Raw genomic sequence first — 40,545 nt, forward strand, 5'->3', positions numbered from 1 at the left:
AGAATCCGAAGTTTCGTGTTATTTATCAGCCGGTTTACTCGCCCTGGGTAAATCATGTTGAACGGCTGTGGCAGGCGCTGCACGAAACGATAACCGGAAACCACCAGTGCCGCTCAATGTGGCAGTTACTGAAAAAAGTGCGTCACTTTATGAATACTGTCAGCCCATTCCCCGGTGGGAATCATGGGTTGGTAAAAATGTAGCGATATTAGGATCAGTTATTTAGTATTAAGAGGTGATTTGAAATCATATATTCGCCCTGTGTTATCAAAATTTAAATATCCATTTACTTCACTCATAATATATCCTCTTAACACACATTCCTTAATCAAGGACGGTAAATTAACCCGCTAATAAAGAACATCTTCTTTATATCAATATTATAAAAATAGTATCCATTAGTGCGTCACAGAACCAGCGTCAAGCTTTAGCGAAAGCTTTCGGCCATCTGAAATCTTCATTTCAATAAGATCGCTTTGCGTTACTTGCATCAGTGAAAAACATAGCCTCATTATCAATGCAATATTTCTTCCGGGGGTAGCTGACTGCTGAGTATGCTGGCTTTAAGCTGATTATTGAGTTGAGTGATAAGATCGTCTTTATTTTCCATTTACAACCTCCGTGTGTGGACTTCACTGAAATTAATATAGAACAAAGCGGAATAATCAACAATAGCGTTTAAAGCAAGAGATAAGTCCAGACGTCAAACATTAAGATTGACGCCTGAATTAAATTGTCTACAACGCTATCTGCTCCATCGCCTGTAATATTCGCTTGTCCGAAATAGGAAACGGCGTTCCTAATTGCTGGGCAAAATAGCTAACCCGGAGTTCCTCAATCATCCAGCGGATGGCTTTTACGTCATCATCCTCGCGCCGTTCGGCGGGCAGTTTATTCCACCACTGTTGCCACGCGTGTTGCACCTGTTCAACTTTCAGCATCTGCGCCCGATCGCGGTGGACATCCTGGGCCAGCTTTTCCAGCCGGCGCTCGATTGCCTGTAGATAACGCAGCACATCCGGCAGACGACGCCAGCCATTGGCGGTAACGAAGCCACGAAACACCAGACCGTTGATCTGATTTTTGATGTCGCTCAGCGCCAGCGCCAGCGTCATATCAATGCGCCCTTTCAGGCGTTTGTTGATGGCGAATACCGTCGTCAGAATCTGCTCCACCTGCCGGGCGATATCCACCACCGTCTCGTTAAGTTCCGCCCGCACTTTTTCATGCAGTTGCCGGAACGCCTCTTCCTGCCATACCGGGCCGCCAAACTCGGTAATCAGCTTATCGACGGCGCAGGCAATACAGTCGTCGATCAGATCGAGCACTTTACCGTAAGGATTGAAATACAACCCCAGCTTTGCCTTGTTGGGTAACTTCTCGTGCAAGTATTTGATTGGCGAAGGAATATTCAGCAACAGCAAGCGCCGCAAGCCTTTACGCATCATCTGTTGTTGTTGATACGGCGTATCAAATAAACGGATCGCCACACTGTCCTTTTCATCCACCAATGCAGGGTAAGCTTTTACCGAATAACCGCCCCGTTTTTGCTCGTAGCAATCAGGCAGCGAACCAAAACTCCAGACATGCAGGTTGCCTTGTTCCAGTCCGTCATCGACCACAGCGGAGAGCGTCTGCTGGACTTTATCTTTCAATTGATCCTTCAGCGCGTTCAGATCTTTCCCTTCCCGCAGGGCGCGATTTTTCTCGTCCACCACGCGGAACGTCACTTTAAGATGATCGGGCACCTGTTCCCATTGCCATTCCTCGCGCGGTACGCTCACGCCCGTCATCAGCCGTAATTCACGCTCCAACGCCTCCAGCAGACTTTTTTCCAGCGGTGTGGCGCGCGCCAGAAACGCGTCGGCGTAATTGGGCGCTGGTACAAAATTGCGGCGTATCGGTTTCGGCAGCGATTTGATCAGCGCGATAACCAGTTCGCGGCGCACGCCGGGAATTTGCCATTCAAACCCTTCGTCACGCACCTGATTGAGAATAGGCAACGGAATATGCGCCGTCACGCCATCGGCGTCCGTACCCGGCTCAAACTGATAAGACAAGCGCAGCTTCAGGTTGCCCTGATGCCAGAAATTCGGATAGTCCAGCGCGCTTATGTTGTCCGCGCCTTCTTTGATCAGCATGTTTTTTTCAAAGTTCAGCAGATCCGCATTCTCATAGCTGGCCGTTTTCCACCACTGGTCAAAATGACGGGCGGAAATGATATCGTGCGGCAACCGCTGGTCGTAAAAGGCAAACAGCGTTTCATCGTCCACCAGAATGTCGCGGCGACGCGATTTATTCTCCAGTTCCTCGACTTCAGCCAGTAATTTCAGGTTAGCGCGGAAAAACGCATGGCGCGTCTGCCAGTCCCCTTCCACCAGCGCGTGACGAATAAACAACTCACGCGCCAGAACGGGATCGATCTGGCTGTAATTCACTTTACGCGCCGCCACAATCGGTGAGCCGAACAACGTGACTTTTTCCTGCGCCATCACGGTGCCTTGCGCTTTTTCCCAGTGCGGATCGCTGTAGCTGCGCTTGATCAGGTGCTGGGCCAGCGGCTCAATCCATTCCAGTTCAATGCGGGCGGCGATCCGTCCCCATAAACGACTGGTTTCCACCAGTTCGGCCACCATCGTCCATTTCGGCGATTTTTTGAACAGGCCTGAGCCGGGGAAAATAGCGAAACGTGTGTTGCGCGCGCCGCTGAACTCCTGCTTGTCGATATCTTTTTGACCAATATGCGACAGCAGCCCCGTCAACAACGCGCAGTGAACGCTGCGGTAATCGGCAGGTTCGCTGTTTATCGGTAATCCCAGTTCTTTCACCACCTGACGCAATTGCGTGTAGATATCCTGCCACTCACGCACTCGCAGATAGTTGAGATAATCGCTGCGGCACAGCCGACGAAACTGGCTGGAAGATAACGCTTTTTGCTGTTCCCGCAGATAGTTCCACAGATTGACGAACGCCAGAAAATCGGAGTCTTTATCGACGAAACGGCGATGTTTTTCATCCGATGCCTGCTTTTTATCCAGCGGACGTTCGCGCGGGTCCTGAATGGACAGCGCGGCGGTAATGATCATCACTTCACGCACGCAGCCCGTGACGCGGGCTTCCAGCACCATGCGCGCCAAACGGGGATCGATGGGCAGTTGCGCCAATTGGCGTCCCTGCGGCGTCAGATGATAGTGGCCGTTTTCCGCCAGTTGGATCGCGCCCAGTTCTTCCAATAATCGCACGCCATCCTGAATGTTACGTTTATCCGGCGCTTCAACAAACGGGAACGCCGCGATATCCCCCAGCCCAAGCGCCGTCATTTGTAAAATAACCGAGGCCAGATTGGTGCGCAGAATTTCCGGATCGGTAAAGGCCGGACGGGACAAAAAATCCTGTTCGGCATAGAGGCGGATACAGATGCCGGCGGCGACACGTCCACACCGTCCTTTACGCTGGTTGGCCGACGCCTGGGAAATGGCCTCAATCGGCAAACGCTGGACTTTGGTGCGGAAGCTGTAACGGCTGATACGCGCCGTGCCGGGATCAATCACATAGCGGATACCCGGCACCGTCAGCGAGGTTTCCGCCACATTGGTCGCCAGCACAATACGTCTGCCGTGATGCGACTGGAAAACCCGGTTCTGCTCCTGATTGGACAACCGGGCATACAGCGGCAGGATTTCGGTATGCGGCAAATTCAGCCGCGTCAGCGCATCGGCGGTATCGCGGATTTCCCGTTCTCCGCTCATAAAGATCAGGATGTCGCCCGGCCCTTCCCGACTCAACTCATTTACCGCATCAAAGATAGCCTGTAATTGATCGCGATCGCTGTCTTCGGCCTCTTCCACCACCGGGCGATACCGAACCTCCACCGGATAGGTGCGGCCAGATACCTCGATGATCGGCGCACGGTCAAAATGGCGGGAAAAGCGCTGCGGATCGATGGTCGCGGAGGTAATGATGATTTTTAAATCCGGGCATTTGGGCAGAAGTTGACGCAAGTAACCCAGAATAAAATCAATATTCAGGCTGCGCTCGTGCGCTTCATCGATGATCAGCGTGTCATACTGCATTAACAGCCGATCCTGTTGAATTTCAGCCAGCAGTATCCCGTCCGTCATCAGCTTGACCAGGGTATTATCGCCCACCTGATCGTTAAAACGGACTTTATAGCCCACGCAACCGCCAAGCGGCGTTTCCAGTTCAGACGCGATGCGATCGGCCACGGTTCTAGCCGCTAAACGTCGGGGCTGGGTATGGCCGATCAAGCCACGCACGCCGCGTCCCAGTTCAAGGCAGATCTTCGGAAGCTGGGTGGTTTTCCCCGAACCGGTTTCCCCCGCCACAATGATGACCTGATGTTCACGCAGTGCGTTCAGGATCACATCTTTCTTCTGGCTGACCGGCAGTTGTTCGGGATAATGAATAGCCGGACGGCCCGCCTGCCGATGGTTCACCTTGTGCCGCGCGGCAACAATCTCCCCCTCAATTTCCTGAACAATCGCCGTCTGCGCCTGTGGGTTGCCGACCTTTGCCGCACTCTGTATACGACGGCGCAGACGTTGCTGATCGCGGAGCATTAACTCACTTAACTGCGTAGATAATGCGCTGAGCGGTGATTTCACGTTGCTGATTCCTTAATACTTTTCTTGCCTGTTACGGGCCAAATTTATGCCCTGATCCCAGTCACTTAAACCGGAACAATTTTCGGCGTGCATGGTAGCACATCACAGTCGGCGGCTCTAACCACGCTAATGCCTGCTTGTTCAATAAAATCGAATAATGCGCTCGAATATTTGCACTTTCAACCACGATGGCGCCCGCCTAAGATGAAGCGCAGCAAAGGACGCCGTACGGCGTCCGACCTCAAACAACGTAAGGAATTGGCAATGAGCAACGTATTGATTCTTAAATCAAGTATCCTGGCGGATTTTTCTCAGTCCAACCAACTGGCCGATTATTTCAGCGCCCAATCGCAAACCGCGCATCCCGCTGACAGCATTACCGTGCGTGATTTGGCCGCCCAACCGGTTCCGGTGCTGGATGGCGAACTGGTCGGCGCCCTGCGTCCTTCCGATGCGCCGCTGACGCCGCGTCAACAGGAAGCCTTAACGTTGTCTGACGCGTTGATTGCCGAATTGCAGGCCCATGACGTTATCGTGATTGCCGCGCCGATGTACAACTTCAACATCCCGACGCAATTGAAAAACTATTTTGACCTGATCGCCCGCGCTGGCGTGACGTTCCGCTATACTGAGCAAGGCCCTGAAGGTCTGGTGAAAGGTAAACGCGCCATCGTGCTGACCAGCCGCGGCGGTATCCATAAAGGCACGCCGAACGATTTGCTGGAACCCTATCTGCGCGTGTTCCTGAGCTTCATCGGCATGACCGATGTTGAGTTTGTTTTCGCTGAAGGTATCGCTTACGGCCCGGATGTCGCCCAAAAAGCGACGGAAGAGGCGAAAGCGCAACTGTCTCAGTTTGCCGCGGCGTAACCCTGTTTCATTATTAACGACTCTGCCACTAAATTACCTGTCATTAGTGTTGTGTTCTGGATGTCTTATTGCGCGCCTTCAGGCGCGCTTTTTTTTACCTTTTCACTCACGGCGTTATCCGATTTTTCCAATAACTGCGTGGCCTCTTTATCCGCGCTGATGTGGATTTCATGCGCAATCTTCACATTCATGTTAATCGTGATCGGCTCTTTCGGTGCGGCCAGTTCGATACGCGGCACACAGCCTGTCAGTAGACATACCGCGCAGACAGCGGCCTGAATGCTACCGTTATACTTCATGGCGCTATCCCGAATTTATTCATTTGCCTGTTGCTCCAACGTATCCTGCAAATTATCGCCAAAACGTAAACTCCGCCATAACTGGAAAATATTTTCCTGATGACGATAGTTGAGAATGACTTGCCGATCCGCACTTAACAGCGGGTTTTTCCCCTGAATTTGCGAAACCAGCAACAGTTCGCCCTGATTGCTCAAATCCACTGTGGCAGTGGATTGGTCGATTTCCAGATAACGCACCCAGTTAATCACCGCGCCGGTGACCCTATTTTTGCGCTCCAACTCATCGGCCAACGTTTTATCCAGCCGCAGCGTCAGGAAACGATCATTAGTAAACCGCCCGCCCTGAATCAGCTTATCGGGATGGTTAAAATTCAGCGGCAACACGCCGCTGACCCGCCCCGACATCGCAAACTGTTTCAGTTTCAACGCGCTAATCAATTCGCTAAGCTCCACGCTTTTCACCGCAAACAACGCGTCTTCACGCTGCGGCCAACGCAAGGCCGACAAACTGATGTGTCCGCCTAACGCATCCATGCTGGTCTGCGATATCATCAACGGTTGTTGCTCGCTGTAAGGATAGAAACCTTGCAGATCAAGGCGGATATCCGTCATGCGAAACAGGTTATCCAGCATGGCGATGCGTAACGTCGCTGGTTGTTTGATGCCGAATGCCCAACGCTGATTTTCCAGACGGTAAGGTAGCACAAAGTTGACGCCGCCCACTTCGCCGTCCTGCAACCAGAGTCCGCCGTTCTGCACCACCCAATGTCCACCGGCGCGGAATCCTTGCCCTTGCGCGGCGGAAAATGCCGCCTGCGCATAGAACTGTCCGGCGCGAATATTCATTTTCAGTTTTTCTGAAAGCAAGGGCTGAAACACCGTCAGCGGCTGACGCGGCCACCAGGCATTGCCGCGCAACCGCTCGCCGTCCCAGCGTCCGCGCAGGGTTATCGGGCCAATGTTCCGCGCCTGTAACGCTCCTTTCATCAGAAAGTCGCTGGGATCATTACCCTGCAAACTCAAACTTATCAATGCAGGTGGAAGATAGCCGCCATTGCGGAAATTCACTTGTTGTGACGCCAGTTGCAACGCGCCCTGAAAATGCGCGCCCGGTCTGGCTCGTTGCCAACGCACGGGCTCGACGATAGTCAGCCGCGGCTGGTGAACCGTCACCAGTCCGTAGCCAAGCTGATCCAATCCACTCGACAACTGACTCACTTCAATCAGCGTATTCTGCCAGCGACCATGCCCCGCCACGTCCCAATTTGCTTTTAGCGGCGGCAATTGTCCGCTGCCCCAATAGCGCCACTGCCAGCGTCCTTTGTCAGGCCAGAAATCCTGCGCTTTTCCGTCCAGATGCAGGTTGAACCGCCCCCAATAGGTATGATGGGCCTTAACGATGGCCTGCAACCGTCCATTCACCCCACTGGCGCTGATCCGCACGCCGGCCAACGGCCAGCGCGCTTCCTCAAGCCGTGCCTGTGGCCCCAGCGCACCCCAGGCGCGCAGTAGCCCGCCGGGTAAAATCGACAGTTCCAGGTTTAATAAAGAGCCTTGCAGTATGCCCGGCAGCGATGCGGTCAATGATAAGTCTGACAGATTGGCCTGACCGGTTAACTGAAAACGCAACTCACTGTCAATCAGCCCCAGATGGCCCGGCCCCAGCACCAGAACCGCGTTGGCTTTGCCGTTATGCCCTTGCGTCAGCATATTCATTCGCGCGTCGATGCGCGTTTTTTCCAACCCCTGCCGCCAGTTTTGCAACGTGAGCGAAATTCGTCCCGACAGCGGTTGTGCGGCATAAGGCCAGCGCCAGACGCCGTTGCTCACCTGGATCTGCTCGGCGGATAAGCGCCACGGCAGCGAGACCAGCGGCTCGTTATCGCCCCTCGCCCGTAGCGACAATTCCCCCTGCTGGCGCTGCCAGCTTAGCCGCATGGAAACCGGCTCCGGCGTTTGATCGCCGTCAAGCTGACCGCTAAGCTCACCTTGTACCGGCGCTTGCGTCAGCGTATCAGCCAGATCGAGCTCACCGCTCAATTGCAAGCGGATGTAGCCCGCCGGCGTCGCCAGCATGCCGTCGCGTAAGCTCAGATGTTGTTGGCTCAGCGCGGCCTGAAACGCCAGTTGATCACCTTGATAATGCAACGTCTGCTGTTGATCGCCATCGGTACTGAACCGCACGCGTCCAGAGTAATCCTGCCAGGGTTGCAACGTAAATGTTCCAATCGTGATATCGCCAGCCGGTAAACGCCGTTGCCACAGGGAAAGACGTGCGGGCGTCGTCTCGCTATCAGATGCCAGTTGCGGCAGGCAATCGCTATTCAGCGTAACGGCATCGATATCGGCCTTCCATCGCCCGGATTGCCGTCGCAACGCCATATTCCCCACATCAAGCAGCGTACATTCGCCCACGGTGAGTCTGACGCCATCACTTTGCAACCCCCCATGAGACCAAACCGGCGTTGAACGCAACGTCAACGACATTTCCGCAGGTAACCAGATCCCGGCGATGCGAGGTAACCATTGCGGCATAGCCTGCCACGATACGAACAACAGCAGAAGTAACAGTGCCATGCCGGGTAACGCGTATTTTTTAATCATTCGTAGAGATTAAGCATCCGGTAGAATCCGTCAAAACTTGCGCCATAATCAGATGTTTGTTTTTTATACAATCGGCGCGCATTATCTTGACCAAGAAACGCCCCATGGCTCACACCTGGCATCATATAATCCGCCACCCGGATATGCCACCATCAGGGCAAGTATTATAGGCTGTCCGCATCGATAGGCCGACCACGCCCCCAAATAAACCCACGCCGCATTCCAGATAATGACCGACAAAATATTACGGGCGGTTAATCAGTCGGGTATGAATTTCCGTACCTTTGTGGATGATGTGAATAACAAACTGGTCGAACTGAACTGCGCCTGTCGCGAGATTGCGGCTGGCAACCATACGCTCAGCCAACGCTGTGATGATACCGCTCAAAGTCTGCAAAATACCGCCTCATCAATGGAACAATTGACCGCGACCATCAAAAGCAACGCCTCCGCCTCTCAGTTGGCGACACGCTGTGCGGAAGACGCCAACGTCGAGGTAGAGGTCGGCGATAGCGCCGTCAATCAGGTTACCGATACGATGGTGACCATGACTCGCTCCAGCAAAGAAATTACCGATATTATCAATGTGTTGAATAACCTGGCCTTCCAGACCAACATTCTCGCGCTGAACGCCGCCGTTGAAGCCGCCCATGCCGGTGAACAAGGCAAGTGCTTTGCCGTAGTTGCGGGTGAGGTGCGTATTCTGGCGCAACGCAGCGCGCAGGCGGCAAAAGATATCGCCGCCATTATCGAAACCACCATAGACAACATCAATACCAGCGACAAACTGGTAAATCATACCAGCGAGTCGATGAATAATATTCTGACGCAGGTTCAGCAGGTAACGCAGTTGGTGAACCAAATCAGTCTGGCGACCCATGAGCAATCGCAAGGGCTGGGACAAATTAACGATGCGGTTAACAACATCGACGAACTGCCCCGCCAGAACACGATACTGGCCAGCCATTCCAGCGCCGCCATCAGCAGCCTGGAACAACAAATCGCCACCATTCCGGAAGCGGTCTCCGTCTTCAGCATCCCCCGCTAATTGCAGTGTTCTCCTGTCACGGACCGTTATGCTTTTGTGAGGTAACGGTATGTCCCCTGACTCTTTTCTGATAGCTTAAACAGAGAATTTTTGGCAGAAAGATGCGATGAAACTGGCAATCTATAGCACCAAGCAATACGACCGTAAATATTTAGAGCAAGTGAATCAACAATTTGGCTATCAGTTGGAATTTTTTGATTTCATGCTGACATCGCGCACGGCCAAAACCGCGGCGGGCTGTCAGGCGGTATGTATTTTCGTCAATGACGATGGCAGCCGCGAAGTATTGGCGGAACTGGCGCAACTGGGCGTTAAAACCCTGGCGCTGCGCTGTGCCGGTTTCAATAATGTCGATCTGGAAGCGGCCAGAGAATTGGGCATCAAGGTGGTGCGTGTTCCGGCGTATTCACCGGAAGCGGTGGCTGAGCACGCCGTTGACTTGATGCTGTGCCTTAACCGCCGCATCCATCGCGCTTACCAGTGCACCCGAGACGCTAACTTCTCCCTGGAAGGGTTGATTAGTTTCAACATGCACAACCGTACCGCCGGCATTATCGGTACAGGGAAAATCGGCATTGCCACCATGCGCATTCTGAAAGGTTTCGGTATGCGCCTGCTGGCGTTTGATCCCTACCCGAATCCTCAGGCGCTGGAACTGGGGGCGGAATATGTCGATCTGAAAGCGCTTTATGCCCGCGCCGATGTGATTTCACTGCACTGCCCGCTCACGCCGGAAAACCACCATCTGCTCGATCGCAACGCCTTTTCACAAATGAAAGACGGCGTGATGATTGTCAACACCAGCCGGGGCGGATTAATTGACTCGCAGGCGGCGATTGATGCGCTGAAACAGCAGAAAATCGGGGCACTGGGCATGGATGTTTATGAGAATGAACGGGATTTGTTCTTTACCGATAAATCAAACGACGTCATTCAGGACGATGTTTTCCGCCGCTTATCCGCTTGTCACAATGTGCTGTTTACCGGCCATCAAGCCTTTCTGACCGAGGAAGCTTTGACCAGCATCTCCCAGACAACGCTACATAAACTGAAACAAATCAGTCAGGATGAACCCTGCGAGAATCTGCTGAACCCCTGAACGCCAACCTGCGGCAGTCTCAGGCTGCCGCAATGTCAGCCTGCGGGACACGTCCCGTTCATCACCGCGCGTTCGTCGCAACGTTTGCCATTCGCCAATTGGCAGGTGCCTACGCTGGCGCCATCCAATTGACGGGAGAGGGCCATCGTTCCGCCAATCAATGTGCAGTTGACGTCCAACGGGGTGCTGCTTTTCAGCAGTACAACCGAATTTTCATCTAATGCGGGATCCCGTTTATCGACAGCCGCGGCTTTTTCGCCGCCGCTGCACCCCGCCAATACCAGTGCGGCCACAGTAACCAGCCATTGATACCCTTTCATTGTCTTGGCTCCAAATCGTGTGGATGACATCACCCGACGCAAGGCATTGCATCGGGTGATATCGGATAAATCTTAGGATGAAGAATATATTTACCACACCTTATTCGCCGTCACATCAATAAATGCCCCGCGACGATGAAAAACCGGGCGTGGTGCGCGGGAAAAGCAATCTGCCTCAAAAGACTATACGCCGTCCGGCAGCTTGGAACGCATCATCTCCTTTCGATCAATCTTTCCGCCATCCGTGATGAACGTGCCGTCACCAACAGCATGAAGCATGCGCTTCTCAGGGCGCGTGTCATCGAAATAGGCAGCAAGGCCCTCCAGCACCAGAATGCCGTGTCGTTCGATAATATCGACAACCCGACACTCAATATTGGCCAGACACTCCTTGATGAGCGGCGCCCGAACATGCTTACCCCGCTGCGGGGTGAGGTCAAACTGGTGAAACTTATCGGTGTCCTGCCCGGAACATATGCCAACGCCAATCACCGTATCGATCATATCGACGGTGGGAATGGCAATGACGCACTCCCTGGATGTTTGAAGTGCGGTATAAGAATAGTTCCACGGCCCCGTCGTTATGGCGAAAGTGGCTGAAAAATCCAGAACCATTGTCCATGTGATGGTCATCACGTTATCCTGCTGACCATTGTTCGTCGTCACCAGAACAACCGGCCCCGGCTCAATCAATGTGAACGCTTTCTCAAGCGGAAGACTTTGCATGATTTCATCCTCCTTTTAGCCCTCGGTCATCGTTTTTAGCCTGTGGTCAAGTATAGGCGTCAGCGCAGGCAAAAATGAGAACCCGATATCAGTAACGCGCATGCGCCATCAGGCGATTATCCAATAGCGCTATAAAACGAACTGGTATTCGTCGTCGTAATCCGTACCATACACGTCATACTTATGCAAATATCATCCAATGCATGCCGTAAATTATTTTGCCGCAGTGATACCCCTTGCCAAAGAGCATATGTAAAATGTCAGAAAAACAAGAGCTTAATCCAAAACAACAATACAATCTCAACAAACTTCAGAAGCGTCTGCGTCGTAACGTCGGGGAAGCCATCGCGGATTTCAATATGATTGAAGAAGGCGACCGTATCATGGTTTGTCTGTCCGGCGGCAAAGACAGCTTCACCATGTTGGAAATTCTGCGCAATCTGCAACAAAGCGCGCCGGTTAATTTTTCACTGGTCGCCGTCAATCTGGACCAGAAGCAACCCGGTTTTCCTGAGCATGTATTGCCGCAATACCTTGAGCGTATCGGCGTTGAATACAAGATCGTCGAAGAAAATACCTATGGCATTGTGAAAGAGAAAATTCCAGAAGGAAAAACCACTTGCTCACTGTGCTCGCGCCTGCGCCGCGGTATTCTGTATCGCACGGCCAGCGAATTGGGCGCGACCAAAATCGCGCTGGGTCACCACCGTGACGATATTCTGCAAACGCTGTTTCTGAATATGTTCTACGGCGGAAAATTGAAAGGCATGCCGCCGAAACTGATGAGTGACGATGGCAAGCATGTGGTGATCCGTCCACTTGCCTACTGTCGTGAGAAAGATATCGAACGCTTTGCCGACGCGCGCCAGTATCCGATCATCCCCTGTAATCTCTGTGGTTCACAGCCTAATCTGCAACGTCAGGTGATCAAAGATATGCTGCGGGACTGGGATAAACATTATCCTGGCCGTATCGAAACCATGTTCAGCGCGATGCAGAATGTGGTGCCTTCTCATCTCGCCGACCATACGCTGTTTGATTTTAAAAGCATTCAACACGGCGGCGAAGTGATTGACGGCGGCGATTTGGCGTTCGATCGCGAAACGTTGCCATCGCAGCCGGTTGGCTGGCAACCGGAAGATGATGAGGATACCCCGTCTCAGACCAGGCTCGATGTACTGGAAATCAAATAAAGAATTAAAAACGAAATGGGTACTGAGGTGGAAAGCCCAAAAAAATGCCGACGAAATCGTCGGCATGGTGTGAATCAATTGTGCTATGCAGTAATTCAAAAAAGGAAGTAAGACAATTTGGAGCGCAACGCCCATCGCTTGACGTTGCATTCACCTGCACGAAGGATAGTGCCGTACTGTTATGTGAAAAATGTTGATATTGCTCAAGTTAACCGTGAGTTTTCCGCTAACCGGTAAACTGTGTGATAAAACGCACAATAACTATTCGTTGACACTCATAACCATTTACTGCGTTTTAACCACCATGCAACGCCGCAAACCAATAGTACCAACATCAAACAGAACGTTGCGAAGCCAAATCGGGAGTCGCCCCCCGGAATCCCCCCCAAATTGACGCCAAATAGCCCGGTAAGAAACGTTGTCGGTAGGAAAACCATCGCCAGCAGCGACATAGTGTAGGTTCTGCGACTCAGCGCCTCCGTTATCTGTGTGGTAATTTCATCTGATAACACAGCGGTACGCGCAATACTTGCATCCAGATCTTCCAGCCCGCGCCCCAGTCTATCGGCGATTTCCTGCATTCGCCGCCGATCGTCATCCTGCATCCAGGGCAACTTCTCACCGGAAAGGCGCGAAAAAACATCGCGCTGCGGCGTCATATAGCGTCGTAATACAATTAACTGCTTGCGAATGAGCGCCAGTTCTCCGCGCGGCATGATTTTTTGCTCCAGCAAGTTCTCTTCCAGATCGATGATTTTTTCATGTAAATCATCAATAAACTCACTGGTATGGTCGGTGATCGACTCCGCAATCGATACCAGCCAGCTTCCGCTGTCGGTCGGTCCGATCCCTTCTTTGAGTTCGGTCAACACTTCATCAATAGCCAGCACTTTACGCCGCCGCGTCGAAATAATGAGCTTATCGGTAATAAAAACCCGGATCGCGACCAGTTGGTCAGGGCGGGCATCCGCATTCAGGTTGATGCTGCGCAGCGTAATCATTGTGCCATCACCCAGCCGGGTGACTCTGGGACGAACGCTCTCGCCGGATAGCGCGTCACGCACGCTGTCCGGCACCAGATGGGTATCGCTCAACCAACGGGCGCTGATTGGCAGCGTCGAATCGAGATGCAACCAGCAAGGCCGGACGCTGTTAATCACCTCTTTATCGCCGATAGGCGCCACGCCGCCTTGCCCATCTAATTGATAGGCATAAACCGCACCGGTATGTTGCAACACGTCTCCTTCAAATGATTCCATGCTTGCCTCAATGTTTCACGATATTGAGCATATGGCTGTAAGCGACATCCTCAGGATTGGTGATGGGATAGCCCTTGACCCACGGCTTGATCAAACGTCCGTTGGTGTATTGATAGATCGGTGCGATGGGCGCTTGTTCCATCAGGATTTTCTCCGCCCGGTCGTAATCGGCATTCAACAGTTTGGCATCGGTTTGATTGCCCGCCTCCTCCAGCAAACGGTCATAATCAGCGTAGTTAAACCGGGCGATATTTCCGCTGTGCCGCGACGTTAATAACGACAGGAACGTGGATGCTTCATTATAATCCCCCACCCAGGATGCTCTGACCACATCGAAATTACCGCTGTTGCGACTGTCGATATACGTTTGCCATTCCTGATTGGATAAACGCACGTTCACGCCCAGCTTGGTCTTCCACATGGAAGCAATGGCGATGGCAATCTTCTGATGGTTTTCCGATGTGTTATACAGCAGGGATAATGTCAGGGGTTTACCGGGGCCGTAGCCTGCCGCCGCCAGCAACGCTTTCGCCTGCGCATCCAACTCGGCCTGAGTATATTGCTGTAACTCGCTCTCGGTTGGCGTAAATCCGGCGGTGACATCCGGTGTAAAGTGATAGGCCGGTTTCTCGCCGGTTCCCAGCACTTTTTCCGCAATAATTTTCCGGTCGATGGCATAAGACAACGCTTTGCGCACCCGCGCATCATGGGTTGGCGCGCGCTGGGTATTAAAGGCGTAGTAATACGTTCCCAGTTGCTCAGGGGTATAGACCTGACCGGGCAGATCTTTCAACAGTTTATGATACTGGTTTTTGGGAAACGATTCGGTGATGTCGATATCCCCGGACAGATAGCGCTTTGTCGCATTCGATTCCTGATTGATCGGCACAAACGTAACTTTGGTTAACTGGGTATTGGCATGATCCCAGTAATACTCGTTTGGCGTCATCACCAGTTTTTCATTGACGACCCGCTGTTGTAGCCTGAAGGCGCCATTACCCACCAGATTACCCGGCTTGGTCCAATCATTGCCGTACTTCTCTACCGTTGCCTGATGAACCGGAAACAAGCTGAAGTTTGCCAACAGACTGACAAAATAAGGCACGGGTTTGTCAAGTTGCACGCTAAGCGTGTGATCATTAATCGCCGTGACGCCGAGTTTCTCCGCCGGCATTTTACCGTCGATAATCTGCCCGGCGTTCACTATCCCGGCAAGACGGGCAAACCAGGCAAAAGGCGATGAGTTTTCCGGTGAAACCAGACGCCGCCAGCTATAGACAAAATCTCCGGCGGTGACCGGATCGCCATTTGACCAACGGGCATCTTCACGCAGAATAAAGGTGAATGTACGGTTATCGTTGTTTTGCCAGCGCAGAGCGACAACAGGCACAATATTGCCGTTGGCGTCCTGATTGACCAGCCCTTCAAACAAATCGCGCGCCACCTGCGCTTCTGGCAAACCAACCGCTTTTATCGGATCCAACGAGGCGGGTTCATCTTTGATATGGCGTACAATTTCCTGTTTCGCGGCTAACACGGTTCCGGGCGGAACCTGCGCCGCACCAGCACTGCCTGTCAATATCGCCAAAAGCACCGCATAGCGAAAAGAATGCCCCTTTTTCATCATGATTTGACCCTTAGCGATTAAAACGCCGTTCCGTGCGATTGAATAATGTTCGGATAAGGCGGCCAGGCGCCGTCCCGAAAACCAATTAATGGTGAAATAACTGAAAAACATAATAGCTAATAAATCGCTCAGGCATCTACTTGTCATCTCCAGTCCTTGCCACGCGCGATATCAGCGCGCAAACCAAAGCGCCGGGTGAATGGATGACGAAACTTAATCCGGCCTGGGTTGTCTTTTTTCGTGAGCCACTGGTTTTTATAACGAGCCATTGCTAACGCGCTATTGCGAAACGCGCCAGCATTTTTTGTATCAATGTTGCTAATGTTGCCCTAAACTGGCCGCGTGTTAACAACCTGTAATTAAGGACGCATACATGTCACAGAACGTACATTTTCAAGGCAACCCGGTATCGCTGGCAGGATCGTTTCCCGTCAAGGGAAGCAAAGCCCCCGCTTTTACACTGGTTGGCAAAGACCTGTCAGATATCGCACTCAGTAACTATGCGGGCAAACGCAAAATCCTGAACATCTTCCCAAGCATCGATACTGGCGTTTGCGCTACGTCCGTGCGTAAATTCAACCAACTGGGTTCTGAACTGGATAACACTGTTGTTCTGTGTATCTCTTCCGACCTGCCGTTTGCGCAATCCCGCTTTTGCGGATCAGAAGGTCTGAACAACGTGGTTGTGCTGTCTACATTGCGTGGCGCCGAGTTCAAAGAAACCTATGGCGTCGCTATTGCTGACGGCCCATTGAAAGGTTTGAGCGCCCGTGCAGTGGTTGTTCTGGATGAGAACGACAATGTGCTGCATAGCGAGTTGGTGAACGAAATCACCACCGAACCCGATTACGACGCGGCGCTGGCCGTGCTGAAGTAATCACCAACAACGGCTGCGCCCGCAGCCGTTGTTTTTACTCCTCGGCCTCACCGGTCGTCTTGCGCTGACTCAGCCCATATTCCCGCAATTTATTGGCAATCGCCGTATGTGATACGCCAAGGCGTTTGGCCAGTTTACGCGTGCTGGGGTAGCTCTGGTACAGGCGGGTTAACACGGCGCGTTCAAAACGTTTGCTGATGTCATCCAGCGATCCCGCCAGCATTTCCTCGCTTTGGGGAACATCAAACGTGAAGGCCGGCAGATCGATATCCTGTATTCGCAGTTCATGGCCGTCCAACTGCGTCAAGGCCCGATAGAGGGTGTTTTTCAATTGACGGACATTGCCCGGCCATCCGTATTGCGGCAAAAACTGTCGCAAATCGGCAGCCAGTTTGGGGCGCGGAATGCCCTGCTCATCGGCAAAACGTGCGACGAACAGTTCGGTCAGCGGCATGATATCAGCCGGACGCTCACGCAGCGGCGGTAGTGTTAGCGTCAGCACATTGAGGCGGTAATAGAGATCTTCCCTGAATTCGCCGCGCTGCACCATTTCCAGCAGGTTTTTCTGCGTTGCGCAAATCACCCGGACATCCACGTGCATTTCATGATCTTCGCCCACCCGACGAAAGGTGCCGTCGTTCAGGAAGCGCAGCAATTTGGTTTGCATCTGTGCGGACATTTCGCCCACTTCATCCAGCAGCACCGATCCGCCGTTCGCCTGCTCGAAAAATCCTTTCTTGCCTTCCAGCGCATTGAGATAAGCGCCCGGCGCATGACCGTATAGTTCACTTTCCATCACTTCATCAGGTAAGGCGGCGCAGTTCAACGCCAGAAAGGGTTGTTTGCCGCGCGGCCCGCGTAAATGACAGGCGCGGGCCAGTATATCTTTGCCGGTTCCGGTATCACCGACAATCAACAGCGGCGCATCGAGCATCGCCAGCTTGCGCGCCTGCTCAACAACCTGCCGCATATTGGGGCTGACCGCTACGATGTGCGCAAACGCGTTGTCATCATTCACTGACAGATCTTGTAATTGCCGCCCCATGCGCACGGCGGATTTCAGCATCACCAGCGCGCCCGCCGTGGTCATGTTGCCTTCATCGTCGTCCAGATGAATGGGCGTCATCTCCAACAGGAAATCCTGTCCGCGGATCATCACGCGCTCCGTCACCGTCCTGCCGTGGCGTTCCAGCCCCGCCGTAACGTTATACCCCGGAATCAATGCGTCAATGGTCAGGTTGCGGATGTTCTCAGCGGACTGATCAAACAGCGTCAGCGCGGACGGATTAAACAGTTCTATCTTGCCGCGCCTGTCAAGCGAAAGCACGGGCTCAGGCATGGATTCCAGCAACGCGGACACGGCGCGGTGTTCTCGTTCCGACGGCATAAAGGCCACCGAACGAACATCGTTGACGCCTTCAATGCGGCGAATTTCCGCCATCAACACGCGAAAAGCATCAAAATCCAGCGAAGCAAAATTAAGATAAATACGACCAATGGGCGCAATCTCGATGCCGCGCAAATCAAGATTGCGCGACGCCAGAAGATCCAATAATTCGTGGGTCAGACCAATACGGTCTTCACAAAAAACTTCCAGACGCATCAACGACTACCTTCTTCAACAGGTGCGACAGGCTAATAGGCAATGATAATACCCTTTCGGCTGGCACGGATGAAGCGAAGTGGCAGCAAAAGTTGACAGTCATGGAATATTTTCCGTATTGCGCCGCCGGATCAGCGGGTTTTCTGCAAGGTTGCCTTCACCTGTCCGATCAATTCATGGCGGAAATCGCCCAGACGCGGCTTATCATCCAGCCAGGGCAACGGTCGGCACAGTTCCATCGCCTTGATGCCCAAACGCGCGGTAAGCAGGCCCGCGCCGATGCCCTGCGCTGCACGGGCGGAAAGACGCGCGGCCAAATCCTGCGACATCCAGTCCATGCCGATTTCCCGCACCAGTTCAGATGCGCCGGCGAACGCAATGTTCAGCAACACCAGACGAAACAGACGAATACGGCTGAAATAGCCTAATTCAATGCCATAGAGCGCCGCAATCCGATTGATCAGCCGCAGATTGCGCCAGGCGATAAACGCCATATCCACCAGCGCCAGCGGACTGACGGCAATCATCAGTGTGGATTCCGCCGCCGAACGGCTGATTTCCCGCCGTGCCTGACTATCCAGCACCGGTTGCACCAAGCGGGCATACAGTTCCAGCACCTCACGATCATTATGGGTTTCATGCAGAGAAGCCTGCCAACGTTGCATCACCGGATGCCCCTTATCCAGCCCGGCCTGGCGCGCCAGTTTTTCACAAAACTCACGCCCTTTTCCCACGCCGTGGCTATGCAGCAAATCACGCGCCACATCGCGTTCTTCCGACCGCTCACGCAAGCGATAAAGGCGTCGCCACTCGACGGCCAGCGATCCGACGCCCGCCGCCACAATCAGGCTGCCGGCCGCGATACCGCCCAGCGCGATCCAATCCTGCTGTATCCAGGCGTTATGCAGCGATTGCACCCCCTGCGCCACGGCGCTGACGCCAAACAGCGTCAGCCCCGCCATGACCATCCGCCGCCACAGACTGCGTTTAGGTCGCAGCGCGGCGCTGACCACTTCCTCGGCCACCCCCTCTTCCGGTACTTCCTGTTCCCGGCTGACAGGCGCAAAACGCGCGGCCTCCTGCTCGTCAAACGATACATTGGCGCGTAATTGCGGCTGAGGTTCCGCTGGCGAGGCTTTATCAAACGTCATTCGCGGTTTCAGTGGTTCGGTCATCGCAATTTATCTCCCAATAAAAACTCCATTACCGTATCCAGTCGAATGTGGGGCAACGAGGTGTCCACCGTCATTTCGCGTGGCCTAAACTCATCAAAATGAAATCCCTGTTGCTGCCAGAATGCGGCGCCCGGCAACCGGGGCGGCACTTCCCCCGGATAGACCGTCAGCGGCTGACCATCACTCAGACGGTTACCCTTCAACGCCGGAATTTTTTGTCCCTGATGGTCAACAATGCCGCTTTGGGTGGACTGAATCGACGCGATACCCGCACAATCCATGCTGATCCCTTCAAACGTGGCATTCTGCCAGGCTTCCTGCACCAGTTGCTGCAACAGGGAAACCAGATTGGCATGTTGATCGGCGGTAATGTGATCGGATTTACTGGCGGCGAACATCAGTTTATCGATACATGGCGAGAACAGGCGCCGGAATAATGTGCGCTTACCGTAGTGAAAGCTTTGCATCAGTTGGGTCAACGCCAGCCGCATATCGTTAAAAGCATGCAGTCCGCTGTTCAGCGGTTGCAGGCAATCCACCAGTACAATTTGGCGATCAAAACGGATAAAGTGATGTTTATAAAAGCCTTTCACCACCGACTGACAATAATAATCGAAGCGTTGGCGCAGCATCCCGATATTGGTTTTGGCATCGGCCTGCACCAGTTTGGCTTCGCCCCATTTATCAACTTGCGGCCACGGGAAAAACTGCAACACCGGCGCGCCGGCCAGATCGCCCGGCAGCACAAAGCGCCCCGGCTGAATGAAATGCAGCCCTTCCTGTTTACAACGTATCAGATAATCGGTGTAGGCCTGTGCAATGGCCGCAAATTGATTTTCATCGGCTGGCGCCAGCGGGTCGAGCGTCTCACACAACGACAGCCAGGGCCTGGCCCATTCGGTGCGATCGCCTTGCAGCAACCCGGCCATCTGGCGTGACCAACTGAGATAGGTTTGTTCCAGCAACGGCAAATCCAGTAGCCATTCCCCCGGATAATCCACAATTTCCAGATACAGCGTCGAGGTATCCTTGAAATGCCGCAACAACGAATCATTAGAACGATAACGCAGTGCCAGACGAATCTCACTGACGCCGCGCGTAGGCCGGGGCCAGTCTGGTGGCGAGCCATAAAGCGCCGCCATGCCCTCATCATACGCAAAACGAGGAACGCCAAGATCACGCTGCGGCACACGTTTGGCGCCCAGCAACCGGCCTTCGCGCACGGCGGAAAACAGGGGCAGATGCGCCCCGCTGTGGACATTCAGCAGTTGATTGACAAAGGCGGTAATAAAGGCGGTTTTACCACTGCGGCTCAACCCGGTAACGGCCAGCCGCAGATGACGATCAACACTGCGATTAACCAGTGAGTTTAATTCGTTTTGTAATCGCTTCATTGGATTAACCAAGGCTCCTTTTAGCGTAACGGCTTGCTGCACGGCGTCTTCCTGCCGATCATGGCTGAATTTACCGAACGTATAAATGTATTGCATGTAAATGCTTCACCGTGCAATGAACCGTCCGCCACTCAGACCGCTTAATTGATAATGAAGCATCTTATTACTCATCAGTGAAATAAATGATGTGGTTTTACAGGAAATAATGACGACGCACAAATTCGCTACTTGATGCAAATCTAGTACAGAATCATCCAGATAAAAGTAAAGCGGCGCGATTTTGTTATTGACGGCGTCTCTGTTACCGGACTCTCCGGCAACAAGATGACCGGATAACAGCAACGCCGTGGATATGATGATGTTTACAGTTGACGAAAACGGCTCTGTACGCCAAATGTCTCTGAGGTGACATAGCGCTCGATATTGCGCAGTCGCTGTTCACTGGCCATCAGGGTCGCGTCGGCGTCGTTCAGTAATTGCCCTGGCGCGCGAAACGAAACATCTTGTTCTCGGTAGCTCGCCGCCGGCGCGGGATCGAGTACGAAACTGAGCGCAAAATAAGCGACGATGGTGAAAAAGAACAGGCCGAAAATCGTCGATAACACCACAATGGCCCGCACCAGTTTCACCGGTACGTCAAAGTAGCGGGCCAGTCCAGCGCAGACGCCTTTGAACATGCCTTCTTCCGGAACGCGATATAATGTTTTACCTGACCATGTTTTCTTCATTATGATTTTCTCCATTCCGGGTGTTCTGCATCCAGAATTTCTTCCAGTGTCTGAATCCGCTCGCGCATGCGGCGGGCGTCTTCCGTTAATTGCGTCAGACGCTGCATATCGCTTTGTCCTAATTGAGCATTGTTTTGCTTACGCTGACTGTAATGTAGCCAAAGCCATATCGGTGCCACAAACAGCATGAAAATGGTCAGCGGTATGGCAAGAAACAAAGCACTCATCGTGTCTCCTTAATCATTATGTTCGCCGGTTTTGCTAAGGCTATCGCCAACCCTGACGATAGCCGGCCCGGTTATTCTGCTGATTTAACTTTAGCTTTAAGCGCGGCCAATTGCGCACTGATTTCGTCATCCGCTTTCAACTCGGAGAACTGCTGATCCAGCGATTTGTGTTTGCCCAGCCCGATACTTTCCGCTTCGGCTTCCATCGTATCAATCCGACGTTCGAACTGCTCAAAGCGCGCCATCGCTTCATCCAGCTTGCCGCTGTCCAGTTGACGACGCACATCACGCGAGGAAGAAGCAGCCTGATGGCGCAGCGTTAACGCCTGCTGACGCGCACGGGTTTCCGTCAGTTTGTTTTCCAACTCGGCGATTTCTCGTTTCATGCGCTCCAGCGTTTCATCAACACTTTCCGCTTCATGTTGCAATGTCACGATTAAATCGGTCAGTTTCTGTTTCTCAATCAGCGCGGCACGCGCCAGATCGTCTTTGTCTTTTCTCAGCGCCAACTCAGCCTTTTCTTGCCACTGCGCCTGCTGAGACAACGCCTGTTCAATACGGCGGGCAATCTGTTTCTTTTCTGCCAGCGCCCGTGCGGAGGTAGACCGAACCTCAACCAATGTATCTTCCATTTCCTGGATCATCAGCCGGACCAACTTCTGCGGATCTTCCGCTTTATCCAGCAATGAATTGATATTGGCGTTCACGATGTCGGCAAAACGAGAAAAAATACCCATAATCAAATCCTCTTCATGATTTCCAGCGCTGATTACGCCTGATTTATGATCGCGACCGGTCATCAGCCGATTGCAGGATTGATATATCAATAAGCATGCCAACTTTTAATTATCGATAACTTATTGAAAACTAAAGGACTAAGAATTTTGACTATTTTTCATTACCCGCTAAATTAGTCAAATACGCTAACTGTTAGTAAAAACCACAGGGTACAAAGCAATGGCGCATGAAAAAGAGAACTTACTGGGGGAAGCCAACAGCTTTCTTGAAGTGCTGGAACAGGTTTCACAACTGGCGCAACTCGCTAAACCCGTTCTGTTAATCGGCGAGCGCGGCACCGGTAAGGAATTGATCGCCTGCCGTTTGCACTATTTGTCTCCCCGTTGGCAAGGGCCTTTTATTTCGCTGAATTGCGCGGCCTTAAATGAAAACTTGCTGGATTCCGAACTGTTCGGTCACGAAGCAGGCGCGTTTACCGGGGCGCAAAAGCGTCATCTGGGTCGCTTCGAGCGCGCTGATGGCGGTACGCTGTTTCTGGATGAATTGGCGACCGCGCCAATGCTGGTGCAGGAAAAGTTACTGCGGGTGATCGAATATGGCGTGCTGGAACGCGTCGGCGGCGGACAGGCGTTACAGGTCGATGTGCGGCTGGTGTGCGCCACCAACGATGACCTGCCCGCGTTGGCCGCCAGCGGAAAATTCCGCGCCGACCTGTTGGATCGGCTGGCGTTTGATGTGGTTCAGTTGCCGCCGCTACGTGAGCGTCAACAAGATATCATGTTGCTGGCGGAACATTTTGCGATTCAGATGTGCCGCGAACTGCGGTTACCGCTCTTCCCCGGTTTCACGTCGCACGCCCGCGAAACGCTGCTGAACTATGGCTGGCCAGGTAATATCCGGGAACTGAAAAATGTCGTCGAACGCTCGGTTTATCGTCATGGCGGCAGCGATACCATGCTGGATACCATTATTCTCAACCCGTTTCAGAAATCCGAAGCAATTAACCCGATTCCGCCGGTTGGCCTTGCGGATGAATTACCTGATTTGCCGTCGGATATGAAGCAATGGCAACTATCTCAGGAACGCGCGCTTATCGAACGGGCGTTGGATCAGGCGCGTTTCAATCAGCGTAAGGCGGCGGAATTGCTGGGGCTAACCTATCACCAGCTACGCGGGCTGTTAAAAAAGCATGCTATCGCCGTTAATGAATAGTTTCACCCTCCCCGATGAACGAGGAGGGTTGAGGGGGGAAAACCAGCAGGCGCGCATCCGCCGCTGGCTTTTACCTGTAATTAAGGCTCAACTCCCCATACCAGTTGCCCTTTATCATAGGCCGTCATGCGATCCCAGTCGGTAAAGACAGCGTTTGTGCCATTGTAGGAATAGTCGTTGGTTTCATCGTAATTACTCCAGTCCATAGGATGAATCCGTACCTGCACGTCGCCGCTCTCGCCGCCAGCAGGGATAGAGCCCGCCTCATTTTTGAAAGAGAGGACGACATAGCGGTTCGCTTTGTCCGTGCCGGTCAGCGGCTCAGCGCGGGCAACGACATTACTGGCGCCAATCATCGCCCAGTCGATGAACACCTGGGTATCCGACCGGCCGTCATCGTTGAAGTAGTAGCGGACTTTCACATCACTGAGCTTAACCTCGCTATTGCCGGTGTTTTTAAGATTAAACACCAGTTGCATGGCATTATTGTCAGGGTTGGTGTCGATAGTGCGATGTTGCAGCACGATTGTTCCCGTTCCAGTGTCGGGATTTTCCGGCGTCGGGGTCGGCGCCGGAGTTGGTTCAGGCGTCGGGGTCGGCGCCGGAGTTGTTTCAGGCGTCGGCGTAGGCGTGGTTATCGGTGCGCCCACACGGATCTGCTCTCTGACAAACCGGCCTGATGTCGACAGCGCCTGCTCTGTCCAGCCGCCGCTGGTGCTGGCGCCAGGCGCCAGCGCAGCGGACGCCTCCGCTTTATCCGTCAAAGACCAGTTAACCCAACTGATGCCGCGATTATTCAAAAAATCGATCCAGGTCTCAGACTCCGGCAGGAACGGGCCGCCATTGCCGGACGCGTCACTGGTACCCCATTCGCTGACAAAAATCGCCGCCCCCCGGCTTTGCGCGTAATCGATCCGATCACGTAAGGACTGCCCATGCGTGCCAGCATAGAAATGTAGCGCGTACATGGTATTGGCGTCAGGCAACGGAAAATCCGCCGCATCGTGAATATCCTGACTCCAGGTGCCGGTTCCCACGATAATGATGTTGTCTGGATCTTTGTCGCGGATAGTTTGCGTGACTTCGAGCGCATAAGGCCGGATTTGCGCATTCCAGGTCACACCGCCGTTGGGTTCATTGGCAATTTCATAGATGATGTTAGGCGAGTTGCCATAAAGTTCGGCCATTTCGTTGAAGAAAGTTTTTGCCTGCGCTTTATGAGTATTCGGGTTGCCATCCGAAAGAATATGCCAGTCGACGATGATGTACACCCCAAGACTCTGCGCCGCCGCGACCGCCTCTTTGACCTTATTGATCAGCGAAGGATTGGAAATGTAGCCCCCCTCCTCGGTGTACATTGCCACCCGAAAGACTGAGATTCCCCAGTCATCGCGCAGCCACTGCATCGTCTCCTTATTGACATAGTTGCCGTACCACTGCAAACCATGCGAACTGATCCCTTTCAGTTGCACCGCCTTACCGCTACCATCCACCAGCTTGCCGTTGACTATTGATAACTGCCCGTGCCGCTCTACCGGGGTGGCTGCCGCCGCCGATGATGAGAAAATCAACGCGGCCCCCAATAATACGCCGACAGCGCCTGACGTTAACATTCTTAAGCTCCTTATCCACTTCGTATTCATCCACATATCCTTATCTCCATTGTGAACACCCATCTAATTGGGTTATTGTATAATACTGATGATTTCTGTAGCTGGGAAAAATTTAAGAATAATCTTAAAATACTTGATTTTATTAATTATTTTTTCTGTAAGAGAATGTGATTCTGATATTTTGTCAAAAAAAAGCCAGCACGCAGGCTGGCTAAAATAATACTGGAAGCAATGTGAGCAATGTCGTGCTCTCCTTCAGTGCCTGCAAAGAAGCAACTGGCGAAGCGCGAAAATGATGATAATAATTATCAGTATCATCTGTAAAGCACTTTGTTGAGAATATTTCTCATTCCCATATGAAGTATAAGGTTCTTAACGCATGGCTATTGCCCTGCCAACATGATTTTATGATTGTTTTTTAATCGCATTAGACATATTTTTGTAAGAAATTTTCCCAGTGATCAGCAAGTTGGCTGATATTCTGCAATTCCACCACCGAACTTCCATTATTTCTGACTATCATTTCAAACTGATCGAGCATATCGGCAAAACTCCGTGCGCTATCCGCAATGGATAGCGCCTGAACCATTTCTCTTTGAGAGCGATGCGTACCCGCGTTGCGATGCGTACCCGCGTTGAATGCCTCAATATCGGATTGCGCAACCTCGGCTCGTTTGCCGTCAGCCAAATCAATACTCAGCGCTAGCTCAGCCTCAGCCAGCCCTTGCAATAAATTATCCCGGCGTTCCACCAGCTTATCGATGTAGCTATTGATGACGCCTGATGCCTGGGACCGATATCCCCCGGCAATAAAATTATCGTTAATAAACGTGAGTTTCTCTTTTTTCGCCGCAATATCAAACGCCATCGTGGTGTCCGTCATAAGGCTATTAAGCGGGCTGGACAGCGCCTCATGCAACGCAGCGGTTAACCTGGCGGTTGATAATGTCGTCCCTTCTTGCGTTATCGCAAAAAATGAAGAAAAGTCGAATGCGTCAGCCGCCGTAACCGGATCGCTAAACAGTGGGGAAGCCAGGTTGGGAACGAGATTTAACTGAGCGGCAATTAATTGATCTCTAAGCTGTTTAACCGCCTCATCCTGTTCTTTAATTTGTTCTTCAGTCAGTGAGCTTAAGGGATTTTGATGATATTTTTCAGCATGCTCTTTGCTGCGGGCCAGCCCCGCTTCCGAAAGCTGGATCACTTCAAAATGGGCAAGCGAAACATCTGCGTTCAATACATTTAACCTTTGCACCGTGTCTTCCGTTGTATATGACGATGAAGAAGGGGAAGTATTATAAGAGGTAATACCGTCCATCAAGAGTCACTCCATTTTCAGGTACGAGTCTGGATTATTAACAGCATGGATATGATTGGTATTTAGGAAAAGATCACCATTGCGGTGAGAAATCGCCATTAACTTGATCTACGACAACAATCCGTCGCAGTAATATGACTTAAGCGCCCGTACCCATCATCGTTGACGTTGCGGACTGATTAGCGATTCGACTTACTCGCCCACAGGAAACGTAACTACACAGTAACCCAATCCGCTATTTTCGGCGATATTAATGTGAGCAAACAAAAACAGGCGTATTCAATACAAATATCGAATACGCCCTAAAAGAATTTATAACATCTTCTGCTTTATTAAAATGAGATAGCCCCGGACGAGGAAAGCGCCCTCGCCGTGAGCTACCATGAAAAACAAGCGTTTTTGGCGTGCAAATGATGGGAAAGTCGCCAGACGCGCATAACACAGTGGGGAGGATGGCGAGAGTGCGGTACACTCTGTGTATTACGCCTTGACTGAAAAAACCTTATGTCTGGAAAATTTTGTTTCGCACTGGCATTCGTCTGGGTTGCGTTGCCCGCACTGGCGGCGCCTTCGCCGGCAACGCCACAGGCGTCTATCCGCCAAAGCGGTTTCGTTTATTGTGTGAATGACGTGCTGAACACGTTTAATCCGCAGATGGCGCGCAGCGGTATCACCATCGATACGCTGGCGGCGCAACTCTATGATCGCCTGCTGGATGTCGATCCCTATACTTACCGTCTGATGCCGGAACTTGCCCAACGCTGGGAAGTGCTGGACAACGGCGCGGTCTACCGTTTCTATCTGCGCCGCGACGTCCCCTTTCAGACCACGGACTGGTTCCGTCCGACCCGTAATATGAATGTCGACGATGTGCTGTTCAGCTTTCAACGCATGGTGGATGAAAAGCATCCCTATCATGATGTCAACGGCGGCGATTATCCCTATTTCGACAGTCTCCAGTTTGCCGATGCGGTGCAAAGCATACGTAAGCTGGGCGAATACACCGTAGAGATCCGGCTCAATAGCCCGGACGCCTCTTTTCTGTGGCATCTGGCGACGCATTACGCGCCCATTCTCTCCGCCGAATACGCTCAGAAACTGACAACCGAGGAAAAACAAGCGTTGATTGATCGGGAACCGGTCGGCACCGGCCCCTATCGACTCAACGAATACCGTAACGGTCAATATATTCGCTTGACGCGTAATGAAGCCTACTGGCGCGGGTTGCCCCGAATGGCGCAGGTGGTCGTTGATTTAGGCTCCGGCGGGACGGGCCGTTTATCCAAATTGCTGACCGGCGAATGTGATGTGCTCGCCTATCCCGCCGCCAACCAACTAACCATTTTGCGCAACGATCCCCGCTTACGGCTATCGTTGCGTCCCGGTATGAATGTCGCTTATCTGGCGTTCAACGTGCGCAAGCCGCCGCTGGATAACCGTCAGGTTCGGGAAGCGATCGCACTGGCGATAAACAATGACCGGCTCATGCAATCCATTTATTACGGCACGGCGGAAACCGCCGCTTCGATCCTGCCGCGAGCATCCTGGGCCTATGACAATGACGCGCAAATAACCGCATACAATCCGGCTAAATCCCGTCAGTTGTTGCAGGAACTGGGCATGACGAACCTCAGCCTGCGTTTATGGGTGCCCAGCGCCTCGCAACCCTACAATCCAAGCCCGCTGAAAACCGCTGAACTGATTCAGGCGGATCTGGCGCAAGTGGGCATTAAGGTGACGATTGTACCGGTGGAAGGCCGTTATCAGGAAGCCAGGCTGATGGCGCAAAGTCATGATTTAACGCTGGCAGGCTGGGCCACCGACAGTAATGACCCGGACAGTTTTTTCCGTCCGCTGCTGAGTTGCGCGGCTATCCGTTCGCAAACCAACTATGCTCACTGGTGTGACCCAACGTTTGATGAGGTGTTGCAAAATGCCTTATCTTCACAGCAACTGTCTAACCGTATTGAATATTATCAACATGCGCAGAAGATCCTGGCGCAACAGCTTCCCGTGTTGCCGCTGGCATCCTCGTTGCGTTTGCTGGCTTATCGTTATGATATGAAAGGTCTGGTGCTTAGTCCGTTCGGTAACGCGTCTTTCGCGGGCGTGTTTCGCGAAGCGTCCCAGACCGTGACGCCTTCTTCACAGGAAACGCTTGAAGTTGAAGGAGATCTGCCGTGATTATCTTTACTCTGCGTCGGCTGGTGTTGCTGCTGGTGACGCTGTGCCTGCTGACGCTGGTGGGATTCAGTCTGAGCTACTACACGCCGCACGCGCCGCTCAATGGCGCGGAGCTGTTCGACGCTTACCATTTTTACCTTTCCAGCCTGCTTCAGGGCGATTTCGGTCGCTCCAGCATTAATGGCCAGGCGATCAGCGAACAGCTAAAAGAGGTTTTCCCCGCCACGGTCGAGCTTTGCCTACTGGCGTTTATGCTGTCGTTGCTGATCGGAATCCCGCTGGGCATCACCGCGGGCGTGATGCAGAATCGCGGGCCGGATATCGTGATCAGTACGCTGGCGCTCATCGGTTTTTCGATACCGGTATTCTGGCTGGCGTTGCTGCTGACCCTGTTTTTCTCGCTTCACCTCGGCTGGCTGCCGGTTTCCGGTCGTTTCGATTTGCTTTATCAGGTCAAACCCGTCACCGGATTCGCGCTGATTGACGCCTGGCTGTCTGATTCGCCCTATCGCGGTGAAATGATGGTCAGCGCGCTCCGTCATCTGATCCTGCCCATCATCGTGCTTGCTGTGGGGCCGACCACCGAAGTGATCCGCCTGATGCGTATCAGCACCACCGAGGTGATTGGCAAAAATTACATCAAAGCCGCCGCTACTCGCGGTTTATCCAAGCTGACCATTATCCGCCGTCATGTGCTGCACAACGCGCTGCCGCCGATTATGCCCAAGCTGGGGTTACAGTTCTCCACCATGTTGACGCTCACTATTATTACCGAAGTGGTGTTTAGCTGGCCGGGGCTGGGGCGCTGGCTGGTCAACGCCATTCGCCAACAGGATTACGCGGCTATCTCGGCGGGAGTAATGGTGGTTGGCGCTATGGTGATCACGGTTAACGTGCTGTCTGATATTTGGGGCGCGATGACAAACCCGCTGAAGCATAAGGAATGGTATGCCCTTCGATAACGTATACAGCGAAAAACGCTTACCCAGCCGACTGGGAGATACATGGCGGGTATTCCATCAGGATACGCTGGCGATGATCGGCTTTTACAGCTTTCTCATTTTGCTCGGTCTGTGCCTGTTTGGAAAATTGCTGACGCCGTATGCCGTGGATCAGCAATTTCTCGGTTATCAACTGTTGCCGCCATCCTGGTCGCACTATGGGGAAGTCTCTTTCTTCCTCGGCACTGACGATCTGGGGCGCGATCTCCTCAGCCGACTGCTCAGCGGCGCGGGGCCCACGGTGGGATCAGCGCTGATCGTCACCTATGCCGCCGCATTTTTCGGCATTGTGCTGGGGGTGATGGCTGGCGTGACGCATGGCCTGCGCTCGGCGATGCTCAATCATATTCTTGATACGCTGTTATCCATCCCGTCATTGCTGCTGGCGATTGTGGTGATTGCGTTCATCGGCCCCAAACTCGAACACGCGATGCTGGCGGTGTGGCTGGCGCTGTTGCCTCGTATGGTGCGAACCCTCTACAGCGCGGTGCATGATGAGATGAACAAAGAGTATGTCATCGCCGCCCGGCTTGATGGCGCTTCAACCCGTTATATCATCTGGTATGTGGTCTTGCCGAATATTGCCGCCCTGCTGGTTTCCGAGTTCACCCGCGCCTTGTCCATCGCCATTTTGGATATTGCCGCGTTAGGCTTTCTCGATCTGGGCGCGCAGCTTCCCACCACCGAATGGGGGGCCATGCTCGGCAATTCGCTGGAACTGGTATATGCCGCACCGTGGACCGTCATGTTGCCCGGGGCCGCCATTACCCTGAGCGTGCTGATCGTCAACCTGCTGGGCGATGGCATCCGCCGCGCCCTGATCGCTGAAACGGAATAATGGCGGAGACGAAATTATGCCACTCCTTGATATTCGTAATCTGACCATTGAATTTCTCACCCCGGATGGCGCGGTCAAAGCCGTCGATCGGGTCAGCATGACGCTGAACGAAGGGGAAATTCGCGGGCTGGTGGGGGAATCAGGCTCCGGTAAGAGTCTGATTGCCAAAGCCATTTGTGGGATCACCAAAGATAACTGGCGGGTAACCGCCGATCGCTTCCGTTTTGACGATATCGACTTGCTGCGGCTGTCGTCACGCGAGCGGCGCAAACTGGTGGGACACAATGTCTCCATGATTTTTCAGGAACCACAGTCCTGTCTCGATCCGTCCGAAAGCATTGGGCAACAGTTGTTGCAGGCCATCCCCGGCTGGACCTACAAAGGCCGCTGGTGGCAGCGCCTCAATTGGCGCAAACGCCGAGCTATCGAGTTGCTGCATCGCGTCGGCATCAAAGATCATAAAGACATCATGGGCAGCTATCCCTACGAACTGAGCGACGGAGAATGCCAGAAAGTGATGATCGCCATCGCCCTGGCGAACCAACCGCGTCTGCTGATTGCCGATGAACCTACCAACGCGATGGAATCGACCACTCAGGCGCAGATTTTCCGTCTGCTATCGCGTCTGAATCAGAATAACAACACGACCATTTTGCTGATTAGCCACGACCTGCAAACCATGAGCAAATGGGCCGACAGAATCAATGTGCTTTACTGTGGTCAGACGGTGGAAAGCGCGACCAGCGAAGATCTGATTAGCTCGCCGCATCACCCTTATACCCAGGCGTTGATCCGGGCGATGCCGGATTTCGGGCGTTCATTGCCGCATAAAAGTCGGCTGAATACGCTGCCGGGCGCGATCCCTTCACTGGAGCATTTGCCTGTGGGCTGCCGTCTGGGGCCTCGCTGCCCCTATTCGCAGAAACAATGCATGCAAACCCCGCTGCTGCTCTCGGTGAAAAACCATTGGTACGCCTGCCACTTTCCGCTCAACATGGAAGAATCCTGATGGTCGAAACCTTGCTGGAAGCCCGTAATCTGACCAAAACATTCCGCTATCGTACCGGGTTGTTTCGTCGGCAACATGTTGAGGCGGTGAAGTCCGTCAGCTTTACTTTACGTGAGCGGCAGACGCTGGCGATTATCGGAGAAAACGGTTCAGGGAAATCCACGCTGGCGAAAATGTTGTCCGGCATGATGGAACCGACCTCAGGCGAATTGCTGATCGACGATCATCCTTTGCATTTTGGTGATTATCGTTACCGCAGCCAGCGAATCCGCATGATCTTTCAGGATGCGGGCAATGCGCTCAATCCGCGCCAGCGCATCGGGCAGTTGCTGGATGTACCCCTGCGGCTTAATACCGATCTCACGCCTCAGGCGCGTGAAAAAGCCATTAACCAGACGCTGCAACAGGTCGGTCTGCGCCCCGATCACGCTTTCTACTATCCGCATGCGCTGGCTCCCGGCCAGAAACAGCGTGTCGGGCTGGCGCGCGCCCTGATCCTGCAACCTAAAGTCATTGTGGCGGATGAAGCGCTGGCTTCGCTGGATATGTCCATGCGCTCGCAAATCATCAACCTGATGCTGGAACTTCAGGAAAAACACGGCATCTCTTATATTTATGTGACTCAGCATCTGGGGATGATGAAACATATCAGCGATCAGATTCTGGTGATGCACGCCGGAGAAGTGGTCGAACGCGGCAGTACCGCCGAAGTGCTGGCCGCGCCGCTGCACGATCTGACCAAGCGCCTGATCGCCAGCCACTTTGGTGAAGCGCTGAGCGCCGATGCCTGGCGGCGTGACGGCGCTCAGCTTTAAGCGCGTTTTGATGCTGAAACAAACAAAAAAGGTCGATACTGCTCGGAGTACCCTTATCGGTATCAGGCATGGTAGAATCGCCCGGTTTATCCACTTCGATCATCATTCACTGATTATGTAATCGCTGATGATCGCTGCAACAATGATCACAAGGATTACTGCTATGGGTTTTCTTACCGGTAAGCGCATTCTGGTAACTGGTGTTGCCAGTAACCGCTCCATTGCATTCGGTATCGCGCAGGCGATGCACCGTGAAGGTGCTGAACTGGCGTTCACGTATCAGAACGATAAACTGAAATCTCGCGTTGAAGGCTTTGCCGGCGAACTGGGATCAAGCATTGTTCTGCCATGTGATGTCGCAGAAGATGCAAGCATTGAAGCGCTGTTTGCTGAACTGGCTAACGTATGGCCAAACTTTGATGGCTTCGTTCACTCCATTGCTTATGCGCCGGGCGACCAGCTTGACGGCGACTATATCGACGCCGTAACCCGCGAAGGTTTCAACGTTGCGCACGATATCAGTTCTTATAGCTTTGTCGCGATGGCCAAAGCCTGTCGTAACATGCTGAATCCGAACGCCGCGCTGGTCACGCTGTCTTATCTGGGCGCCGAACGCGCCATTCCTAACTACAACGTGATGGGTCTGGCAAAAGCTTCTCTGGAAGCGAACGTGCGTTATATGGCAAACGCCCTGGGTGCGCAGGGCGTGCGTGTCAACGCCATCTCTGCCGGCCCGATCCGTACTCTGGCTGCTTCTGGCATCAAAAACTTCAAGAAGATGCTGTCTCACTGTGAAGCGGTAACGCCTATCCGCCGAGTGGTGACCATTGAGGATGTCGGTAACTCCGCCGCCTTCCTGTGCTCCGATCTGGCTGCCGGTATTTCCGGTGAAGTACTGCACGTCGATGGCGGTTTCAACATCACCGCGATGAGTGAGTTAGAACTGGATTAACATTCCATTCCGCCAGCAATACTATGTCCTCTGCCCCACGCGCTGTTGGGGCATTTTTACCTCTCCTGCCTGCTCCCACTGATGAGCGAGTACCCGGCGTTCAACCGTTCAAACTCGAAATGTCGTTGAGAAGAAAGAATTATCTGTTTATTTTTGGTCACGAATATGGCTTCGATATCCGGTCTGGCGCGTAAATAGGCGATGCCGTCATCGACGCCCATGCCATAGAGCAAAGTGGAATAAATATCGCAGTCGATAGAGTTGTCCGAGATAATGGTGACGCTAAGCAGTTCATTATCCAGCGGGTAGCCGGTGGCGGGATTTAAAATGTGGTGGTATACCTGATCATCAATGGTAAAAAAACGCTCATAAACGCCCGACGTCACCACCGACTTATTCATCATCCGGATCACTCCCAGCAAATCATCCCGCTCCGCGAACGGCCTTTGCAGCCCAACGCTCCACGGCCCTTGCGTCAATGAGCGGCCGATGGCAAGGACATTACCGCCAAGATTGATTACCGCGTGATAAACCCCGTGCTGGTACAGCAAATTTCTGATGCGATCCGCTATATATCCTTTGGCGATCGCGCCTAAATCGATTTCCATCCCTGCCTGCGCCAGAAAAACGGCGCTGTCAGCCTCATTCAGCATAACGTGCTCAGGATTGGTCAATGCCAGCGCGCGGGCGATTTCTTCCGCATCAGGCACGGCGCAACCGTTGAATCCTATTTTCCACAGTTTCACGACCGGGCCAATAGCGAGATTAAAGCAACTGTCGCTTATCTGGCTGGCGGCTTTCGCTTGTTTTATGAGGCTGAAGACCAAGAGGCTGACCGTCACGTCATGTTGCCCCGCCGCGTGATTGACGCTCATCACTTCTGACTGAGCCCGATTAACGGTCAGGCGATCTTCAAGCTGCCTGATGTGGTGAAATACCTGTTTAACCAGCGTTTCATCATGCACAAACATTTTCAACACTACCGGACTGCCCATCAGATGAGCGGTATAGGAATAGATTTCACTGACAGATTTCATAATAGACAGGTCGGCGGACGAGGTTGCGGAATAAACAAAGAGAGGCGTCCTGACGGACGCGCTCCCTGTTTTACGATTAAATCATTCAAACGTTTATGACACGGCTTTTAGCGGAACATCCGACCCTTCAAAATCCACCCGCGTCACGTTATCCGATGATTTCGCATAGGCGGCGGCCTGCATACCGGAGCGAATACCAAAAATGATGATATCCGCCACGGCATTGCCGCCAATGCGGTTGGCGCCATGAATGCCGCCGACCACTTCTCCGGCGGCATAGACGCCGGGGATAACCTGTTTGCCGCTATTGAGTACTTCTGTATCGGCGTTAATCACTATACCGCCCATAGTATGGTGAACGCCGGGCGCGACGTTGATGGCATAGAAAGGCGCGCAATCGAGCGGGTCGCGCATACCGGTCGTTCTGCCGAAATCGTCGTCATGCTTGTTAGTGACGAACACATTGTAGCGGTTGATGGTCGCCTGCAACGTCTGTGGATCAATATCCAGTTTTTCCGCCAGTTCAGCGATGCTCTGCCCGCTCACGGTCAGCCCTTGCGAAACATATTCCTCAACCGCCATATTGCGCATTCTTACCTGCTGATCGAACAGAATATAGGCGGATTTTTCCGGCAGACCGACAATCGCCGCGGAAACCTTGTCGCGGGTTTGCAGTTCATTGAAGAACCTTTCGCCGCGCTGAGAAACCAGGATCGCGCCGCCGCCGCGAATCGATTCCGATATCAGATAAGAGGTGGTTTGCTCCACCGTCGGATGCGTTTGGATTTCACCCATATCAACGGTATCAGCGCCCATTTGCTGCAACAGACGAAGACCGCCGCCGGTCGCGCCTTTATGGTTGGTTGTCACAAATCCATCCAAATCAGGACGGTAGTTAACCACCATCGACGAATTGGCGCTGATTTTTTTACCGGTCAAATTCACATCCCGGATCATCGCTTCCACCAGAGAGAAACGCCATAAGGGTTCCGGGATCATTAACGCTTATCGCTATTGATATAGAGATCGATATTCTGCGCGTCGGCAATTCGATCGGTCCAATCAGGATAAGCGATACACCCTCTGCCCACCGCGATCAGATCATAACCATTTTCCAGCGCCGTTTCCGCGTCCGTTTTATTCACGATTTCGCCGACGCCGATAACCGGAATTTCGACAAGTTTAGCTGAACGACGGGCGACATATTTTTTAATCAACGGCGAGGGATCATCAATATCGACCAGTGACAGCCGAAAAATATTTCCCATGGAAAAATGGACATAATCCAACCCTTTTTCCGCCAGTTTTTCTAACAAATATAATGTGTCGTCAAAGCGAATACCTGGCTCTTCTATTTCTTCAGGAGAGAAGCGATACCCAATAATAAATGAACGATCCGCATATTTATTTACCATTTCATGAGTAATATTCAGAATGGCTAAAGGAAATTGCGCGCGTTTATCTCTGCTGCCGCCCCATTTATCAGTGCGTTGATTGGAATTGGGGGAGTAAAATTGCTGGATCAGATAGGTATTGGCGCCATGAATTTCCACGCCGTCGAACCCCGCTTGAATCTCCCGGTATACCGCATCGCCGAACTTGCCGACCATTTCCTCCACCTCGTCGCCACTCAAGGCAACCGGCGTCGCCCCGCCGATAAACCGCGGTTCCACCATGCGGCCGCCGTGGTAAATCTGAAGCACGGCTTTCGAGCCTCTGCCTTTAATTGCCGTGGCGATCTTAGCCAGCCCTTCAATTTTATCGTCTTTATCGATCCCTATCGCGCCGGGGAAGGCCAGCCCCTTGTCATCAACAAAACAACATTCCACGATCACCGTGCCGATACTGCCAGCCCGCTGCTCATAATATTCGATTAATTCTTTTGTAACACTCCCATCAAAAAAATCCACTACAGGTGGTCATTGGCGCCATAAGCACTCTATTTTTGAGCGTAACGCCGTTGGGTAATGTGAAAGATTTTAACAATTTAAGGTTAATATCTGTCATGGTAAACACTCCTCTTTAAAATAAAAATCTTGCTTAAAAAAAGCACAATAAAGCCATGGTTTTTTCGTTATTTTTTCTGCTGGCTAATAATGTTATTACTTACTGAGTATGGTTTTTTTAATGTTTTAAAACGTTTTTTTAATATTTTAACTGCTGCATATAAATATATTTTGTAGGGTTATTGGCGATTTTTTTACCAAAGTTAATACACGCTGTTTTTTATTAAAATATTTGCATCTTGGCAAGAAATTAAACCATAAATATTTACGTTTTATGTAACAAAGAAGGGAATTAATCGGCGGCGGACATTATTTAGCGCAAGCCTCCTAAAAAAACCTTTTTCCCGCTCATCGGCGGAAAATGCTGTGGTTGAAATAACAAGCGACCGGTTGTATAGATAACTACCCGGTTATACTATAGCCGTCATCGTTTCATAGCTCGTATCGGGCGGATAAGGCGGCAGGGAGTATACCTGATGATCGATAAGCACTCTTTTATTCCTTTCTATCTGCAAATTGAGCAGATCCTGAGCCTGCAAATCCGTGATAACACGCTAAAACCCGGTGATCCATTGCCCACCGAGGCGGAAATGTGCGAGCACTATCAGGTTTCACGCATGACGGCGAGAAAAGCCGTGGATTATCTGGTTCGGCAGGGACTGGTGACGCGTTTGCGTGGACGCGGCACCTATGTTGCGCAACCCGATACCCGCATCAAAGTGCAGCTTCCACTCGATCAACATCTGACATCCAGTGAGGTTGCCAGCGCCGTTCATCGCCCTATCGTCAACCAGTTGCTGCATTTCTCCCGCCAAAAGGCCAGCCAGGATATCGCCAGCCAATTGCGATTGACTGAAAACGCGACTATCTATTACATGATCCGCCTGAGGCTGATTGACGGCATTCCTTTTGTTTATGAGCAATCCTGGATGAACGGCGAACTGTTCCCTGACCTTAACGAGCACGATCTCAGGGAGTCAAAATATGCCTATCTCAAAGCCAAAGGATATGATTCGGTGGGTAGCCATAAACAAATCTTTGCCGAACTGCCTTCGTCCGAAGTGCGGGAGGCACTGGGGCTGGTGCGTGACGAACCCGTGCTGCGCGCCAGCGTGGTGGCGTTCTTCGCCAGTCAGGTGCCGTTCGAACTGTCAAACGTCTATTACAATCAACGTTATTACACGTTCACACTGGATGCGCCATTACGACCGCTGAGGGTCGGATAATGTCATGATGGCATTCAGTGGGCGCTAGCGATTAAACGCCCCGGGCCGGGCGCGGCGGTTGCGCCGCAGAGACATACCGCGATTTTTCACACACGTTTCATTTCAATTCCGGCCAATAACCTTTATTCGTCTCAATCAGCGCATCCAGCACTTTACGCGCTTTTTTGGCGTCCACCACCAGACGATTGAGCGTCAACGCCTGTAACGCTTTGGTATACGACCCTTCGAACCAGGCTTCGATCGTCAGGCGTTCATAGGCAAACTGCTGCTCAATCATTCCCTTATAAAAAGTTGGAATATTCCCCACGCCATAAGGCCGCGGCCCGTTAATACCCAGCGTCGCCGCCACTTCTACCATCGCGGTGTCATCCAGATTGTTGATCAGGCCGTTATTTTCCACGATCACCACGAAAATCCGCTGTTGGTTATAAGCAATGGATTCCGCGACTTCGACGATCATGTCGCCGTGCGCATCGTTGTGCACCACACTGGCATCTTTTGTCGTCCCCGCTTTTACAGCGGCGCGGCAGGTTTCAAATACGCGTTTTTCACGTCCCGCCATCACTTCATTGGCGCGGGTAAAATTCGCATCCAGCTTGCTGAGCTTGTATTCCGGGTACAGGTAATATTGCAGATAGGTATTGGGCAGGTAGTCAGGAAAATCGTGCAACATATCGGCCACCAGCGCATAGGTATCCAGCCATGAGCGATCGCGCTGCTCCGCATCAGCAGGTTTGAACCCCTGATTATTGATGATCGCTTTTAGTTCCGGCAGCAAATCCACGCCCTGGCGATCATACAAATGGGTAAACCAGCCGAAATGATTCAGACCAAAATAGACCGGTTCGAACTCATCCACATTACGATCCAGCAAGCGGGCATACGAGCGCAGTAAGTTGACCGGCTGATCGCAGATATTAAGAATTCGCCGGTCATCAGGAAATTTTACCCGCAACGCGTCAGCTACGATTGCCGCCGGATTGGTGTAATTAAGAATCCAGGCATCAGGCGACCGGCGGCGAACATTTTGCACCAACTCAATCATGTCGCCGATAGAGCGCATACCGTAGGCAAAACCGCCGGGGCCACAGGTTTCCTGCCCGATCATCCCCAGCGACAGCGGAATTTTTTCATCCTTTTCCCGCATTTCATAGCCGCCGGTACGCATCTGGCAAAATACAAAATCCATATCGGTAAACGCCTCATCCACGTTGGTGGTGTAGGAAAAATCCAGTTCGGGATATTCTTCCTGGAACAGCAGACGGGCAAAATCGCCGATCACCGCCTGGCGCGGCGCATTCACGTCATACATCACCAAACGCCGTAAAGGGAACGTCGCTTTACGCTTGCACAACGCTTTCAGCAGCCCCGGTGTCCAGGTGGAACCGCCGCCTACAATCACAATACTATATTGCTTCGTCATCGCCGTTCTCCGTCTCATAACGTTAAAAGTTACCCTGTCACACCAAGCGCGATTTTGACATCATTGGCAATTTTTTCCACTTTCGGGCCGTAAATCACCTGGATGTTATGCTCGTTAACGCGATTGATGCCGTTCGCACCCGTGGTCATCAAGGTCTTATCCTCTACCCGGCTCATATCTTTCACCTGCACACGCAAACGGGTAAAGCAGCAATCCACCTCTTCAATGTTGCTTTCGCCGCCCAATCCGCTAATGATATTTTTCGTGCGTTCATCCGCACTGACCGGCGCGGCCTCCACCGCAATGTCCTCTGACTCGCGTCCCGGCGTTTCAACGTTCATCCGCCTGATGATGAATCTGAAGATAAAGTAGTAGGCCGGGAAATAAATCAGACCCAGCAACACCGCATACCACCATTGGGTTTTCAGCCCGCCCAGCACGCCGAATACCATCAGATCGATGGCGCCGCCCTGAATATTGCCGATCATCAGGTGCAGCATCGACATCAGCATAAAAGACAAACCGCTCAAGACAGCATGAACCAGATAAAGCAGCGGTGAGACAAAAATGAAGCAGAATTCAAGCGGTTCGGTAATACCGGTGGTGAATGACGCCAGCGCCCCGGCCAGCACCAGCGCTTTGACCCGCTTCTTGTGTTCCGGCTGTGCGCAGTGATACATCGCCAACGCCGCGCCGGGCAGACCGAACATCATGATCGGGATTTTGCCCTGAGCCAAAAATTGAGTGGCCTCACGGATGACGTCATCGCTCACCGCGCCGGGGTGCGTTAATGACACATTAAAGATATTCAGCGCGCCCACGATGGTTTCCCCGTCTACGGTGGCAACCCCGCCGATCGGCGTAAAACGCACGGTTTCATTGAGGATATGGTGCAATCCGGTGGGGATGAGGATACGTTCCGAAAAGCCGTATAAAAACGCGCCGTATTGTCCGCTGTGTCCGATAAGTTCACCGACCCAGGCAATGCCGCGGCCAATGGTCGGCCAGATCAGCGCTAGCCCAATCCCGACCAACGGCAGGCATACCACGGTGATGATGGGAACGAATCGCCGTCCGCCAAAGAAGCTGATGGCGGTAGGCAGTTCAATGGTATAGAAGCGGTTGTGCAGTAAAACGGTCACCACCCCGGCGATCACCCCGCCCAGCACGCTCATGTTATAGGTAAAAATTCCCAGCGTTTGCGTAAACTCCGCCGCGTACATCAGCGCGGCGGTATGATCCATACCGGCGGCGGTCAACGCATCAATGGTGGTGGTCGCAGGGGTAAGATTTTGTGCCGTCAGCGTCGCCCTCACCCCGACATGCATGGCTATAAAACCAATCACCGCGGCAAACGCGGCGGTAGGTTTCTCCGCACTAAATAACTGCGCCTAATAGTAGATCACTGAAGGGAACTCAATCCGGTTTGAGCGATCTGATCAATCGCCAAATCAAAACAAATCACCAACCGGACTGAGTTATGCCGATCATAGCATTCA

The 40,545-nt window shown here is 52.6% G+C and carries 29 protein-coding genes and 4 pseudogenes; 14 read left to right on the plus strand and 19 right to left on the minus strand.

Features of this window, described 5'->3' with window-relative positions; translation table 11 throughout:
* Nucleotides 1-203, plus strand: a pseudogene (locus DES54_RS13710) (IS630 family transposase); the annotation flags it as partial.
* Nucleotides 204-737: 534 nt separating this feature from the next.
* Here the strand turns inward: DES54_RS13710 and hrpA are convergent.
* Nucleotides 738-4,625, minus strand: coding sequence for an ATP-dependent RNA helicase HrpA (gene hrpA / locus DES54_RS13715; protein WP_113868310.1), 3,888 nt, complete (start codon nucleotides 4,623-4,625; stop codon nucleotides 738-740).
* Nucleotides 4,626-4,889: 264 nt separating this feature from the next.
* On the opposite strand from hrpA, the gene DES54_RS13720 reads away from it, so the two are divergent.
* Nucleotides 4,890-5,495 (plus strand): FMN-dependent NADH-azoreductase, encoded by a 606-nt coding sequence (locus tag DES54_RS13720; RefSeq protein WP_113868364.1) that lies wholly within the window; start codon nucleotides 4,890-4,892, stop codon nucleotides 5,493-5,495.
* A gap of 65 nt (nucleotides 5,496-5,560) precedes the next feature.
* Here DES54_RS13720 and DES54_RS13725 read toward each other — a convergent pair whose 3' ends face one another.
* Together DES54_RS13725 and DES54_RS13730 are read right to left on the minus strand one after the other, a co-directional pair.
* Nucleotides 5,561-5,794, minus strand: coding sequence for a YnbE family lipoprotein (locus DES54_RS13725; protein WP_113868312.1), 234 nt, complete (start codon nucleotides 5,792-5,794; stop codon nucleotides 5,561-5,563).
* 15 nt (nucleotides 5,795-5,809) lie between these two features.
* The gene (locus DES54_RS13730) at nucleotides 5,810-8,398 is read right to left on the minus strand and encodes a YdbH family protein (RefSeq protein WP_113868314.1); all 2,589 of its coding nucleotides are present in this window, start codon (nucleotides 8,396-8,398) and stop codon (nucleotides 5,810-5,812) included.
* Between the two features lie 241 nt (nucleotides 8,399-8,639).
* On the opposite strand from DES54_RS13730, the pseudogene DES54_RS13735 reads away from it, so the two are divergent.
* Together DES54_RS13735 and DES54_RS13740 are read left to right on the plus strand one after the other, a co-directional pair.
* Nucleotides 8,640-9,446: pseudogene (locus tag DES54_RS13735) on the plus strand (methyl-accepting chemotaxis protein); the annotation flags it as partial.
* A 106-nt stretch (nucleotides 9,447-9,552) separates the two neighbouring features.
* The gene (locus tag DES54_RS13740; RefSeq protein ID WP_113868316.1) at nucleotides 9,553-10,545 is read left to right on the plus strand and encodes a 2-hydroxyacid dehydrogenase; all 993 of its coding nucleotides are present in this window, start codon (nucleotides 9,553-9,555) and stop codon (nucleotides 10,543-10,545) included.
* Nucleotides 10,546-10,580: 35 nt separating this feature from the next.
* On the opposite strand, the gene DES54_RS13745 is transcribed toward DES54_RS13740, so the two are convergent.
* Both DES54_RS13745 and DES54_RS13750 read right to left on the minus strand, forming a co-directional pair.
* Entirely contained in the window at nucleotides 10,581-10,865 is a 285-nt protein-coding gene (locus tag DES54_RS13745; RefSeq protein ID WP_113868318.1) for a putative hemolysin, read from the minus strand.
* Between the two features lie 183 nt (nucleotides 10,866-11,048).
* Nucleotides 11,049-11,591 (minus strand): flavin reductase family protein, encoded by a 543-nt coding sequence (locus DES54_RS13750; RefSeq protein ID WP_113868320.1) that lies wholly within the window; start codon nucleotides 11,589-11,591, stop codon nucleotides 11,049-11,051.
* A 257-nt stretch (nucleotides 11,592-11,848) separates the two neighbouring features.
* Between DES54_RS13750 and ttcA the strand changes: the two genes are divergently transcribed.
* Nucleotides 11,849-12,784 (plus strand): tRNA 2-thiocytidine(32) synthetase TtcA, encoded by a 936-nt coding sequence (gene ttcA, locus DES54_RS13760; RefSeq protein WP_113868322.1) that lies wholly within the window; start codon nucleotides 11,849-11,851, stop codon nucleotides 12,782-12,784.
* Between the two features lie 275 nt (nucleotides 12,785-13,059).
* On the opposite strand, the gene zntB is transcribed toward ttcA, so the two are convergent.
* On the minus strand, nucleotides 13,060-14,043 hold the full coding sequence (gene zntB / locus DES54_RS13765; protein ID WP_113868324.1) for a zinc transporter ZntB: 984 nt from the start codon (nucleotides 14,041-14,043) through the stop codon (nucleotides 13,060-13,062).
* Nucleotides 14,044-14,050: 7 nt separating this feature from the next.
* On the minus strand, nucleotides 14,051-15,667 hold the full coding sequence (locus DES54_RS13770; protein ID WP_113868366.1) for a peptide ABC transporter substrate-binding protein: 1,617 nt from the start codon (nucleotides 15,665-15,667) through the stop codon (nucleotides 14,051-14,053).
* Between the two features lie 376 nt (nucleotides 15,668-16,043).
* Here DES54_RS13770 and tpx point away from each other — a divergent pair, with 376 nt between their 5' ends.
* On the plus strand, nucleotides 16,044-16,547 hold the full coding sequence (gene tpx / locus DES54_RS13775) for a thiol peroxidase (protein ID WP_113868326.1): 504 nt from the start codon (nucleotides 16,044-16,046) through the stop codon (nucleotides 16,545-16,547).
* Between the two features lie 34 nt (nucleotides 16,548-16,581).
* Here the strand turns inward: tpx and tyrR are convergent, their stop codons facing one another.
* From tyrR to pspA, 6 genes are all read right to left on the minus strand, one after another.
* Entirely contained in the window at nucleotides 16,582-18,150 is a 1,569-nt protein-coding gene (tyrR, locus tag DES54_RS13780; protein ID WP_113868328.1) for a transcriptional regulator TyrR, read from the minus strand.
* Between the two features lie 131 nt (nucleotides 18,151-18,281).
* The gene (locus DES54_RS13785) at nucleotides 18,282-19,325 is read right to left on the minus strand and encodes a YcjF family protein (protein ID WP_113868329.1); all 1,044 of its coding nucleotides are present in this window, start codon (nucleotides 19,323-19,325) and stop codon (nucleotides 18,282-18,284) included.
* The gene (locus DES54_RS13790; protein ID WP_113868368.1) at nucleotides 19,322-20,719 is read right to left on the minus strand and encodes a YcjX family GTP-binding protein; all 1,398 of its coding nucleotides are present in this window, start codon (nucleotides 20,717-20,719) and stop codon (nucleotides 19,322-19,324) included. The genes DES54_RS13785 and DES54_RS13790 overlap by 4 nt, the downstream gene beginning before the upstream one ends.
* 362 nt (nucleotides 20,720-21,081) lie before the next feature.
* The gene (gene pspC / locus DES54_RS13800) at nucleotides 21,082-21,447 is read right to left on the minus strand and encodes an envelope stress response membrane protein PspC (protein ID WP_113868335.1); all 366 of its coding nucleotides are present in this window, start codon (nucleotides 21,445-21,447) and stop codon (nucleotides 21,082-21,084) included.
* Entirely contained in the window at nucleotides 21,447-21,674 is a 228-nt protein-coding gene (gene pspB / locus DES54_RS13805; protein ID WP_113868338.1) for an envelope stress response membrane protein PspB, read from the minus strand. The genes pspC and pspB overlap by 1 nt, the downstream gene beginning before the upstream one ends.
* A 71-nt stretch (nucleotides 21,675-21,745) precedes the next feature.
* Nucleotides 21,746-22,411, minus strand: a complete 666-nt coding sequence (gene pspA, locus DES54_RS13810) for a phage shock protein PspA (RefSeq protein ID WP_113868370.1) — start codon at nucleotides 22,409-22,411, stop codon at nucleotides 21,746-21,748.
* A gap of 220 nt (nucleotides 22,412-22,631) precedes the next feature.
* Here pspA and pspF point away from each other — a divergent pair, with 220 nt between their 5' ends.
* Entirely contained in the window at nucleotides 22,632-23,624 is a 993-nt protein-coding gene (gene pspF / locus DES54_RS13815) for a phage shock protein operon transcriptional activator (protein ID WP_113868340.1), read from the plus strand.
* Nucleotides 23,625-23,704: 80 nt separating this feature from the next.
* Here the strand turns inward: pspF and DES54_RS13820 are convergent, their stop codons facing one another.
* Entirely contained in the window at nucleotides 23,705-25,273 is a 1,569-nt protein-coding gene (locus DES54_RS13820) for a cellulase family glycosylhydrolase (protein ID WP_113868342.1), read from the minus strand.
* A 391-nt stretch (nucleotides 25,274-25,664) separates the two neighbouring features.
* Entirely contained in the window at nucleotides 25,665-26,492 is an 828-nt protein-coding gene (locus tag DES54_RS13825; RefSeq protein ID WP_147247304.1) for a hypothetical protein, read from the minus strand.
* A 567-nt stretch (nucleotides 26,493-27,059) separates the two neighbouring features.
* Between DES54_RS13825 and sapA the strand changes: the two genes are divergently transcribed.
* From sapA to fabI, 6 genes are all read left to right on the plus strand, one after another.
* Nucleotides 27,060-28,739 carry an ABC transporter substrate-binding protein SapA gene (sapA, locus tag DES54_RS13830; protein WP_113868346.1) on the plus strand — a complete coding sequence of 560 codons (1,680 nt, stop codon included), beginning with the start codon at nucleotides 27,060-27,062 and terminating at the stop codon, nucleotides 28,737-28,739.
* Entirely contained in the window at nucleotides 28,736-29,701 is a 966-nt protein-coding gene (sapB, locus tag DES54_RS13835; protein ID WP_113868348.1) for a putrescine export ABC transporter permease SapB, read from the plus strand. Before sapA ends, sapB begins: the two co-directional genes overlap by 4 nt.
* The gene (gene sapC / locus DES54_RS13840; RefSeq protein WP_113868350.1) at nucleotides 29,688-30,578 is read left to right on the plus strand and encodes a putrescine export ABC transporter permease SapC; all 891 of its coding nucleotides are present in this window, start codon (nucleotides 29,688-29,690) and stop codon (nucleotides 30,576-30,578) included. Before sapB ends, sapC begins: the two co-directional genes overlap by 14 nt.
* A 16-nt stretch (nucleotides 30,579-30,594) precedes the next feature.
* Nucleotides 30,595-31,587 (plus strand): putrescine export ABC transporter ATP-binding protein SapD, encoded by a 993-nt coding sequence (gene sapD, locus DES54_RS13845; RefSeq protein WP_113868352.1) that lies wholly within the window; start codon nucleotides 30,595-30,597, stop codon nucleotides 31,585-31,587.
* Entirely contained in the window at nucleotides 31,587-32,402 is an 816-nt protein-coding gene (gene sapF / locus DES54_RS13850) for a putrescine export ABC transporter ATP-binding protein SapF (protein WP_113868354.1), read from the plus strand. Before sapD ends, sapF begins: the two co-directional genes overlap by 1 nt.
* A 163-nt stretch (nucleotides 32,403-32,565) precedes the next feature.
* Nucleotides 32,566-33,354 carry an enoyl-ACP reductase FabI gene (gene fabI, locus DES54_RS13855; protein WP_113868356.1) on the plus strand — a complete coding sequence of 263 codons (789 nt, stop codon included), beginning with the start codon at nucleotides 32,566-32,568 and terminating at the stop codon, nucleotides 33,352-33,354.
* Between the two features lie 56 nt (nucleotides 33,355-33,410).
* Here fabI and DES54_RS13860 read toward each other — a convergent pair whose 3' ends face one another.
* A complete protein-coding gene (locus tag DES54_RS13860) occupies nucleotides 33,411-34,391 on the minus strand; it encodes an FAD:protein FMN transferase (protein WP_113868358.1) in 981 nt (326 codons plus the stop codon).
* A 93-nt stretch (nucleotides 34,392-34,484) separates the two neighbouring features.
* Nucleotides 34,485-36,398, minus strand: a pseudogene (locus DES54_RS13865) (oxidoreductase).
* A 475-nt stretch (nucleotides 36,399-36,873) separates the two neighbouring features.
* On the opposite strand from DES54_RS13865, the gene DES54_RS13870 reads away from it, so the two are divergent.
* Entirely contained in the window at nucleotides 36,874-37,623 is a 750-nt protein-coding gene (locus DES54_RS13870) for a GntR family transcriptional regulator (protein WP_205680249.1), read from the plus strand.
* Nucleotides 37,624-37,720: 97 nt separating this feature from the next.
* Here DES54_RS13870 and DES54_RS13875 read toward each other — a convergent pair whose 3' ends face one another.
* Nucleotides 37,721-39,046 carry a 6-phospho-alpha-glucosidase gene (locus DES54_RS13875; RefSeq protein WP_113868362.1) on the minus strand — a complete coding sequence of 442 codons (1,326 nt, stop codon included), beginning with the start codon at nucleotides 39,044-39,046 and terminating at the stop codon, nucleotides 37,721-37,723.
* 29 nt (nucleotides 39,047-39,075) lie between these two features.
* A pseudogene (locus DES54_RS13880) lies at nucleotides 39,076-40,431 on the minus strand (PTS transporter subunit EIIC); the annotation flags it as partial.
* Between the last annotated feature and the right edge of the window lie 114 nt (nucleotides 40,432-40,545).

The organism is Brenneria salicis ATCC 15712 = DSM 30166 (assembly GCF_003315515.1).
Classification (GTDB): domain Bacteria; phylum Pseudomonadota; class Gammaproteobacteria; order Enterobacterales; family Enterobacteriaceae; genus Brenneria; species Brenneria salicis.

Bases quoted from the DNA above. Each gene is read 5' to 3' on its own strand.
- DES54_RS13720 (WP_113868364.1), top strand. From the start codon at position 4,890: ATGAGCAACGTATTGATTCTTAAATCAAGTATCCTGGCGGATTTTTCT.
- DES54_RS13725 (WP_113868312.1), bottom strand. From the start codon at position 5,794: ATGAAGTATAACGGTAGCATTCAGGCCGCTGTCTGCGCGGTATGTCTA.
- DES54_RS13730 (WP_113868314.1), bottom strand. From the start codon at position 8,398: ATGATTAAAAAATACGCGTTACCCGGCATGGCACTGTTACTTCTGCTG.
- DES54_RS13740 (WP_113868316.1), top strand. From the start codon at position 9,553: ATGAAACTGGCAATCTATAGCACCAAGCAATACGACCGTAAATATTTA.
- DES54_RS13745 (WP_113868318.1), bottom strand. From the start codon at position 10,865: ATGAAAGGGTATCAATGGCTGGTTACTGTGGCCGCACTGGTATTGGCG.
- DES54_RS13750 (WP_113868320.1), bottom strand. From the start codon at position 11,591: ATGCAAAGTCTTCCGCTTGAGAAAGCGTTCACATTGATTGAGCCGGGG.
- ttcA (WP_113868322.1), top strand. From the start codon at position 11,849: ATGTCAGAAAAACAAGAGCTTAATCCAAAACAACAATACAATCTCAAC.
- zntB (WP_113868324.1), bottom strand. From the start codon at position 14,043: ATGGAATCATTTGAAGGAGACGTGTTGCAACATACCGGTGCGGTTTAT.
- DES54_RS13770 (WP_113868366.1), bottom strand. From the start codon at position 15,667: ATGAAAAAGGGGCATTCTTTTCGCTATGCGGTGCTTTTGGCGATATTG.
- tpx (WP_113868326.1), top strand. From the start codon at position 16,044: ATGTCACAGAACGTACATTTTCAAGGCAACCCGGTATCGCTGGCAGGA.
- tyrR (WP_113868328.1), bottom strand. From the start codon at position 18,150: ATGCGTCTGGAAGTTTTTTGTGAAGACCGTATTGGTCTGACCCACGAA.
- DES54_RS13785 (WP_113868329.1), bottom strand. From the start codon at position 19,325: ATGACCGAACCACTGAAACCGCGAATGACGTTTGATAAAGCCTCGCCA.
- DES54_RS13790 (WP_113868368.1), bottom strand. From the start codon at position 20,719: ATGAAGCGATTACAAAACGAATTAAACTCACTGGTTAATCGCAGTGTT.
- pspC (WP_113868335.1), bottom strand. From the start codon at position 21,447: ATGAAGAAAACATGGTCAGGTAAAACATTATATCGCGTTCCGGAAGAA.
- pspB (WP_113868338.1), bottom strand. From the start codon at position 21,674: ATGAGTGCTTTGTTTCTTGCCATACCGCTGACCATTTTCATGCTGTTT.
- pspA (WP_113868370.1), bottom strand. From the start codon at position 22,411: ATGGGTATTTTTTCTCGTTTTGCCGACATCGTGAACGCCAATATCAAT.
- pspF (WP_113868340.1), top strand. From the start codon at position 22,632: ATGGCGCATGAAAAAGAGAACTTACTGGGGGAAGCCAACAGCTTTCTT.
- DES54_RS13820 (WP_113868342.1), bottom strand. From the start codon at position 25,273: ATGTGGATGAATACGAAGTGGATAAGGAGCTTAAGAATGTTAACGTCA.
- sapA (WP_113868346.1), top strand. From the start codon at position 27,060: ATGTCTGGAAAATTTTGTTTCGCACTGGCATTCGTCTGGGTTGCGTTG.
- sapC (WP_113868350.1), top strand. From the start codon at position 29,688: ATGCCCTTCGATAACGTATACAGCGAAAAACGCTTACCCAGCCGACTG.
- sapD (WP_113868352.1), top strand. From the start codon at position 30,595: ATGCCACTCCTTGATATTCGTAATCTGACCATTGAATTTCTCACCCCG.
- sapF (WP_113868354.1), top strand. From the start codon at position 31,587: ATGGTCGAAACCTTGCTGGAAGCCCGTAATCTGACCAAAACATTCCGC.
- fabI (WP_113868356.1), top strand. From the start codon at position 32,566: ATGGGTTTTCTTACCGGTAAGCGCATTCTGGTAACTGGTGTTGCCAGT.
- DES54_RS13860 (WP_113868358.1), bottom strand. From the start codon at position 34,391: ATGAAATCTGTCAGTGAAATCTATTCCTATACCGCTCATCTGATGGGC.
- DES54_RS13870 (WP_205680249.1), top strand. From the start codon at position 36,874: ATGATCGATAAGCACTCTTTTATTCCTTTCTATCTGCAAATTGAGCAG.
- DES54_RS13875 (WP_113868362.1), bottom strand. From the start codon at position 39,046: ATGACGAAGCAATATAGTATTGTGATTGTAGGCGGCGGTTCCACCTGG.